The organism is Rhizobium sp. RU36D (genome assembly GCF_900176345.1).
GTDB lineage: Bacteria > Pseudomonadota > Alphaproteobacteria > Rhizobiales > Rhizobiaceae > Allorhizobium.
Window position 1 is genome coordinate 1 of sequence record NZ_FWXU01000019.1, and the last position, 55,602, is coordinate 55,602.

The 55,602-nt window shown below is 61.7% G+C and carries 56 protein-coding genes (1 of these 56 only partly in view); 33 read left to right on the plus strand and 23 right to left on the minus strand.

Annotated features, from left to right (window positions below; genetic code table 11):
• The first annotated feature begins 238 nt into the window (after window positions 1–238).
• Entirely contained in the window at window positions 239–2,098 is a 1,860-nt protein-coding gene (locus B9A97_RS20135) for an ABC transporter ATP-binding protein (RefSeq protein WP_084367600.1), read from the plus strand.
• Between the two features lie 173 nt (window positions 2,099–2,271).
• Here the strand turns inward: B9A97_RS20135 and B9A97_RS20140 are convergent, their stop codons facing one another.
• Together B9A97_RS20140 and B9A97_RS20145 are read right to left on the minus strand one after the other, a co-directional pair.
• Window positions 2,272–2,859, minus strand: coding sequence for an NUDIX domain-containing protein (locus tag B9A97_RS20140; RefSeq protein WP_084367601.1), 588 nt, complete (start codon window positions 2,857–2,859; stop codon window positions 2,272–2,274).
• Window positions 2,856–4,994: a molybdopterin-containing oxidoreductase family protein gene (locus tag B9A97_RS20145; protein WP_084367722.1), complete on the minus strand. Its 2,139-nt coding sequence runs from the start codon at window positions 4,992–4,994 to the stop codon at window positions 2,856–2,858. Before B9A97_RS20145 ends, B9A97_RS20140 begins: the two co-directional genes overlap by 4 nt.
• Window positions 4,995–5,070: 76 nt before the next feature.
• Here B9A97_RS20145 and B9A97_RS20150 point away from each other — a divergent pair, with 76 nt between their 5' ends.
• The 3 genes from B9A97_RS20150 (at window position 5,071) to B9A97_RS20160 (ending at window position 7,428) form a co-directional block, all read left to right on the plus strand.
• A complete protein-coding gene (locus B9A97_RS20150) occupies window positions 5,071–5,922 on the plus strand; it encodes a 23S rRNA (adenine(2030)-N(6))-methyltransferase RlmJ (protein ID WP_084367603.1) in 852 nt (283 codons plus the stop codon).
• 141 nt (window positions 5,923–6,063) lie between these two features.
• Window positions 6,064–6,804 carry a ribonuclease T2 family protein gene (locus B9A97_RS20155; RefSeq protein WP_084367605.1) on the plus strand — a complete coding sequence of 247 codons (741 nt, stop codon included), beginning with the start codon at window positions 6,064–6,066 and terminating at the stop codon, window positions 6,802–6,804.
• Window positions 6,805–6,831: 27 nt separating this feature from the next.
• Window positions 6,832–7,428: a glutathione S-transferase family protein gene (locus B9A97_RS20160; RefSeq protein WP_084367607.1), complete on the plus strand. Its 597-nt coding sequence runs from the start codon at window positions 6,832–6,834 to the stop codon at window positions 7,426–7,428.
• A gap of 63 nt (window positions 7,429–7,491) precedes the next feature.
• Here B9A97_RS20160 and B9A97_RS20165 read toward each other — a convergent pair whose 3' ends face one another.
• A complete protein-coding gene (locus B9A97_RS20165) occupies window positions 7,492–8,133 on the minus strand; it encodes an outer membrane protein (protein ID WP_084367609.1) in 642 nt (213 codons plus the stop codon).
• 369 nt (window positions 8,134–8,502) lie between these two features.
• On the opposite strand from B9A97_RS20165, the gene B9A97_RS20170 reads away from it, so the two are divergent.
• The 5 genes from B9A97_RS20170 (at window position 8,503) to B9A97_RS20190 (ending at window position 12,965) form a co-directional block, all read left to right on the plus strand.
• Complete coding sequence (locus B9A97_RS20170) at window positions 8,503–9,270, plus strand: SDR family oxidoreductase (RefSeq protein ID WP_084367611.1); 768 nt, start codon at window positions 8,503–8,505, stop codon at window positions 9,268–9,270.
• A complete protein-coding gene (uvrC, locus tag B9A97_RS20175) occupies window positions 9,267–11,297 on the plus strand; it encodes an excinuclease ABC subunit UvrC (RefSeq protein ID WP_084367613.1) in 2,031 nt (676 codons plus the stop codon). Before B9A97_RS20170 ends, uvrC begins: the two co-directional genes overlap by 4 nt.
• A 113-nt stretch (window positions 11,298–11,410) precedes the next feature.
• Window positions 11,411–11,998 carry a CDP-diacylglycerol--glycerol-3-phosphate 3-phosphatidyltransferase gene (pgsA, locus tag B9A97_RS20180; RefSeq protein WP_084367615.1) on the plus strand — a complete coding sequence of 196 codons (588 nt, stop codon included), beginning with the start codon at window positions 11,411–11,413 and terminating at the stop codon, window positions 11,996–11,998.
• A gap of 2 nt (window positions 11,999–12,000) precedes the next feature.
• Window positions 12,001–12,255: a molybdopterin converting factor subunit 1 gene (moaD, locus tag B9A97_RS20185; protein ID WP_084367616.1), complete on the plus strand. Its 255-nt coding sequence runs from the start codon at window positions 12,001–12,003 to the stop codon at window positions 12,253–12,255.
• A gap of 236 nt (window positions 12,256–12,491) precedes the next feature.
• The gene (locus tag B9A97_RS20190; protein ID WP_084367618.1) at window positions 12,492–12,965 is read left to right on the plus strand and encodes a molybdenum cofactor biosynthesis protein MoaE; all 474 of its coding nucleotides are present in this window, start codon (window positions 12,492–12,494) and stop codon (window positions 12,963–12,965) included.
• Here B9A97_RS20190 and B9A97_RS20195 read toward each other — a convergent pair.
• Entirely contained in the window at window positions 12,962–13,858 is an 897-nt protein-coding gene (locus tag B9A97_RS20195; RefSeq protein WP_084367620.1) for a branched-chain amino acid ABC transporter permease, read from the minus strand. The genes B9A97_RS20190 and B9A97_RS20195 overlap by 4 nt on opposite strands.
• A 56-nt stretch (window positions 13,859–13,914) precedes the next feature.
• Here B9A97_RS20195 and B9A97_RS20200 point away from each other — a divergent pair, with 56 nt between their 5' ends.
• The gene (locus B9A97_RS20200; protein WP_084367622.1) at window positions 13,915–14,466 is read left to right on the plus strand and encodes a CGNR zinc finger domain-containing protein; all 552 of its coding nucleotides are present in this window, start codon (window positions 13,915–13,917) and stop codon (window positions 14,464–14,466) included.
• Window positions 14,463–14,972: a hypothetical protein gene (locus B9A97_RS20205; RefSeq protein WP_084367624.1), complete on the plus strand. Its 510-nt coding sequence runs from the start codon at window positions 14,463–14,465 to the stop codon at window positions 14,970–14,972. The genes B9A97_RS20200 and B9A97_RS20205 overlap by 4 nt, the downstream gene beginning before the upstream one ends.
• A gap of 64 nt (window positions 14,973–15,036) precedes the next feature.
• Here the strand turns inward: B9A97_RS20205 and ndk are convergent, their stop codons facing one another.
• The 4 genes from ndk to B9A97_RS20225 form a co-directional block, all read right to left on the minus strand.
• Window positions 15,037–15,459 (minus strand): nucleoside-diphosphate kinase, encoded by a 423-nt coding sequence (ndk, locus tag B9A97_RS20210; RefSeq protein WP_084367626.1) that lies wholly within the window; start codon window positions 15,457–15,459, stop codon window positions 15,037–15,039.
• Between the two features lie 120 nt (window positions 15,460–15,579).
• Window positions 15,580–16,263, minus strand: coding sequence for a glutathione S-transferase family protein (locus B9A97_RS20215; protein ID WP_084367723.1), 684 nt, complete (start codon window positions 16,261–16,263; stop codon window positions 15,580–15,582).
• Window positions 16,264–16,450: 187 nt separating this feature from the next.
• Window positions 16,451–18,049 carry a methyl-accepting chemotaxis protein gene (locus B9A97_RS20220; protein WP_084367627.1) on the minus strand — a complete coding sequence of 533 codons (1,599 nt, stop codon included), beginning with the start codon at window positions 18,047–18,049 and terminating at the stop codon, window positions 16,451–16,453.
• A gap of 4 nt (window positions 18,050–18,053) precedes the next feature.
• Entirely contained in the window at window positions 18,054–18,344 is a 291-nt protein-coding gene (locus B9A97_RS20225; RefSeq protein WP_084367628.1) for a hypothetical protein, read from the minus strand.
• A gap of 361 nt (window positions 18,345–18,705) precedes the next feature.
• Here B9A97_RS20225 and B9A97_RS20230 point away from each other — a divergent pair, with 361 nt between their 5' ends.
• The gene (locus tag B9A97_RS20230; protein WP_179145347.1) at window positions 18,706–19,788 is read left to right on the plus strand and encodes a GGDEF domain-containing protein; all 1,083 of its coding nucleotides are present in this window, start codon (window positions 18,706–18,708) and stop codon (window positions 19,786–19,788) included.
• Between the two features lie 74 nt (window positions 19,789–19,862).
• On the opposite strand, the gene B9A97_RS20235 is transcribed toward B9A97_RS20230, so the two are convergent.
• Complete coding sequence (locus B9A97_RS20235) at window positions 19,863–20,579, minus strand: hypothetical protein (RefSeq protein WP_084367630.1); 717 nt, start codon at window positions 20,577–20,579, stop codon at window positions 19,863–19,865.
• Window positions 20,580–20,801: 222 nt separating this feature from the next.
• Here B9A97_RS20235 and B9A97_RS20240 point away from each other — a divergent pair, with 222 nt between their 5' ends.
• Window positions 20,802–21,524 carry a Crp/Fnr family transcriptional regulator gene (locus B9A97_RS20240; RefSeq protein ID WP_179145348.1) on the plus strand — a complete coding sequence of 241 codons (723 nt, stop codon included), beginning with the start codon at window positions 20,802–20,804 and terminating at the stop codon, window positions 21,522–21,524.
• A gap of 94 nt (window positions 21,525–21,618) precedes the next feature.
• Here B9A97_RS20240 and B9A97_RS20245 read toward each other — a convergent pair whose 3' ends face one another.
• Window positions 21,619–22,494 carry a hypothetical protein gene (locus tag B9A97_RS20245; protein ID WP_084367632.1) on the minus strand — a complete coding sequence of 292 codons (876 nt, stop codon included), beginning with the start codon at window positions 22,492–22,494 and terminating at the stop codon, window positions 21,619–21,621.
• A gap of 156 nt (window positions 22,495–22,650) precedes the next feature.
• On the opposite strand from B9A97_RS20245, the gene B9A97_RS20250 reads away from it, so the two are divergent.
• Window positions 22,651–24,540, plus strand: a complete 1,890-nt coding sequence (locus tag B9A97_RS20250; RefSeq protein WP_084367633.1) for an ABC-F family ATP-binding cassette domain-containing protein — start codon at window positions 22,651–22,653, stop codon at window positions 24,538–24,540.
• Window positions 24,541–24,563: 23 nt separating this feature from the next.
• Here B9A97_RS20250 and B9A97_RS20255 read toward each other — a convergent pair whose 3' ends face one another.
• Window positions 24,564–25,730: an MFS transporter gene (locus B9A97_RS20255; protein WP_084367634.1), complete on the minus strand. Its 1,167-nt coding sequence runs from the start codon at window positions 25,728–25,730 to the stop codon at window positions 24,564–24,566.
• Entirely contained in the window at window positions 25,727–27,058 is a 1,332-nt protein-coding gene (locus B9A97_RS20260) for an HdeD family acid-resistance protein (protein WP_084367635.1), read from the minus strand. Before B9A97_RS20260 ends, B9A97_RS20255 begins: the two co-directional genes overlap by 4 nt.
• A gap of 285 nt (window positions 27,059–27,343) precedes the next feature.
• On the opposite strand from B9A97_RS20260, the gene B9A97_RS20265 reads away from it, so the two are divergent.
• The 3 genes from B9A97_RS20265 (at window position 27,344) to B9A97_RS20275 (ending at window position 28,895) form a co-directional block, all read left to right on the plus strand.
• Complete coding sequence (locus B9A97_RS20265) at window positions 27,344–28,192, plus strand: polysaccharide deacetylase family protein (RefSeq protein WP_084367636.1); 849 nt, start codon at window positions 27,344–27,346, stop codon at window positions 28,190–28,192.
• Between the two features lie 66 nt (window positions 28,193–28,258).
• Window positions 28,259–28,513: a type II toxin-antitoxin system VapB family antitoxin gene (locus B9A97_RS20270; protein WP_084367724.1), complete on the plus strand. Its 255-nt coding sequence runs from the start codon at window positions 28,259–28,261 to the stop codon at window positions 28,511–28,513.
• Window positions 28,503–28,895, plus strand: coding sequence for a type II toxin-antitoxin system VapC family toxin (locus B9A97_RS20275; RefSeq protein ID WP_084367637.1), 393 nt, complete (start codon window positions 28,503–28,505; stop codon window positions 28,893–28,895). The genes B9A97_RS20270 and B9A97_RS20275 overlap by 11 nt, the downstream gene beginning before the upstream one ends.
• Window positions 28,896–28,900: 5 nt before the next feature.
• Here the strand turns inward: B9A97_RS20275 and B9A97_RS20280 are convergent, their stop codons facing one another.
• A complete protein-coding gene (locus B9A97_RS20280; RefSeq protein ID WP_084367638.1) occupies window positions 28,901–29,350 on the minus strand; it encodes a DNA polymerase III subunit chi in 450 nt (149 codons plus the stop codon).
• 14 nt (window positions 29,351–29,364) lie between these two features.
• Window positions 29,365–30,858: a leucyl aminopeptidase gene (locus B9A97_RS20285; RefSeq protein WP_084367639.1), complete on the minus strand. Its 1,494-nt coding sequence runs from the start codon at window positions 30,856–30,858 to the stop codon at window positions 29,365–29,367.
• Window positions 30,859–31,094: 236 nt separating this feature from the next.
• Between B9A97_RS20285 and B9A97_RS20290 the strand changes: the two genes are divergently transcribed.
• The 7 genes from B9A97_RS20290 to rsmA all read left to right on the plus strand — a co-directional run bounded on the left by B9A97_RS20290 (window position 31,095) and on the right by rsmA (window position 39,562).
• Entirely contained in the window at window positions 31,095–31,889 is a 795-nt protein-coding gene (locus tag B9A97_RS20290) for a phosphatase PAP2 family protein (RefSeq protein ID WP_084367640.1), read from the plus strand.
• 91 nt (window positions 31,890–31,980) lie between these two features.
• A complete protein-coding gene (locus B9A97_RS20295; protein WP_084367641.1) occupies window positions 31,981–33,162 on the plus strand; it encodes an LptF/LptG family permease in 1,182 nt (393 codons plus the stop codon).
• The gene (lptG, locus tag B9A97_RS20300) at window positions 33,159–34,244 is read left to right on the plus strand and encodes an LPS export ABC transporter permease LptG (protein ID WP_084367642.1); all 1,086 of its coding nucleotides are present in this window, start codon (window positions 33,159–33,161) and stop codon (window positions 34,242–34,244) included. The genes B9A97_RS20295 and lptG overlap by 4 nt, the downstream gene beginning before the upstream one ends.
• Window positions 34,245–34,303: 59 nt before the next feature.
• Window positions 34,304–36,571: an LPS-assembly protein LptD gene (locus B9A97_RS20305; protein ID WP_084367725.1), complete on the plus strand. Its 2,268-nt coding sequence runs from the start codon at window positions 34,304–34,306 to the stop codon at window positions 36,569–36,571.
• A gap of 175 nt (window positions 36,572–36,746) precedes the next feature.
• The gene (locus B9A97_RS20310; RefSeq protein WP_084367643.1) at window positions 36,747–37,691 is read left to right on the plus strand and encodes a SurA N-terminal domain-containing protein; all 945 of its coding nucleotides are present in this window, start codon (window positions 36,747–36,749) and stop codon (window positions 37,689–37,691) included.
• 15 nt (window positions 37,692–37,706) lie between these two features.
• Window positions 37,707–38,732 carry a 4-hydroxythreonine-4-phosphate dehydrogenase PdxA gene (gene pdxA, locus B9A97_RS20315; protein ID WP_084367644.1) on the plus strand — a complete coding sequence of 342 codons (1,026 nt, stop codon included), beginning with the start codon at window positions 37,707–37,709 and terminating at the stop codon, window positions 38,730–38,732.
• A complete protein-coding gene (rsmA, locus tag B9A97_RS20320) occupies window positions 38,732–39,562 on the plus strand; it encodes a 16S rRNA (adenine(1518)-N(6)/adenine(1519)-N(6))-dimethyltransferase RsmA (protein ID WP_084367645.1) in 831 nt (276 codons plus the stop codon). Before pdxA ends, rsmA begins: the two co-directional genes overlap by 1 nt.
• A gap of 49 nt (window positions 39,563–39,611) precedes the next feature.
• Here the strand turns inward: rsmA and gmk are convergent, their stop codons facing one another.
• The 7 genes from gmk to fabD form a co-directional block, all read right to left on the minus strand.
• Window positions 39,612–40,262, minus strand: a complete 651-nt coding sequence (gene gmk, locus B9A97_RS20325; protein WP_084367646.1) for a guanylate kinase — start codon at window positions 40,260–40,262, stop codon at window positions 39,612–39,614.
• Between the two features lie 4 nt (window positions 40,263–40,266).
• Window positions 40,267–41,157: a YicC/YloC family endoribonuclease gene (locus B9A97_RS20330; protein ID WP_084367647.1), complete on the minus strand. Its 891-nt coding sequence runs from the start codon at window positions 41,155–41,157 to the stop codon at window positions 40,267–40,269.
• Window positions 41,158–41,271: 114 nt separating this feature from the next.
• Window positions 41,272–42,477, minus strand: coding sequence for an endolytic transglycosylase MltG (gene mltG / locus B9A97_RS20335; protein WP_244564298.1), 1,206 nt, complete (start codon window positions 42,475–42,477; stop codon window positions 41,272–41,274).
• A gap of 147 nt (window positions 42,478–42,624) precedes the next feature.
• Window positions 42,625–43,887, minus strand: a complete 1,263-nt coding sequence (gene fabF / locus B9A97_RS20340) for a beta-ketoacyl-ACP synthase II (protein ID WP_084367649.1) — start codon at window positions 43,885–43,887, stop codon at window positions 42,625–42,627.
• Between the two features lie 102 nt (window positions 43,888–43,989).
• Window positions 43,990–44,226, minus strand: a complete 237-nt coding sequence (locus B9A97_RS20345; protein ID WP_027507378.1) for an acyl carrier protein — start codon at window positions 44,224–44,226, stop codon at window positions 43,990–43,992.
• Between the two features lie 284 nt (window positions 44,227–44,510).
• Entirely contained in the window at window positions 44,511–45,248 is a 738-nt protein-coding gene (fabG, locus tag B9A97_RS20350; RefSeq protein WP_084367650.1) for a 3-oxoacyl-[acyl-carrier-protein] reductase, read from the minus strand.
• Between the two features lie 29 nt (window positions 45,249–45,277).
• On the minus strand, window positions 45,278–46,222 hold the full coding sequence (fabD, locus tag B9A97_RS20355) for an ACP S-malonyltransferase (RefSeq protein ID WP_084367651.1): 945 nt from the start codon (window positions 46,220–46,222) through the stop codon (window positions 45,278–45,280).
• 203 nt (window positions 46,223–46,425) lie between these two features.
• Between fabD and B9A97_RS20360 the strand changes: the two genes are divergently transcribed.
• From B9A97_RS20360 to B9A97_RS20395, 9 genes are all read left to right on the plus strand, one after another.
• Complete coding sequence (locus tag B9A97_RS20360; RefSeq protein ID WP_084367652.1) at window positions 46,426–47,469, plus strand: aldo/keto reductase; 1,044 nt, start codon at window positions 46,426–46,428, stop codon at window positions 47,467–47,469.
• Window positions 47,470–47,738: 269 nt separating this feature from the next.
• Window positions 47,739–48,626, plus strand: coding sequence for a hypothetical protein (locus tag B9A97_RS20365; RefSeq protein WP_084367653.1), 888 nt, complete (start codon window positions 47,739–47,741; stop codon window positions 48,624–48,626).
• A gap of 254 nt (window positions 48,627–48,880) precedes the next feature.
• Window positions 48,881–49,054, plus strand: coding sequence for a hypothetical protein (locus B9A97_RS29830; RefSeq protein ID WP_179145349.1), 174 nt, complete (start codon window positions 48,881–48,883; stop codon window positions 49,052–49,054).
• 183 nt (window positions 49,055–49,237) lie between these two features.
• Window positions 49,238–50,170, plus strand: coding sequence for a calcium/sodium antiporter (locus B9A97_RS20370; protein ID WP_084367654.1), 933 nt, complete (start codon window positions 49,238–49,240; stop codon window positions 50,168–50,170).
• A 311-nt stretch (window positions 50,171–50,481) separates the two neighbouring features.
• On the plus strand, window positions 50,482–50,940 hold the full coding sequence (rpsF, locus tag B9A97_RS20375; RefSeq protein ID WP_084367655.1) for a 30S ribosomal protein S6: 459 nt from the start codon (window positions 50,482–50,484) through the stop codon (window positions 50,938–50,940).
• Window positions 50,941–50,952: 12 nt separating this feature from the next.
• Complete coding sequence (gene rpsR, locus B9A97_RS20380; RefSeq protein ID WP_084367656.1) at window positions 50,953–51,201, plus strand: 30S ribosomal protein S18; 249 nt, start codon at window positions 50,953–50,955, stop codon at window positions 51,199–51,201.
• Window positions 51,202–51,362: 161 nt separating this feature from the next.
• Window positions 51,363–52,346, plus strand: coding sequence for a DUF2232 domain-containing protein (locus B9A97_RS20385; RefSeq protein WP_084367657.1), 984 nt, complete (start codon window positions 51,363–51,365; stop codon window positions 52,344–52,346).
• A gap of 15 nt (window positions 52,347–52,361) precedes the next feature.
• On the plus strand, window positions 52,362–52,937 hold the full coding sequence (gene rplI, locus B9A97_RS20390; protein WP_084367658.1) for a 50S ribosomal protein L9: 576 nt from the start codon (window positions 52,362–52,364) through the stop codon (window positions 52,935–52,937).
• Between the two features lie 339 nt (window positions 52,938–53,276).
• Window positions 53,277–54,776, plus strand: coding sequence for a replicative DNA helicase (locus B9A97_RS20395; RefSeq protein ID WP_084367659.1), 1,500 nt, complete (start codon window positions 53,277–53,279; stop codon window positions 54,774–54,776).
• A gap of 20 nt (window positions 54,777–54,796) precedes the next feature.
• Here the strand turns inward: B9A97_RS20395 and B9A97_RS20400 are convergent, their stop codons facing one another.
• Both B9A97_RS20400 and B9A97_RS20405 read right to left on the minus strand, forming a co-directional pair.
• Entirely contained in the window at window positions 54,797–55,099 is a 303-nt protein-coding gene (locus B9A97_RS20400) for an AzlD family protein (protein WP_084367660.1), read from the minus strand.
• Window positions 55,096–55,602 carry the 3' portion of an AzlC family ABC transporter permease gene (locus tag B9A97_RS20405; RefSeq protein ID WP_084367661.1) on the minus strand. Its footprint extends 195 nt past the window's final position, so 507 of the gene's 702 nt are visible here — the last part of the coding sequence; the start codon falls outside the window, past its right edge; its stop codon occupies window positions 55,096–55,098. Before B9A97_RS20405 ends, B9A97_RS20400 begins: the two co-directional genes overlap by 4 nt.

A 55,602-nucleotide genomic window follows, 5' to 3' on the forward strand; every position in this document is an offset into this window, starting at 1 on the left:
ACACCCCAAATGCCCGGCAAAACAACAGCCGGGCCACAGAACCGCCGTCTGCAAAAACCAAAATCCCAAAAACTCGGCTTTATGCAACGGTCCCCGCTGTGGGGGAGATGCCCGGCAGGGCAGAGAGGGCCTTCTTAACCAGTCCCACGCCATGCCTTCCGGTTGCCGCAGACTCATGGTCTACAGGCGGGCTTGTTGCACAGCCCGTTTTTCTTGCCAGACATTTCCGCGAGCCGCCATGTCCCTTTCAGACCGCATTTTTCGCCCGTTCGAAACGCTGATACGGCCGCTCGATATTCCCTATCGGCCAATGCCCTCGTCCGGGCCATTCGCCGTGCTCTGGCATTTTGCCCGGATGTTTCGCGGGGTCCTCGCAGCGGTTGCCGTTCTCAGCATCTGTGTCGAACTGATCAATCTCGCGGTTATCTGGGGTGTGTCCTTCGTGGTCGATGGTGTGACGCGTGAGGGAGCCGCGCCCTTCCTGTCGGCGAACTGGCATGCACTCGCAATCATCGGCATCCTGATGTTTCCGGTGCAGCCGCTGATCATCTTCGTCACCAGCGCGCTGTCATCCCTGACGCTGGCGGTCTGTATGCCCGTCGCCATGCAGTGGCAGGGGCACAAGGCGGTGGAGCGGCAGGACCTTGCCTTCTTCCATGACCTGTTCGCCGGACAGGTGGCGAGCCGCATCGGACAGGTGTCGAATGCGGTGCGGTCGCAGGTGGCTGTCGTGGCGCAGAGCCTGCCGCATTTCCTGGTGCAGATCATCGGTTCGACCGCGCTGCTCGGCGCGCTGTCGCTGCCGCTCACCGGCCCGGTCGTCGTCTGGACCATCGCCAATGTGTTGCTCGCGGTCTATGCCGTGCCGCGCTATTCCGAGACGGGCCGCAAGACCGCCCGCGCCCGGAGCATGGTCTCCGGCGCCATGACCGACATCTACAGCAACATCCAGATGGTGAAGCTGTTTGCCGCCGAGGACAGCGAAGCCGGCATGATCCGGCGGACCATGCAGAAGACGATCGAGACCCAGCACCAGGAGCGCCGCGTGATGCTGGTGACGGACACGGCTGTCCTGCTGCTCAATGTGGCGCTGTGGCTGGCGATCTTCGGCGTCGGCATCTGGGGGCTGGTGGATGGATTTGTCACCGCTGGCGATTTCGTGGCCTCCGTCGCCATCGTCCAGCGGCTCTCGGCCAATGCGCGGGCGGTGCTGTCGATGGGCCAGCAGATTTTCGAGGCGGTCGGTACACTGCGCGACGCCATGCCGATCATGACCACGCCGCCCACCATCACGGATCGCGCCGATGCAGGCGCGCTGACCGTCAAGCGGGGTGAGATCGCCTTCGACCGGGTCGGCTTCGACTATCGCAGCGGCAAGCAGGTCATCCGCGACCTTTCGCTGACCATTGAACCGGGGGAAAAGGTGGGCCTGGTCGGCCTCTCAGGCGCCGGCAAGACGACGCTGATCAACCTGCTGCTCCGCTTCTTCGACATCAAGAGCGGTGCGATCCGCATCGACGGCCACGACATTCGAGACGTCACCCAGGCGAGCCTGCGCGCCAACATCGGCGTCATCACGCAGGACGTGTCGCTGCTTCATCGATCCGTGGGCGACAATATCCGCTATGGCAGGCCGGGGGCGACGGCAGCCGAGCTGGAGCAAGCTGCGGTCATGGCAGAGGCTCACAGCTTCATTGCCGAGCTGCGGGATGGCGAGGGACGGACCGGCTATGACGCCTTTGTCGGCGATCGTGGGATCAAGCTCTCGGGCGGGCAGCGGCAGCGGGTGGCAATCGCCCGTGTGCTTCTGAAGAATGCGCCGATCCTGGTGCTGGACGAGGCAACCTCGGCGCTGGACAGCGAGGCCGAAGCCGCGATCCAGGACAATCTCGGCCAGTTGATGCAGGGAAAGACCGTGATCGCCATCGCGCATCGCCTGTCGACGATTTCCGAGATGGATCGGATCGTGGTGCTGGACAAGGGCCAGATCGTGGAACAAGGACCGCCGGCAGAACTGCTCGCCCGCGACGGGCTCTATGCCCGGCTGTGGAAGCGGCAGACGGGCGGCTTTATTCCCGAGGTCGAGGAGGCGGTTTGAGGGAGGATGTCTCGGAGAACTCGGATACCTCCCTCTGGTCTGCCGGACGTTCGGCATTGCAATCGATTCACTGGATCGATTGCTCGGCTACGCCGACCATGCCTCACCCCCCACAAGGGGGGAGATGGCTGGCAAGCCAGAGGGGGGTAAACCCAGGCGTCTCCGCCCATACCTCAAAGACCCGATTTGTTCAGCGCCAGCCAATGCAGCAGCATGATGGTCTTGGCGTCGATGATCTCGCCGCGCTCGATCATCGCAAGCGCCTCCGAGGCCTCGATCTCCATGACCTCAATGTCCTCATGCTCTTCCGCGAGCCCACCGCCATCCTCGACGCGGTCGTCGGCGTCGATGTCGGCGTAGAAGAAGTGAACGACTTCTGTTACGGCGCCCGGCGTCATCATCGCCTTGAACAGGAAGCGGACATTGCGCAGCCGATAGCCGGTCTCTTCCATGGCCTCCCGGCGAATAGCGTCCTCGGGCTCGGCCCCGTCGAGCAGGCCGGCCGGCACCTCGATCATGAAGGGCGGGTCGCCCGTCAGGTAGGCCGGAAGACGGAACTGGCGGACGAGAACCACGAGGTCCCGCTGCCGGTCGTAGAGCAGGATGCAAGCCGCCGGCGTACGGTGGAAGATCTCGCGGCTCAGATGGTGGGTCTGGCCATGGCGGTCGGTATAATCAAGGCTGTAGCGCGACATGCGCGTCCAACCATCCGACAGGACTTCGTTGCCCTTGATGACAACGCGATCGGTCTTCTCGCTCATGCCTTTTGCAGCCATACGTGATTGTCGTGGAAGGCGGCGCCGCCATGGGGGGCCACCGCATCGGCGCCGGTCAGCACGTTGATGCCTTCGCCGTCGATATGCGCCTTGTTCGGCCACAGCCCCTCGGCGATCAGCGTGCCGGGCTTGACGACATCTGTCACCCGCGCATGGATGCGCAGGCTGCCGCGCTCATTGCCGATCCGCACGAGATCGCCTGCGGCAATCCCAAGCGCCCCGGCATCCGCAGGGCTGATCATCAGCTCGGGGCGGCCTTCCTTGGCCTGGGACGTGCGGGTCTCGGCAAAGGTCGAGTTCAGGAAGTTGCGCGCCGGCGAGGTCGCCAGGCGGTAGGGATGCGCGGCATCGGGAAGCTCGATGACATCGACCTGGTCGGGAAAACGGGGCAGCGTATCCATGGGGCCGAGGTTGCCGAGCCGGGCTGGCGGCTTGTTGGGGGTAACGGTGCTCTCCCAGTCCGGAGAGAACCGAAACTTGCCGTCGGCATGGCCGAAGCCACCGAGGAAATGCGCCTCCTCGAAGGAGGGCTGGCAATCCAGCCATTTCTCCGCTTCGAGCGTTTGGAGATCGCCACGGCCGCTGGCATTCAGGATGCGATCGATATGCTGGCGTTCATCCAGACCGAAGCCCGGGAAATCCGCCACGCCGAGGCGCTTGGCCAGTTCCTCGATGACGAAGAGATTGGTGCGCACGGTTTCCGGCGGGTCGACGAGCTTCGGCCCAAGCAGAATATGGCTATGGCCGCCGCCGCGATAGACGTCGTCATGCTCGACGAACATGGTGGCCGGCAGCACGATATCGGCAAGTTCCGCCGTCTCGGTCATGAACTGCTCATGCACGGCGGTAAAGAGATCGTCCCGCAAGAAGCCGCGCTTTACCAGCCGCTGCTCGGGCGCAACATTCACCGGGTTGGTATTCTGGATCAACAGCGCGTTGACAGGGCCGCGATGGCGCAGTGCCTCGGCATCGCCGGTCAGCACGCGGCCAATCTGTGACTGGTCGAGCATGCGAATGTCGCGGTCGAGATAGGCCGTGCCCATCAGTTCCGCCTTGTTGATGCGGAAGATATCGTTGTTGTTGTGGAAGGCGCCCCCGCCCTCGTGCTGCCAGGATCCGAGCACGGTCGGGATGGACAGGGCGGCATGCATCGCCACGGCCCCGTTGCGCTGGCGGGTAAAGCCATAACCAAGACGGAAGAAGGTTTTCGGCGTGGTGCCGACGAGGCGCGCGAAACCCTCGATCTCCTCGACCGAAAGGCCCGTGATCGCCGCCGCCCAGTCTGGGCCGCGGGTCTTGAGATGCGCTTCCAGCCCTGCCGGATCATCCGTGTAACGCGCCATGTAGGCGTGGTCGGCATAGCCATCGCGGAAAGCGATATGCATGACGGCGCAGGCGAGCGCGGCATCGGTGCCCGGCTTCAGGATCAGGCCCATATCGGCCTGTTTCATGGTCGGGTTGTCATAGATGTCAATGACGACGATCTTGGCGCCGCGCTCCTTGCGGGCCTTGATCGCATGGGTCATGACATTGACCTGGGTAGCAACCGCATTGGTGCCCCAGATCACCACGCAATCCGATTTGGCCATTTCGCGCGGATCGACGCCGCGCAGCACACCGGTGCCCATGACGAAGCCGGTCCAGGCCATGTTGGTGCAGATCGACCCGAAAAAGCCGGAATATTTCTTGGCGTGGCGCAGCCGTTCGATCGAATCGCGCTGCACCTGCCCCATGGTGCCGGCATAGAAATAGGGCCAGATGGCCTCGGAACCGTTGACCTGCTCGGCCTTGACGAAGGCGTTGGCGATCTCGTCCAGCGCTGCGTCCCAGGAGATCTCCTGCCAGCGGCCTTCGCCCTTTGCCCCGAGCCGACGTTTGGGCGTCAGCAGGCGGCCGGGATGATAGAGCCGTTCGGCATAGCGGGCGACCTTGGCGCAGATGACGCCGGCGGTATAGGAATTGTCAGCGCCACGCACCCGTCCGAGCCTGCCCTCGGTATCGAGATCGATGTCGAGCGCGCAGGCGGAGGGACAGTCGTGCGGACAGACGGTGTGACCCGTTCGCGGGCCAGCATGGCGGGCGGAGGACGACGCGGCGGAGATGGGGGTGGCGATGTTCATGACACTTCTATAGGACAAGGCGAGGTCAGCCAAAAGACCCATTGGAACACTTCGCCAGAGAAGATCGAGGCTCGCGATGAACTATCGCCACATCTACCACGCCGGCAATTTCGCCGATGTGCTGAAACACGCGGTGCTCGCCCGCCTGATCGTTTATCTGCAGCAGAAGGACAAGGCCTTCCGCATCATCGATACTCATGCCGGCATCGGGCTGTACGACCTTTCCTTCGAGGAAGCGCAGAAGACCGGCGAATGGCTCGGCGGTATCGGCGCCTTGATGAAGGCCGAGATTTCGCCTGCGGCGCGCGAACTGCTTGCCCCTTATCTCGATGCGGTCACCGCGCTGAACCCCGATGGCGGATTGAAATATTATCCCGGTTCGCCGAAGCTCGCCCGCATGCTGATGCGGTCGCAGGACCGGCTGTCGGCGCTGGAGCTGCATCCCGACGATGCGAGGGCGCTCGCCCGCCTGTTCGAGGGCGATTTCCAGGTGCGGGTGACGGAACTGGACGGCTGGCTGGCGCTCGGCGCCCATCTGCCGCCCAAGGAAAAGCGCGGCATCGTGCTGGTCGATCCGCCCTTCGAAGAGCCGGACGAATATGGGCGGCTGGTCGATGGCCTCGCGCGCGCCGCCAGGCGCTTTGCCACCGGCACCTATTGCCTGTGGTATCCGATCAAGAAGGGCGCGCCGGTCGCGGAGTTCCACGAACGCCTGCAGGCGCTTGAAATCCCGAAGATGCTGTGTGCCGAACTGATGGTGAAGAGCGACCGTGAGACGACAGGGCTGACCGGCACCGGCCTTATCATCGTCAACCCGCCCTTCACGCTGAAGGAGGAGTTGCACGTGCTGCTGCCGGAGTTGAAGCGCGTGCTGGCCCAGGATCGCTTTGCCTCGCAACGCTGCTTCTGGCTTCGCGCGGAAGCGTGAGGCTGGCGAGCAGCCGGCTTGACCTTGCAAGGGTTTGCCAACATTGTACCGGCATCTTCGGGAGGCAGGCCATGATCTCTGGGTTGGACATCGGAATGCATCGCCACGTCCGAACACGCGTCTGGCTTCGATAGAATCATCATGCAGCGATTTGCCGGTATCATTCTTCTCGCCCTCGTTATGGCCTTCGCCGCAATCTACGCCATCTGGAGCACGCCCGGCGCCAGGCGTCCCGCCGTGGAAGCGGCGACGACCTCGACCCCTGCCCCTGCCCCGGATAAACCCGCTGCGGCGAGCGATATCCCCCTTGGCTCGGGCTTCGATTTTTACGTGTTGTCGCTCTCCTGGTCGCCGAGTTACTGCCTGACGAAGGCCGGATCCGGCAATCGCCAGCAATGCTCGGGCGACCAGGATTACGGCCTCGTCGTTCACGGGCTCTGGCCGCAAAACGAGCAAGGCTATCCCGAATTCTGCGAAAGCACCGAGCCGGAACGGGTATCGGAGCGACTGGGCCGCACATTGCTCGACATCATGCCGGGCATGGGCCTGATCGGCCACGAATGGCGCAAGCATGGGACCTGCTCAGGCCTGTCTCAGGCCGACTATTTCAAGGTCACCCGCGCCGCCTTCGAGCGGATCAACGTGCCGCAACCGTTCAAGGCGGCGACGCAGCCGTCCAAGCTTCCAGTTGACGAGGTCGAGCGGCTTTTCACCGAGGCCAATCCGGGCCTGTCATCGACCGCCATCGCGGTGACCTGCGAGGAGCAGCGCCTGGAGGAAGTGCGCATCTGCTTTTCCAAGGATCTGAAATTCCGGGACTGCGCCGAGGTGGACAGGCGATCCTGCCGCATTCCCTCGGTGTCGGTGCCCCCTATTCCCTGATTGAGTCTTGACCCTAAGGAAGCCCGCATGAAACTGCTTTACGCCCCCGCCTCTCCCTATTCGGCCAAGGTTCGGATGGCGGCAACCTATCTTAATATTCCGTTCGAGGCGGTGAAGGTCGATACGGCAGCCGCGCCGGCGATCCTGGTCGACGCCAATCCGCTGGGCAAGATCCCCACCTGGCTCGCGGATGACGGCACGGCGATCTTCGATAGCCGGGCGATCATGCAATATCTGCACCGTCTTTCGGGCAAGGCGCTCTACCCGCGCAAGGACGAAAAACGGACGGAGGCCGAGGTTCTGGAGGCCTTGTGTGACGGAATCACCGACTGCCTGCTCGCCATCGTCTATGAAAAGCGGCTGCGCCCGGCGGAAATCGTGCACCAGCCCTATATCGACCGCCAGTGGACCAAGGTGGAGCGCGGCCTCAGCCATCTCGAAGCCCATATGCCCAAGCTCGGCAAATCGCTTCATGGCGGGCATTTTTCGATGGCGGCGATGCTGGGTTACCTGATGCTGCGCTTTCCCGGTCAATGGGAGAACGGCCATGTCGCGCTCACGGAATGGCCGGAGAAGTTCCGCGATCGCTTTCCTGAATTTAGCGACTTGCGGCCTGCTGGCTGATCGCCCAAAACGCAGAAAGCCCGGCCGAAGCCGGGCTTTCCATCATTCGCCGAGACGAATGAATTAGAACTTCATGCCAACGCCGACCTTGACGCTGTGGTCGTCGAAGCCGCGCGATACCGTGGTGCCGCCGACGTTGTAGTCGCGGTCCTGGTAGTCGCTGTAGCGATATTCTACGCGAGCCGTGACATTGTTGGTAACCATGGCTTCAACGCCGGCGCCGACGGTGTAACCAGCATGGGTGCGGTCATCCTTGCCACGAGCGTTCGAAATCTCGTTGTTGGTGACGGCCAGACCGCCCGTGCCGTACAGCAGGAAGGGGTTCATGTCGTAGCCGACGCGTGCACGAACCGAGCCGTTCACGCCCTGCTCGCCATGGTAGCCGGCGCCTGCATTGCCGTCCTTGCCATCGTAGCCGATGTCAGCTTCGCCGCCGTATACCAGCTGGCCGTTCTGCATGTTGTAACCGCCGTAGAGCTGACCGCCGAAACCGGTGGTCTTGTAGTCGTCGCCGTTGCGGAAACGACCCAGGCCGTAGGTGCCGGCAGCACCGACGTAAGCGCCAGACCAGTTGCCAACGGGAGCAGCGCTTTCCATGGCAGCCGGTGCTTCCGGGATCTGGTCTACGGCGTCGGCAGCCTGGGCTGCGCTGAATGCGGTGAGGCCAGCGACCGAAGCCACGAGGATCAGTTTGAAGGTACGCATATATAGTCTCCTTTCGAATTCATGCGGCGGGGGAGGTTCATTTTGAGCCACATGAACAAAATAACGGTTAGTCCCTGCCCGATCGCTTGATAATTGGAGGTGAATTGCGGATTTGAAAGAGCCGAAATGTGATCTTATTGTGGCACGGGCGTGACGAAATTTGGATGTTGCTCAAATGTTACAGTAAATTTGTTAACCATAACAGACCGTAAACAGATATACTTGGTGATTAATTGTATTTTATACTTCAGCTCGACTGAGGAAACGCCAGTGCTCCGGAACTAAAAAATGTGGCGGCCAAGTCTTTGCGTCCGGATGACCTGCCCCATATAGGCGGCAATTCTAAAGTTTGAATGGATCGGACCTCCCTTGGAAAAAACTGTGGTAAAAACGGCACTCGTCACCGGTGCAGCCCGCCGACTCGGGCGTGCGATCGCTGAGGACTTGGCGCGCAACGGCTTCAAGGTCGCGATTCACGCCAACAAGTCCGTTGATCAGGCAGAGGCTCTGGCCGCATCGCTGCGCGCAGAAGGCCATGAGGCTGTGGCCATTGGGGCCGATCTGCGCGATGCGGGAGCCACCGCCACGCTCGTCGAGCGCACCAAGGCTGCGCTCGGACCTGTCGGCCTGCTCGTCAACAACGCCTCGATCTTCCTTGAGGATGACGCCGCCCGCTTCGATGCCGAGCGCTATCAGGCGCATTTCGATATCCATCTGCGCGCTCCACTCATCCTGGGTGCGGCGCTCAGGGATCAGGTGGCGCCGGGGCATCAGGGCCTGATCGTCAGCATCATCGACCAGCGCGTTTGGGCGCTGACACCGAGATTTTTTTCCTATACCCTATCCAAGTCGGCGCTCTGGACCGCGACTCGCACCATGGCACAGGCATTTGCGCCCAACGTGCGGGTCAATGCGATCGGCCCCGGCCCCACGGTCAGGAGCGAGCGACAATCGGAATCTGACTTCCAGGCGCAGATCGATATGCTGCCGATGGAACGGGGACCGCAGACCGAGGAATTCGGCCGGACGATCCGGTTTCTTTTTGACACGCCCTCGATCACGGGGCAGATGCTGGCGCTTGACGGTGGACAGCATTTGACCTGGAAGATCCCGGGGGCAGCGGAGATTGTGGAATGACAGGAGGAAAGCTGCCTGACGGCGGCGTTCTCTATGATGGCGACGAAGACGAGGACGAGGATTTCGCAGGCGAGGCTTCGGCCGCCCCCCTGGCGCAGGCGATAGACTGGAGCGAGGCGACCCGCAACGAAAGCGGACTGAAGGGGGCGGACCTCATTGCCGAATTCGTCAAGCACCTGCCAAATGCGCCTGGCGTCTACCGGATGCTGAACGAGGCGGGCGATGTCATGTATGTCGGCAAGGCGCGCTCGCTGAAGAAGCGCGTCTCCAACTATGCCCAGGGCCGCGTGCATTCCAACCGCCTGTCGCGCATGGTGCGCGAAACCACGCATATGGAATTCGTCACGACCCGCACCGAGGTCGAGGCGCTGCTGCTCGAAGCCAATCTCATCAAGCGGCTGCGGCCGCGCTACAACGTGCTGCTGCGCGACGACAAGTCGTTTCCGTATATCCTCATCACCGGCGACGGCGACGCGCCGGCCATCTTCAAGCATCGCGGCGCCCGGGCCCGCAAGGGCGACTATTTCGGGCCGTTCGCCTCGGCCAGTGCCGTGGGGCGCACCATCAACTCCCTGCAGCGCGCCTTCCTGCTGCGCACCTGCACCGACAGCGTTTACGAGACCCGCACCCGGCCCTGCCTGCTCTACCAGATCAAGCGCTGTTCCGGCCCCTGCACCGGCGAGATCAGCAAGCCCGACTATGCGGAACTGGTCTCCGAAGCGCGGGACTTCCTGTCCGGCAAGAGCCAGAACGTCAAGAACGCGATCGCCACTGCCATGAACGAGGCGGCCGAGGATCTCGATTTCGAGCGCGCCGCCGTCTATCGCGACCGCCTGGCAGCCCTCTCCCATGTGCAGAGCCACCAGGGCATCAATCCCGCCGGTGTGGAAGAGGCCGATGTCTTCGCCATACATCACGATGGCGGCCTGTCCTGCATCCAGGTCTTCTTCTTCCGCACGGGGCAGAACTGGGGCAACCGGGCCTATTTCCCGAAGGCCGACCCGCAACTGACAGGGGCGGAAGTGCTGAGCGCCTTCCTGGCGCAGTTTTATGACGACAAGCCCTGTCCGCGGCAGATCCTGTTGTCGGAAACGGTGGAGGAACAGGATCTCCTGTCTCTCGCTCTGTCTGAAAAGGCCGGCAACAAGGTGCAGGTGCTGGTTCCGCAGCGAGGCGAAAAGAAGGATCTGGTCGACCATGTGCTGGCCAATGCGCGCGAAGCCCATGGCCGCAAACATGCCGAAACCGCATCTCAATCCCGCCTGCTGGAAGGCCTTGCCGCCACATTCGGGCTGGAGCGCGTGCCGCGCCGCATCGAGATCTACGACAACTCCCATATCATGGGCACGAATGCCGTGGGCGGCATGGTGGTCGCGGGGCCGGAAGGCTTCGTCAAGAACCAGTATCGCAAGTTCAACATCAAGTCGCAGGAGATCACCCCCGGCGACGACTTCGGCATGATGCGCGAGGTGATGACGCGCCGATTCTCCCGGCTGATCAAGGAAGAAGGCATTCCCGATCGCGCAGCCCCTACGACCGAGGACAGTGCCGACGCGGCATTCCCGGCCTGGCCTGACGTGATCCTCATCGATGGCGGCCAGGGGCAGATGACGGCGGTCCGGGCCATTCTGGAGGAGCTTGGCATTACGAATGCCGTAACCGCCATCGGTGTCGCCAAGGGTGCGGACCGCGAGGCCGGTCGCGAGCGTTTCTTCGCACCGGGCAAGCCGGATTTCTCCCTGCCGCCGCGCGACCCCGTGCTCTACTTCATCCAGCGCCTGCGCGACGAGGCCCACCGCTTCGCCATCGGCTCCCATCGCGCCCGGCGCAAGAAGGAGATGGTGAAGAACCCGCTGGACGAGATCGGCGGCATCGGGCCGACGCGCAAGCGGGCGCTGCTACAGCATTTCGGCACCGCCAAGGCTGTCTCCCGCGCGGGGGTCAACGACCTCATGGCAGTGGACGGCATTTCCGAGGCGGTCGCCCGGCTGGTCTACAATCATTTTCATGAAAATGGCGCGGAGTGACACGCGCGCCTCTCGCAAAGAAGCCACCGTCACCTATTAATACAGATGCCGGTGTTGACGCTTAGGGTCGAACGTCGTCATCTACGCCGGCAGACTCATTGAGACAGGGCATTATGGCTTCGCGCGCTTACAATCTTCCCAATCTTCTGACCTATGGCCGAATCGTCGCCGTGCCATTGATCGTGCTGTGCTTTTTTCTCGAGGGGGAGTTGCAAAGCACCGATTTCGCCCGCTGGACGGCGCTTGGCCTGTTCATTCTCGCCTCGGTCACGGATTTTCTCGACGGCTATCTCGCCCGAATCTGGAACCAGACGTCGAATATCGGTCGCATGCTGGACCCGATCGCCGACAAGCTGCTGATTTCCGTCTGCCTGCTGCTGATGGCCGCCGATACGGAAAAGACGATTGCCGGCTGGTCGCTCTGGGCCGCCATCATCATCCTGTGCCGCGAAATCCTGGTGTCGGGCCTGCGCGAATATCTGGCGGAACTGAAGGTCAGCGTGCCGGTGACGCGAATCGCCAAGTGGAAGACAACGGTGCAGATGGTGGCGCTGGCCTTCCTGCTGGCCGGTCCGGCCGGCGACAAGATCCTGCCCTACACGACCCAGATCGGCATCACCCTGCTCTGGATCGCGGCGATCCTGACCATCTATACCGGCTATGACTACTTCCGCGCCGGGTTGAAGCACATGGTGGACTGACCATGACCAAGCTTGTCTATTTTGCCTGGGTGCGCGAGCGGATCGGCAAGGGCGAGGAGGATCTCGACCTGCCTGACAGTGTCAGGACCGTCTCCGACCTGCTGCAACACCTGCGGGGGCTCGGCGAGGAATACGAGAACGCGCTTCAGTACCCCCAAGCCATCCGCGTCGCGATCAACCAGGAACATGCCGACCACCACGAACCAATCGCCGGCGCGCGCGAAATCGGCCTGTTTCCACCGATGACGGGCGGGTGAGGATCGCGTGAAGAGTTTCTGATGATGGCTGATCTTGCGGATTGCGTACCCCCCTCTGTCCTGCCGGACATCTCCCCCTCAAGGGGGGCGATTGGCAAGAGGCGCAATCACCACTCAAGCGCCGGCGTTGGCAGTTTGCAAGGCGGCTCCGCGTATAGATCTCCCCCCTTGAGGGGGAGATGTCCGGCAGGACAGAGGGGGGTATCCGCCCAAAGTGCCCGCCGGGACGGTGGCGCATGACACGACCAATCCCCACCATCCGCGTCCAGCGCGCGGATTTCGATCTTGCGGTCGAAAACCAGGCCTTGACCGCCGGTCGTCACGACATCGGCGCCGTGGTCTCATTTGTCGGGCTGTGCCGTGACGAGGCGGGCACGCTCGCGGCGCTGGAGCTTGAGCACTATCCGGGCATGGCGGAAGCGGAGATGACGCGAATCGGCGGGCTGGCGATCGAGCGATTCTCGCTGCTGGGGCTGACGGCCATCCATCGCCACGGCCGGATTGAAGCCGGCGAGCAGATCGTGCTGGTGATTGCCGCCGCCCCGCATCGGCAGGCGGCCTTCGATGGCGCCAATTTCGTCATGGATTTCCTGAAGACTTCGGCTCCGTTCTGGAAGAAGGAACATGGCACTGATGGCAGCGCGGGCGGCTGGGTCGAGGCACGGGATGCCGACGATCTGGCGCGGGACAAATGGGCGGGCAAGGATTAAGGGATCGCCCGCTCGCGCCGCGACACGACCAGCACCGCCACCAGCGCCGAAATCACGACCAGGTCGCGCCACAGGATCGGCGCATAGCTACTCCAGAGCGTTTCCGCCAGGCCGACGATCGCCGCTCCCAGTGCCGAGCGCCACGGGACGCCATGCCCGCCCGCGGCGGCGATCAAAACCACCTTCAGCCCGAACATCATGCCGGCGCCGATATCCATCGTTCCGTAATAGGAGGTGGCGAGGATGCCGCAGATCCCGGCCATGCCGCTCGCCGCGACATACGACAGGATGAAGACGGCCCCGGCATCCACGCCGCAAAGGGCCGCCGCCTGAGGATCATCCGCAACGGCCCGCCAGATCAGGCCAGCGCGCGTCCATAACAGCACCGCCTGCCCGAGGGCGATCAGCCCGACCATGATCGCCGCATTGCCAAGCTGAATCACGGTCAGCGTCACGCGAAAACCATCCTCTTCGAACAAGGTGACCGGCACATTGAGGAACGGCGATAGCCATAGTGTGCGACTGTCCATGGCAATCCGCGTGCTTTCGGAGAGCACCACCATCAAGGCAAGTGCCGCGACGATGACCGCGTTCGGGGAGGCGCGATGCAGCGGGCGCATCACATATCGAGCGATCCAGTAGCCCGCCCCCAGCGTGTAGACCATCGCCACGACGGCGCCGAGCGCCAGCGCCGCCGGCAATATCAGATAGAGCCGGTTCCAACCCATCTCGGCAAATAGCAGATAGATCTGGCCGGCAAAGGCGAAGAAGGCGCCGTAGGCGATATCCGCCCGGCGCGTCATGCCGAAGGCGATGGCGTAGCCATAGGCCAGCGCCGCATAGAGGGCGGCGAGTGGCACGGCATTGGCCAGTTGTTGCGCGAGATAGGCCACGGCTTCCCCGATCTTGTATAACTGGTAATATCCATTTTACTGGTTATAATGGCAAGATGAGTTTTGCTTGGACCCCTCACCGTTTCTCCGGCGGCGCTTTGGCGCTTGACCTCGCCAACAGCGTCATCCTGCGCTTCGATCCCGCCCGGCGGGTCGATCGTTTCGCGGATCCCGACGCCATCCTAGCTTTTGTGCCTGCGGCGCAGGCCTTTTGCGCGGAGCGGTGGCTGTTTCAGGACATGGTCGCCACGGACGCGGCGAGCCGCCCTCGCCTCCTGGCACTTCGAGAGGCGATCGATGTCCATTTCCGTCGCCGCGTGCTGGGCACAGACGACCGGAACAGCCTGAGCACCTTGCTGGATGCTGCCTCTCAGGCGCTGCGGCACGCGCCGGCCGACGGCGCGCTAGAAGCCCAAAGCGCCCATTCTGCCCTGCGCCTGATATGCGAGCCCGATCCGCAGCGGATGAAGATATGTGGCAACTGCGGCTGGCTCTTCCTGGACCGCAGCAAGAACCGGAGCCGCACCTGGTGCGACATGGCTGTCTGCGGCAACCGGGTGAAGGCCAGCAAGCACTACAAGCGCAAACGCGGGGAGCCCGAGCCATGAGAGGTGTTGCAACAGCTTTGGGGATCGCCATCGCGCTGGTGGCACTAGCGGGATGTCAGCGCGACAGTGAAGACGGCCCGCTCGCCGTTTCCGGGCGGATGTTCGTGTTCAATTACCGCGTGGCGATTGCCAGCTATCTCGTAACGCTCAATCGCAATGGCGATGTGCCGGCGGGCAGCGTGGTTGAGACAACATTCGAAAATCCGCAAGGAGGCAAAGCGCTGGTGACGCGGCAGAAGGTGTTTCCGAACCAGCCGAAGCTGGAGCTGGAAAGCCCGCCCGTGCACTGCGTGGTCAAGGATCGTCCCTATGCGGTGACGATCCGATTGAGCGACGGCAAAGGTGCTGTCCTGCAGACGCTCGAGACAACAGTCACATCCACTGACGACCAGAGCATCATGCCGGCGAAACCGCTTGTGGTCGGGCCGCATTACGACCGGAATCCGGAGGTCTTCAAGCCTGACGGCACCACCGATTTTTCGCCTGAGACAAGTTGCCCAAAATGAAAAGGCCGGAGCATTGGTGCCCCGGCCCTCCTAATATTCACATCCGGCTTGTGCCGAGATCGTATCAGCCGACGATTTCGGTGTCAGAGAACCAGTACTTGATTTCCTGGGCAGCGGTTTCCGGGGCGTCGGAGCCGTGGACCGAGTTCTCGCCGATCGACAGGGCGTGGGTCTTGCGGATGGTGCCTTCGTCAGCATTGGCCGGGTTGGTGGCGCCCATGATTTCGCGGTTCTTCAGGATGGCGTTTTCGCCTTCCAGAACCTGAACGACGGTCGGGCCAGAGGTCATGCCTTCGACCAGTTCGCCGAAGAAGGGACGGTCCTTGTGAACGGCGTAGAAGCCTTCAGCTTCGCGCTTGCTCATCCATACGCGCTTGGAAGCAACGACGCGCAGGCCGGCGTCTTCCAGCATCTTGGTGATGGCGCCGGTGAGGTTGCGCTTGGTGGCGTCGGGCTTGATCATCGAAAACGTGCGTTCAATCGCCATGGTCTCGTCCTTTGTCTGATGGGAAAGTGGGCGGTTTCTATCCGCCCCGAATCATGAAGACAAGGGGGATCAATGAATTTCACCACACCGTCATATTCAGACTGACACCCTGCCGCGTTTTCAGGCCACGGCCCGGGCGCGTCCGCCGAAGAGATCAAGGCATCGATCGAGCCAGAGGGTCACCGGATCTGCGACCGAAAGATGGGTGCTGCCGGTGGTGATGCGCAGCCACTGGAACAGGCCGACGACGATGTAATCCGCAAACAACGGACCCTCGCCACCCAGGAAGGGCTGGAACTTCAGCATGTGCCGGATCGGCTCTAGTTTGGCGGGAAAGGCCGCAATTTCGGCGTCGCGATTGGACGAGATGTCTTCAAGCGTGCCGCCGAGCCTGCCCTCCCGCGTTCGACGAAAATACTCCCGGTCCACCGGATCCAGCATGTCATGGATCATCTTCACGCCGATTTTCGTGGCGGCGGTATGCAGGACGGTCTGCGAATAGCCTTCGACGAAGCGCGCCATGGCCTTGCCGCCGTCTCCGTTGAAGAGAGAGGGTTGCTCCGGATAGGCCTCCTCCAGATAGAGAGCAATCTGGAAGCTGTCCGAAACCAGCCGGTCACCGTCGCGGATCAGGGGCACGGTGGCGGACGCCCCGTTTTCGATCTGCGGGATCGCGGTGAAGGGCAAGGGCCGTTCCTCGAAATCCAGCCCCTTATGCGCCAGCGCCATGACGATCTTCCAGCAATGGGGCGAGAACGGCCGCGCGGCATCGGTGCCGCAGAGCGAATAGAGGGTGATGGACATGGCGGTCTCCTGACTGATGGTTGTGGCGCCCATCTTTGGTTCAGCGGGCTCCCGGGATCAAATCAGGATATTTGATGCAAGCCATGTCAGATGGTGAAAGGAGCCGGCGCCGGGCTGGTTCCCCTCCCCGAACGAAAAAGCCGCGGAGGTGTTCCGCGGCTTCTGACGTCAGATGAAATGTCGTCGCTCAGGCGGCCCGGCGGGCCGGGGACTGGTACGAGGTAGCTGAACTGATGGAGAAGCGCTGCATCAGCCGTTCCAGCGTGCCGGCCTCATCGGCCAGCGAGGAGACGGCCGCGGAGGATTCCTCCACCATGGCGGCATTCTGCTGGGTGGTGCGATCGATCTGGCCGATGGCCGCGTCGATTTCCGTCAATCCGAGGGACTGTTCGCGGGCGCTGGCGACGATGCGCTCGATCTCCTGGCTGATCGTGTTGACCTCCTGGGCGATGGTCTGCAGCGCCTCGCCTGCCTGGTCCACAAGGGCGACGCCATTCTTCACCTGGGAACCGGATGCGTTGATCAGTTCCTTGATTTCCTTGGCCGCCGTTGCGGAGCGCTGCGCCAGTTCACGGACCTCCTGGGCGACGACGGCAAAACCCTTGCCGGCCTCGCCAGCGCGGGCTGCCTCGACGCCAGCATTGAGCGCCAGCAGGTTGGTCTGGAAGGCGATCTCGTCGATCACCCCGATGATGTTGCCGATTGCCTGCGAGGAGCTTTCGATCTTGCTCATGGCCTGCACCGCATCAGTGACAATGGAACCGGAGCGTTCAGCTCCGTTGCGGGCCTGCGCCACCATGCGTCCGACATTCTCGGCGACCTTGGCGGTCTGGCGCACGGTCTCGGTCACGTTGGTCAGCGCGCCTGCCGTCTCCTCGATCGAGGCGGCCTGACGTTCCGTGCGGGCGGAGAGGTCGTTGTTGGCCTGGCTGATCTGCGCGGTGCCGGTATGGATAACCCTCACCACCTGACCGGCCTGGCCGATCACGCTTTCGAGGTTTTCCACCGAGGCGTTGAACGACAGGCGTAGCCGGTCCAGTTCGCCCTGGAACTGGTCCATGATGCGGTAGCTGAGATTGCCGTCCGAGAGATGGTGAAGCGCGTCCCCGAGCTTGGTCACGGCCAGATTGACGGCAGCGGCCTCGCGCGCCTTTTCCTGCTCGCGCAGCACGCGCTGCTCTTCGGCCTGACGGTCTGACTTGCGGGCCAGTTCGCCCATGGCCGTGGCGTTCTTCTCGGCCGATGTGGCGGCTTCAACGGCTGCATCCGATGCCATGAAGGCGCTGACGACGGAATGGGCAAGCGCGATCAGCACGCCCGACTGCAGGATCAGCACGACCGCATGCAGGACCACGCGCGAAAAATCCGACTCGCCGGGGAAGATCGCCAGCGGCATCAAGAAGAACAAGAGGATGTGGTGGACAGCCACCAGCGCCGCATAGCCGACGATCGCACGCCAGTCGATCCAGACCGCGCAGATCGCCAGCGAGGCGAAGAAATACATGTGAATGTCGATCTGCAGCGGCGAGCCGGAGAAGGAGTAGACCAGGATCGCCACCGTGGCGGCATGGGCCATCGAGGTAACGACACGGGTCGTGGGTCCGATGCGGTCGGCCATCCAGCTTGCGGTGGCCGAGCCGACGATGATCAAACAGGCGATGACCGGCAGGAATTCGAAGCTGTCATGCCCGAGCGCCTCCCGGGCGATGAGCATCAGCATGTTGATCCACAGCAGCGCGACGATGCCTGTGGATGCCTTCTCACGCAGTAATCTCAACGAATTCATAATATTACCCCCGCTGGCATCCAACCGCCAGACTATGATTTAAAACAAGCAGTGCACCCGATTGCCTGAGGCGTTCCGGAAAATCCTCTGCTTCCGAATAGGCGACGGCCAGCCATGGAAAACGACCCTGTTCGACAAACAAGCCACCGGCTTTTCCGATCACCTCCAGCATGCCCTGGGGCGTCTGGGCGGGATCGGCCAATACCAGCACGTAGCGGCCTTGCGGCGCGGCCCAGACCGCCAGGGCCAGGACCAGGAAAAGGCCAAAGTTGATCGCCACAACAGCCCTGTTCAATGCCACTGCTCCTGCAAGCGCCGAAGTACCGTTTGCGCCGCCATGGATTTCATTGAGGCCACGGATACACTGCACTCCTCCAACAGGAGGGAGACTACGCCGACGAGGCTAAGTTTGCATTAATTGCATTCGTCAAGTCTGTGCGCCGACGAAACGGATGGGTCTTGGCCGAGAACGGGGACCACAGCGGTCGACCTTCCGCAGCAAAGCATTAACCCAAGCGAAAACAACAGGCTCGCCAGAACCCCGCCGGTCGGCACCATTAACGCTTTCTACGCAAGATCTTGGCCATGGTCGCAGCCAATGGGGAAAATTCATAGCGAGGTTGGCGAGCCCCAGGGGCCGCCGCGAGGACCAGACAATGAGTGACGTTACGACAGAGCAGACGAATTCCAAGCCGGGCCGCGGCAGCGAGGCCGCCGACAGCCTGCAGAAGGTGGCCCATGCGATGTCGCGCCTCAATGTTCCGGGGTTGCCGCGCAATTACGAACTGTTCCATGAGGCGCTGTTCGGCCATGACGCGGGCCTGACGCGGGAGGTTATGGCGCTCAGCGCGCCGCCGAGCCAGTTGATGCTGGACCAGATCGGCCTGAAATACCGGCTGCCCAGCCATTGCGGCGTGGCCGAGGAGACAGTGCAGCGGGGCGCCGAAGGTGTGCTGAAGTCGCTGACCGCCCAGATCTCCGCCGGTGTCGATCATAAGAAGAGCTTTACACGCGCGCTGGAGACGATCGTGCGCTCGATCCGCGAGGATGAGAGCCGAGGCCTGCGCGATCTGCTGGAAGAGCTGGACTATCTCAGCAGCACGGCAACCGACCTGCTCGTATCCGAGAATGCGCTCAGCCAGACGCTCAATGACGGACTGGAACAGATCCAGGCCTCGGCCAAGGCGGCACTGGCCGCCAATGCGGCGATGCTGCGGGACCGGCTGACCCATCTGCCAAACCGGATTGCTTTCACCAACCGGTTGTCGGCTCTGTATGAAGGCGACACCAATCCCAGCGGCACCGCGCTTATCCTGGCCAATATCAATGATTTCGCGTCGATCAATGCCGAATATGGCGAGGATGCCGCCAACCGCATCCTCCGGCGCCTGGCGGTCATCTTCCGGAAGACGATCAAGAAGAACGATTTCGTGGCACGCATCGGCGGTGACGAATTCGCCTTCTTCTTCGGCGACGTCAACCTTGACGCCGCTCGCGCCATTGCCGAGCGCCTGCACCAGGCTGTGCTGGACAACCTGATCTTTGCCACCGACAGCGAAGGCGAGACTTCCGGCCTGGAACTCGCCATGGGCGTCGCCATCACCGACAGCGCCCTGTCGCCTGCCCAGCTACTTGCCCAGGGCGAGGCTGCATTGGCCTCCGCCCGGAAGAACAGGCGAACACCCGTGGTCGTCTACGCCACCGACAAAGCAGCTTCCAGCTCCCGCCGCGTGGCGTGATCGCACCGCAAGCCCTCATCTGATTACAAACAGTCGGCACCGGCTACCGGCGCCGACTGCATGTCATGTCATCGCTACGCAGCGACGAACTGGTTGTTCTGGGTGAAGCGCACGGAGATGTCGGTTACACCCTGGTAGACGATTTCATAGGCGGCGGTCGAAACGGCCGTGTCGATCACCTGTCCCTGCACGAACGAGCCTGCCAGCACGTAGTAGCGCGGCTTCGGCGTGAACTGGTAAACGAGGTTCGGTTCGAGCTGAACCGCGATCGCCGAACGATTGGACATGGCCAAACCGACATTGACGGACACCTTCTGGCTCGCCTGCACCAGCACGGTCGGGATCGTGTTGTCGGACTGGACAACGATCAGTCCCTTGGTTCCGTCCGTCGGGGCTTTGGGGAAGCCCGGAGCGCCATACGGGAAATTCCCCTGATAGGTCACGCCGAGCGTGTTGGCGTTGTCGATCATGACGCCGACCTGGCTCGCAGTCTGGAAGCTGCGCGGGTTGGTAGTCGTGCCGAGGTCCTGGATGTAGCCGGCGGTGGCCGCATAGTCGATCGTCCACTGGAACTGCGACTGGCTGGGATTGTTCGGAGAGCCCGCTGCCGCACCGCCGACCATCCAGGCCAGCGAAATAGGATCGAAGGACGCGCCGATCACCTTCGGAATGGTCTGAAACAGCGCGAACTGCTGGAACTTCGCATTCTCGTTCAGGATCGTCAGCGTATAGGGCTGCCCGGCTGCGGCCTTGCCGGCAAATTTGATCGTGTCACCCATCCAAATCGTCATGATTTTCTCCCGTTGTGTTGAAGACATGCGGAGCACCTCGCCCCGCATCGTCGGCCGGTCAGCCCATGACGGGTTGCCGGAAGCGATTTGTTGCAAACCGCAAACACAACCCTAAATATGTTTATTAGTGGCGTCTGTTACGGTCGAGACAACCAATGTTTGTATTTTTAACCATAGTGATCCGTTCATATGTTCCCCGTCTCGACCACAGGATCCCGACACATGAAGCTGCGCATACTTCGTCCCTATTCCGAGGAACTCAAGGCTATCCATCTGTTCGCCGCGATCGACGAAGCGGCGCTGGCCGGACTGGAAACTGCATGCCGCTCGCAGACCTACCAGCCTGGCCAGGTGATCTTCCAGGCAGGTGATACCTGCCGCAGCGTCGCCGTGGTGCTGTCCGGCACGGTCGGTCTCTATTTTCATTCGGAAAGCGGCCAGGAGGTGATCATCCAGGAATTGCGTGCCGGCGATATCATGGGGGAAATCGAGGTGGTACTCGGCATGCCGCGCACGACGAGTGCAGTGGCCAGCGAAGTGACCCGGTTGCTGGAGATCGATCGGCACGCTTTTTCCCGTCTGCTGCGGCAACCGGAAATCTCTGAATTCATCTTGAGAAGCTGCGCCCGCAAGCTCCTGTCCGCGCTGGGCTTTGCCGAGGGCGTCGCGCTTTATCCGATCGAAACGCGCCTCGCACGGCTGCTGATCGACCTGGCGGAGGTGCATGGCAAGCCCTATGGCACGGGTATCCTGATCGACAAGGTGGTGTCGCAGAACCGGATGGGCCAGCTGATCAATGCCAGCAGGCCACGCGTCAACGCGCAATTGCAGATGTGGAAGGCAAGACGGATCATCGACCTGGAACGCAATCGCATTCTGATCCACGATCCGGAGCACCTGCGCCGCCGCTCGCGCCGGATCTCGACAGCCAAGTCGTCGAGGTAAACCTCACCGCCAAGGAGGATCATGGCACGCCGCGCGAACCATCTGGATGCGGGCGGCGTGCTGAAGCGATGCCTGGCTGGCGGACTGCGGATGCCTAGTTGCAGCCGCCCTTGACATAGGCCACCATGTCCGCGGTGTCCTGGGTGAAGGCGGGGCCGTAGACCCCGTCCTGGTCGCCAGCAGAGACGACGCTCACCGCCTTGTATGGCTCCCCGGTGCCGATGAACCATGCGCCTCCGCTGGCACCACCGCCATACATGGGGTGAGGACGTGCGTCATAGGCATTGCCGGCCTTGAGGATCACCGTCGCGGTTTCCCGATACATGTATTCGCCCCCTTCGAGGCGCCCCGGATAGCCCGTGATCGTGACCGCGGCATCGACTCCCGTCTCACCCAGATCGTATCGACCAACCGCCGACGGTTTGGTCGTTCGCATGGCGGCATAGTCATATTGCGATTTCCCCAGTGATACCGGGTTCGTGGATATGTTGGTCCATTCGGTAAGCACCGCCGCCATGTCGATGTCATAGTTCGTCCCGCCGCCATTGCTGTAGCCCTGGACGAACCGAATGTTCGTGGCCGCCTTGCCGCCTTTCCAGAGACTGTGTGCCGCGCCGATCACGATCTTGTCGTCGGCCACAAACTGGGCGCTGGCCACATAGTCATCACCATCGCGGGTGTAGAAGAGCTTGCCGCCGAACTTGTAGGGCGCCTCCCCGATCGGTGCGCGCTCGGCATCGCCATCGGTCAGGGGTTTGCCCAGCTCAAACGGCGAACCGTCGAGCGGCTCGGACTCAGGCTCTGGCCTGGCATTCGCCTTCCGCTCGTCGGTCCAGTAGTCCGCGGCGGCCGTGGCGATCTGGCTGACAGTCGGCGCCCAGCAGGTGAACCTGTCGTCCGCCAGGGCTCCTCCGGCCGGCGTCAGATGAACGGTCAGCGCGATAGCCGACACTCCGAGATATAGTCGCATGATCTCTCCCCTATTTTCTTCGAGCGCCAATATCGACGCATCAGAATCCTACTGGGGCGGGGCTGGGATGGCTGTTTCGGGAGGCACAGGCGAATTCCTTTGCTTCGGCGGCTCGGCTCTTGTCATCGCCAAGGCTTTCAGCCAAAAGCCAAGGCCATGATCACGATCAACGACATCTCCGCCCGTATTGCAGGCCGCCTGCTCATCGACCACGCCACCGTATCGCTTCCCAGCGGGACGAAGGCCGGCCTCGTTGGCCGCAATGGCGCCGGCAAGTCCACGCTGTTCCGCATCATCACGGGAGACCTGGCGCCGGAAAGCGGCTCGGTCTCGATGCCGAAGAACGCGCGCATCGGCCAGGTGGCCCAGGAGGCGCCCGGCACGGAGGAATCGCTGATTTCGATCGTGCTTTCCGCGGACAAGGAACGGGCGGCCCTGCTGGCGGAGGCAGAGACCGCGACGGATCCCAACCGGATCGCCGAAATCCAGACACGGCTTTCGGATATCGACGCCCATTCGGCCGAAGCCCGTGCGGCAACGATCCTTGCGGGCCTCGGCTTCAGCCCGGAGGCGCAGCTTCGCCCGGCCTCGTCCTTTTCCGGCGGCTGGCGCATGCGCGTGGCGCTGGCGGGCGTGCTGTTTTCCGAACCCGACCTGCTGCTGCTGGACGAGCCGACCAACTATCTCGACCTCGAAGGCACGCTTTGGCTGGAAGATTATGTGCGGCGCTATCCGCACACGGTCATCGTCATCAGCCACGACCGCGACCTGCTCAATACGGCCGTCAACTCGATCATCCACCTCGACCAGAAGAAGCTGACCTTCTATCGCGGCGGATATGACCAGTTCGAGCGGCAGAAGGCGGAAGCCGACGAATTGCAGATGAAGGCCAAGGCGAAGAACGACGCGGCGCGCAAGCACCTGCAGAGCTTCATCGATCGCTTCAAGGCCAAGGCAACCAAGGCCAAGCAGGCGCAGTCTCGCGTCAAGGCGCTGGAACGCATGGGAACCGTGGCCGCGGTCATCGAGGATCACGTGCAGCCGATCAGCTTTCCAGAGCCGGAAAAGCAGCCCGCCTCTCCCATCATCGCCATTTCAGGTGGCGCGGTCGGTTACGAGCCCGGCAAGCCGATCCTCAAGAACATCAATCTGCGGATCGACAATGACGACCGGATCGCGCTGCTCGGCTCGAACGGCAACGGCAAGTCCACCTTCGCCAAGCTGATCGCCGGGCGCCTCTCCCTGCAGGCCGGCGAGATGAAGCAGCCGCCGGCGCTCTCCGTCGGCTTCTTCGCGCAGCATCAGCTGGACGACCTCGTGCCCGAGGAGACACCGGTGGACCATGTTCGCCGGCTGATGCCGACAGAACCCGAGGCCAAAGTGCGCGCCCGGGTGGCGCAGATGGGTCTGGCCACGGAAAAGATGGCGACTGCCGCCAAGGACCTTTCGGGTGGCGAGAAGGCGCGGCTGCTGATGGGCCTTTCGGCCTTCCATGCACCGAACCTGCTGATCCTCGACGAGCCCACCAACCACCTCGACATCGACAGCCGCCGGGCCCTGATTGCGGCCCTGAACGACTATGACGGCGCTGTCATCCTCATCTCGCATGATCGCCATTTGATCGAGGCAACGGTGGACCGGCTATGGCTGGTCAACAATGGCACCGTGTCGGCCTTCGAAGGCGACATGGAAGAATATCGCAGCCTGATCGTCTCTACGGGCAAGAAGAAGGACGACAAGGACAAGCCCAGCGCCGAGCAGGAGCAGGTGAGCAAGGCGGACCAGCGCAAGGCCAATGCCGACAAGCGCGCCAACCTTGCCCCCTTGCGCAAAAAGATCAACGAAATCGAAGCGATGACGAAGAAACTGGAAACGCTGATTCAGGCACTTGATGCCGAACTTGCAGATCCCAGGCTCTATGAGAAGTCGCCCGCCAAAGCTGCCGAAAAGGCAAAGCAAAGAGGCGAAGCCGCTGCCAAACTGGCGGCAGCCGAAGAACAGTGGCTAGAACTTTCAAGCGAATATGAAGAGGCCATGGCGGGCTGACGCCCACCACCTGTCGTCAGCCGTTACCGCTCTGCCGAAGACCTGGGCTCGCTGGTGAAGGCCAGGATGGCGAACAGGCCGCAGGCGACAGCGGCAAAGATCGCCAGTCCATGGGTTGCCGCCTGCATGGAGAAGCCGGCCGCCAGTGGTCCGATCAGGGCGCCACCGCCCCAGGTCAGCCCCATCAGCGCGTAGATGCCAACGAGATCACCACCCTGGAAACGGCTGCCGACGATGGTCAGCGCCAGCGTATAGATGCCGACGAAGAAGCCACCCCAGACAAAGAGCAGCACATAGGTGGCAACAGGCGAGGATAGCGCCCAGGGCCAAAGTGCTGCGCCGCCGGCGGAGATCAAGGCGCAGGCGATGATCAGCTTGCGGCGGTCCATCTTGTCGCCCAGCCAGCCAATCGGCAGTTGTAGCAAAATAGCGCCGATCATCATCACGAACATCAGTTGTGCCGCGCCTTCCTGCTGCCAGCCAAGGCCGACGGCATAGAGGGCTAGGAAGGACAGGCCGGCCGTCTCGATCGCGGCATTCAACGTCACGGCGCCGATCGCCATCGGTGCGAGACGGAAGAAGCGCAGCGGATTGCCCGAGGAGGGCTTTTCGAAGGCCGGGACGATGAGACCCGGCAGGAACATCATGCAACTTGCTAGCAGGGCAACACATGCGCCGAGAAGGAACGGCAGGCTGCCCTGGGCGCCGACCAGCGACAGTACGAGGGGGCCGAGCGCCAGCCCCAGCGAAAGCGCTGCGGTATAAGTCGCCATGGCCCGCGAGCGCGTGCTTTCCGTGCTCAGCGCATTGATCCAGGTTTCCGACAGCACGAACAGCGCCTCCGCCGACATGCCGAGCAGCAGGCGGAGCGGGAACCACAACCAGATGCGATCGATCATTCCGAAGGCCACCAGGATCAGGGCGGACATGCCGAGCGAAGCCAGGATCAGCCGGCGCGGTCCAAAGCGGGAGGCAAGCCTGGGCAGAATGAGCGCGGTGATCAAAACACCGACGGCATGCATGGCGGCATTGATGCCGATCACGAAATCGCTGGCGCCTCTCGCTGCCATTTCAAGCGCAATCAGCGGTGCGCTCAAGGAATAGGTGAGCCCGAAGATCATCGCCGTCACGACGACAGCGGCTCGGGACAGGAGGGAGCCGCGACCGGAGCCGAGTGCAAGTTCAGTCATGGCGTAATCTCCTTCACGCCCCTGCCGACAGCATGGTCATGCAACCAGTCGAGAAGCTTCAGCGGAAATGCGGCATGGTTCGGTTCTATGATCCGCTGCAGGGTCCGCGCGTAGTCGAGAACGATGCCAGGGGTCCAGCACATGTGCTCCGCACGCGAACGGATATAGGCGGCCTGCCAAAGCGCGGGTGTCAGCAGCAGGGCAATCAGCCGCAGCCAAGGATAGGAGCAATGCAGGCTGCCCTCGAAGGCCGATTCCAACCCGCCGGCAACGGCAATCGAGCAATTTCTGTTGGTGACGTTGTAGGCGTTCAACTGGCTGTAGCCCGCCCAATAGGCTTTGAGCCGCCGCAGGTCATACCGGGTGAATTCGACATGCTGGTCCGCCGCCGTCCAGTCCGAACATTCGTATTCGTAGGAAGGCAGGAACATGCCCTGCATGTCGTTCTTGGCGCCGGAATAGAACACATGGGCGAGATCGCGGGCGCTGGCACGGATCTCATCCACCGGCCAATGGCTGAGATAAACTTCCCCCGGCACCTCCAGGGCGGCGTGACCGGTGGACGGTTTGCCGTCGACATCGAATGCCATGAGATAGCGGTCGATGATCGGACGCCTGGTCTTGATGTCGGCCGCTCCGGTCGGCGTCCAGACATGGACGGTGAGAGCCGGCTTCGGCCCCTCCTCCGGCTCGTCGTCGCCCACCAGCACGGGTGCATTTTCATTCCAGTTGCGCGTGCCGAACAGGGAAAAGGCATAGATTGCCATCTCCTCCGGCTCGTTGCGCAGCGTGATGGCGAAATGCAGCAGAATACCGCCGGAACCGACCAGCAGCAGGCCGATGCAGATCGGAATGTCGAGATGCGCGGGCAGTGGCCAGTCGCTGACGATCAACACGGCAAGCAGCATTTCCACGACGCTGAGGGCGACCGCCTCGCGCCAGCGCGGGAACCGGACGAGCCCCACCAGGAACAGGCGCGTCAGGCCATCAACGGCAAATCCTGCGGCAAACAGCCAGCCCAGCACCGTGACGTTGCCCGTGGGGGCCAGGAAGATCAGGACACCGAGCCCCGTCAGCAGAAGTGCCTTCAGCCCACTGGCAAGGCGGCTGGCTGTCGTTTCCTTCGAGGCGGTTACCACGATGCCGATGACGCCTTGCAGGAGGAAGACCAGCCCGAAGAACTGGGTGGCGAAAATGGAGATGCCATCGGCAAGATCGGCAATGATGACAACGGCCAGGAGGATCAGCGCGGAACCGACAACGGCCGGAGCCCACCAATGGGCTCGAAACGCCTTTCCACCGATCAACAGCAATGCAAGCTTAATCATACAAGGGGCTCAATGACATCGGAACTGTGAGCCGGTTCTAGACCATGGCGGTAAACATGACATCCCAGGACAGCGCTGCTGCCCTGTCCTTTTTTAGCACTAACCTCAAAAGACAGAACGCTTTGGCCCGGCTTTTTGCGCTCCGCGGGGCGGGCGACCACCGATCGCTCCTTCATCGCCCTGGCGAGTAGATCATGGTTAACGGCAGCCCATCGATCTACACGAATTATTTACCATAACTGCCCTAGGCTCCGCGGCATCCAACCCTCTTCGCCACGAGCTTCCATGATTTCCCTGCGACTTCTTGCGTCCATTTCGCTTGCGTCTTGCATCGCCTTTGGCGCTGCGAGTTGCTCCACCACCAAGACAGATCAGAGCGCCCTGAAGACGGCCTACGTGCCGGCCATCAATCGCCCTGCGGAACTCAAGGCGAGCGATCCACTCCCCATGGAACCCGCGGCCTGGGGCAAGCCGAACAATCCCTCCGGCCTTGCAGGGCGCACGCTGACGGTGGGTTCGGTTTCTGACATCCGGCTCGGGCCGAAGGAAGTCGTATTGACCTTCGACGACGGCCCCATGCCGGGCAAGACGGAGACCATTCTTGCGACACTTGATCGCTACGGCGTGAAGGCAACATTCCTGATGGTGGGCCAGATGGCCAAGGCCCATCCGGCGCTTGCCCGCAAGGTCGCGGCACGCGGGCATTCGATCGGCAGCCACACCTGGCGTCATGCCAATCTCGCGGGCCTCGGTTACGACCAGGCGATGACCGAGATCCTGAAGGGCGAAGATGCCGTCGAACGGGGCAGCGGCACGGAGGCCGGCTTCTTCCGCTTTCCCTATCTGGCCTCGACGCCCAAGCTACGCTCAGCACTGGCGCGCCGCGGCACAGTTGTTCTCGACGTCAGCGTCGACAGCAAGGACTACTTCAAGTCTGCGCCGGAAACCGTAGTGGCGCGCACGATGGGCATCCTCAGGCACCGCCACGGCGGCGTGATCCTAATGCACGACATCCACGGCCGCACCGCCGCAGCCCTGCCGGGGCTTCTGGCCCAACTGAAAGCCGAGGGCTACAAGGTGGTCAACCTGCGCTACAAGCGCTCCCGCATGGACATGATCGCGTCATTGAACTGAGTGCTGGTTTTGCAAGACAGATGAATATTCGCTACTATGCTGGTGAATATTCATATGGAGCCCGCCATGCCACTCTATGTTCGAGACGAAAGGGTCAACGAGCTCGCCGAAGAGGTTCGCAAGATCCTGAAGGCGCCGACAAAAACCGAGGCGATCCGCCAGGCCTTGGAGCGTGTGATGACCGAAAACGCGTCGGAACCCACGCTCGCCGAACGACTGGCTAAAGTGCGTGAGAAATACGATCTCCCGCAATACGCTGACCTCGAAACCTTTGATCAGAAGGCCTATCTGGACGAGATGTGGGGCACCGATGTTTCTTGACAGCTCCGCGATCGTAGAAATCTTGCTGGATGCCCCTGAACGAGGCGCGCTACTTTCGCGCCTTGAAGCGGCTTCCGGTCCTTTCACGACCTCCGCAACTGTCATATTCGAAAGCAGTCTGGTTCTCAGCACCAGACTGAAGATGGAACCGCAGCGCGCGCATCGCCTTGTCGAAGATTTTCTGACCGCGTTTTCGGTCGATGTTCTCTCCATTACGCGCGATACCGCAGCAGTCAGCGTCGAGGCCTTTTCCCGGTATGGAAAGGGTCGCCATCCGGCAAAACTGAATTTCGGCGATTGCTTCAGCTATGCGGGCGCAAGGCAGGCCGGCCTTCCGCTGCTATATGTTGGCGAGGATTTCGCGCTCACCGACCTCGCCTGAATCCCTCACGCCTTCTTTTCCCACCGGCCTTCGGGGGTCTGCTGCCAATAGGTCAGCTTGTGGCCGTCCGCCTTCAGCCGCTTCCATTCGGCGCGGGCCGCCTCAAGCTGGGCCTGGTCGTGGCCGTCGAACATCAGCACAAGCCGCTCATAGGCGGAGGGATCGGGCGCCGGCACGCCCTCGACGCAGAAGCGGACGGTCGCAGTGTTCGGGTTCTCGTCGCCAGTCAGAAGCAGAACGGGTTGCTTCTCGGCAAACTCGTTGGCATCCGTGCCGTGCGGCACGAAACTGTCGTCGCGAAAGGTCCACAAATGGGCATCGAACGCGTCGCGTGCCGCGGTGTCGGCCATTTGCACCGCCACCCGCCAGCCGCGTTCCAGGCTTTTTTCGATCAGCGGCGGCAGGGCGTCCGTCAGCCGCGATTCGGTCAGGTGGTAGAAGAGGATATCTGTCATGAAGGCCGCTGCCCTCAGCTCTCGTAATGGGTGCGAACCAGCTCATCCAGCAGGCGAACGCCGTAGCCAGACCCCCAGGATTGATTGATCTCGTCCGACGGAGACGACATCGCGGTACCGGCAATATCCAGATGTGCCCAGGGCGTGTCGCCGACAAACCGCTTGAGGAATTGGGCGGCGGTGATCGAACCGGCATGGCGCCCGCCGGTGTTCTTCATATCGGCAAACTTGCTGTCGATCATCTTGTCGTAGTCCTTGCCGAGCGGCATGCGCCAGAGCCGCTCGTTCGTGGCGATGCCGGATGCCAGCAATTGCTCGGCAAGCTCGTCGTCATTGCTGAACAGCCCGGCATGCAGGTTTCCAAGCGCAACCAGGATGGCGCCGGTCAGCGTGGCCAGATTGATCATGAAGCGCGGCTTGAAGCGTTCGTTGCAGTACCAAAGGGCGTCGCACAGCACCAGGCGGCCCTCCGCATCGGTGTTGATGACCTCGATGGTCTGGCCCGACATCGAGGTGACGATGTCGCCCGGACGCTGGGCATTGCCGTCGGGCATGTTTTCCACAAGCCCGATGATGCCGACAACATTGGCCTTGGCCTGGCGAGCGGCCAGCGCGTGCATGAGGCCGGTGACGGCGGCCGCACCGCCCATGTCGCCCTTCATGTCTTCCATGCCGGCGGCCGGCTTGATGGAGATACCGCCGGTGTCGAAGACGACGCCCTTGCCGATGAAGGCGACAGGCCGATCCTTGGCCTTGCCACCCTTCCACTGCATCACGGCAAGCCTGGGCGGACGGACCGAACCCTGGGAAACACCCAGAAGCGCGCCCATGCCGAGCTTCTTCATTTCCTTCTCGGTGAGGATCTCCACCTCGACGCCGAGCTTTACCAGTTCGCGGGCCTTGTCGGCAAATTCGACCGGCCCCAGGATATTGGCCGGCTCGTTGACCAGATCGCGCGCCAGCATGACACCATCGGCTATGCCTTCGGCCTCGGAGAAGGCCTTCTTGGCGGCGGTGGCGGCAGCGGTCACGATGGTGACCTTGATCTGCTTGACATCGGCCTTGTCGTCGTCGGAAGCCTTCTTGGACTTGTAGCGATCGAACTTGTAATTGCGCAGCAGCATGCCCAGCGCGAAATCAGCGATATTGCGGGCGGACGGCGATGCCTCTGGGTCGTCCACAAAAATCGTCACCTTCTCGGCGGACTTGAACGCGCCCCTCGCGGCACCGCCGGCCTTCAGCCAGTCATGGGCGGTGATGTCAGCGGACTTTCCCAGCCCCAGAACCAAGAGCCGATCGACAGGAGAGCCTTCCGGCGCCAGGATATCGACCGTCGAGAGCGACTTGCCGGTGAACTTGACCAGCTTTCCGGCCTTCTCGATGACGCCAGAGGGATCGACCTCCGCCGCGCCCGGCGCAGCCGCGGATTCGACGCTTTTCAACAAGATCGCCAGACCACCTGCGGGTTTTGCGGATTTGGAAAAGGCAATTTCGATCTTTGCGGACATGGGCACTCCGAGTTCCTTTAAGCTGCAAGAGTCGCAGATCATCTCGTTTTCGCCGGCGAACGCAAGGGCTTCGCCACAGGCGTCGTTGTCGCAATGCCCTAACTCGGCCACATAGCAGAGGTTCTTTGCGCCGCATTCGGGATCAGATCGCGCCGCCTCTTGCCCTGGCAGCGACGGCACGGTTAAAGCTCCCGTCATGAATAGTGCCTAGACAGGCAAAAACTCGGGAATCGCGATTGAGCTTCGTACCGACACAAAAGCCCGGCCTGGGGCAGTTTCTATCGCTCGCGGCCGGCATCCCGGCGCTGCGCGCGGCAGCAGCCCTGTTTGTGACCTGGTGGATCTTGCTGGCTTTGTTCTACAAACTGCCGCAGATCGATCTGGCCACATCGGCGGCCTTTTTCCGCGATGAAAATTGTGTGGAGCCGGTGCTTGCAACACAGGTGTGCGGCAGCTTCTTCTATGCGGGGCAGCCGGTGTTTATCGGCCTGCGCCAAGTCCTTTATTATCTACCGCATGTTTGTGCCGTGGGTCTGCTGGCACTGATCATCATTCAGATCTGGCAAAACAAGACCTTTGCGTCGACATTCTCCCGCGAAAGACTAGCGCTGATGCTTGCCGCCCTGATGCTGGGGCCGGTTGCGCTGGTCAATCTTTGGCTCAAGGCCTTTGCCGGCAGGCCGAGGCCTTACCAGACCGACCTGTTCGGTGGCGATTTCACCTTCATGCCAGCAGGCGCTTTCGGCGGCCAGTGCATCAGCAATTGCTCGTTCATTTCCGGGGAGGCCGCCGGTGCAGGATGGCTCCTGTGCCTCGTCGTGCTGATCCCCTCGCATCTGCGCATGATCCTGGCGCCGCCGATCATCGCGGTCGCGCTCGTCACTCCGGCATTGCGCGTCGCCTTTGGCGGACACTATCTGTCGGATGTGGTTTTGGGATGGTGGTCGTCCCTTGTCATCGTGGCGCTGGTGATGGGCGTTGCACAACTGCTTCGCTTGCAGAAAAAGCGTTGGGATGATGTCCCGTTGTGACACGCGGACCGTCGCCAAGGGATGAAAAGCAGCTTAGATAGGGCCGAATTCGTCAACGACCGCCTGCCGGTCGTCGCGCTGGGAATGCTGAATGAAATTGCTTGAACTCTACATCCTGCGACGTGTCGTGCAGATGTTCCTCACCGCGCTTTTGCCGGTGCTGGCGATCATCTGGACGACGCAGGTGCTGGGGCGAATCAATCTCGTCACCGATAGCGGCCAGTCGATCGGCTCCTTCATGAAACTGGCGACGCTGATATTGCCGACGCTGATACCGGCGGTCATGCCGTTTGCGCTGGTCATCGGCATTACCCAGACACTGACGACGATGAACAACGATTCCGAACTGGCGGTCATCGATGCGGCGGGAGCGCCGCGCATGATCATCTGGCGGCCGATCGTTCTGTTTGCGATCGCGTTGAGTGCATTCTCGTTCTTGTCCGTCAATTTCATCGAACCGAAGCTTCGTGTCGCGGCCCGTGAGATGATTGCCGCCGCCTATGCCGACCTGTTGTCGACGGTGATCGAGGAAAAGAGCTTCCGCAAATTGGATGACGGCCTGTACGTGCAGATATCCGAGCGTCATTCCGGCCGGGTGCTTAAGGGCCTGTTTGTCGCTGACATGCGTGATCCGGCCTCGGACCTGATCTATTATGCGCGCGAAGGTGCCGTCGACGACAGCGGCACGGCGCTGATCATGCGCGATGGCGAGGTACAACGGAAATCGCCCGAGGGTACGGTCTCGATCGTGCGATTCGATTCCTACTCGTTCGATCTGTCCGAACTCGCCTCCGACAGAGGCCAGGCGCAGCTTTATCCGCTGGACCGCGACATCTTCTTCCTGTTGAATCCGGATCCCAATGACAAGGATTATCAGTTCCGGCCCGGGCAATACCGCGCCGAACTGCATCGACGACTGAGCTACTGGTCGTTTTCCCTGATCTTTGCGCTGGTGTCTCTTGTTTACGCTGGTGATTCCCGGTCGCACCGGCAGGCACGACTGCACCCCATGGCGATCGGGCTGACGGCGGCCGTGGCCATCTATGGGACCACGAACTATATGGCGAGCCAGGCGGAAGGCGACCCGGCCTTCATTCCCGGTATCTATGCGGTTCCGCTGCTCGTCACGGCGGCTGCCTCCGCGCAGTTGTTCCTGGGGTGGCGGCCACGGCTGCCTCTGCTGATCCAGCGGCCGCTGCAAGCGCTCCTTTCAACCATTGCTGCCCGTGCGAATCGCAACAGGCTACAGTCCGGAGGCAATGGCGCGACATGATCCGCACACTCGGCCTCTATTTCTTCAGGCGTTATGCCGTGACCGCCCTGTGGTTCCTCCTTGGAGTGACCGCCGTCATCTACCTTGTCGACTTCACCGAGACCAGCGGCCGGCTTGCCGGTTTGACGGGCTATTCCGTGCCGGGCATGGTCTTCATGACGGCCCTGCGCGTGCCGCTTATCCTGCAACAGACCATCCCCTTCATCGCCTTGTTCGTTGGGATGACGACCCTGATATCGCTCAACCGAAAGTATGAGTTGGTCGTTGTGCGCGCGGCCGGCATATCGGTATGGCAATTCATGCTGCCTTTGTGCATTGGCGCCCTGCTCCTGGGGATGCTGGCCATGCTGGCGATCAATCCGCTGGCCGCCTGGGGCCAGCGTCAGGCACTGAACATCGAGGCGACCTGGCGCGAGGCGGGAGGCACCGCCAGCGGTGCCCCGACGGTTCCGTGGATCCGCCAGATCAGCGGCCAGACCGATACGATCATCGGCGCCAAGTCGATGGTGGACAACGGCAAAATGCTGACAGATGTTGTCCTGATTCACTTCGACAGCGATGGCCGCATCATCCTGCGGCAGGATGCGGCATCGGCAAAGTTGGAAGATGGTTACTGGCGGCTTAACGGCGTTACCGAGACGCGGCCCGGCGAAATTCCCACGAAGTCCCCCACCGTCGATGTGCCGACCAATCTGCGGCAGGAGTTGATTGCCGAAGGCCTGTCCCAGCCGGAAACGGTTGCTTTTTATGATCTTTCTAACAAAATCGAGACCGCTCGATCATTTGGCGTATCCACCAAGGCTCTGGAGACACAATTTCACTCCCTGATGTCGCTTCCGTTCATGCTGATTGCGATGACGCTGATTGCGGCAACCGTCTCCTTAAAATTTAGTAGATTCAACCAGTCACGTTCCGTGATTCTGGGTGGAATCCTTTCCGGCTTCGTGCTTTATGTTGTCACCGTGCTTGTAAAAGCATTTGGAAGCAGCGGTGTCGTACCGCCCTTTATCGCAGCCTGGATTCCCGTGGTGGTGGCGATGGCGTTGGGTGGCACGATCCTGCTTCATCAGGAGGATGGTTAGTGGCGGTAAGTGACCGCAAGAATAAGAGTTGGCTGCTTTCGGTCCTACTGACCACGGCGATGGCATTTCCGTATCTTGCTTCGGGCACTGGTGCCCGCGGACAGGACGCGGGGAATACCCTTGGCGTGACGGTGCCCGATGACGCCAAAATGCTTCTTGCAGCAGACGAACTGATCTACAATCGCGACGCGCAAAACGTGAGCGCTGTAGGCGGCGTACAGATCAATTACAACGGCTACCGCATGGTTGCCCAGCGGGTCGACTACAACCAGCAGACCGGTCGCGTTATGGCCGTCGGCAATATTGAGTTGGTCGAACCCGATGGCAACCGGATCTATGCCGATTCGCTCGATGTGACCGATGACTTCGGCCAGGGCTTCATCAATTCCATCCGGGTCGAGACCCTGGACAATACCCGGTTCGCGGCTGAAAGCGGCGAGCGCGTCGGTGGCCGCGACGTTATCCTGAACAATGGTGTCTATACCGCGTGCCTGCCCTGCGCCGACAAGCCGGATCGCCCGCCCCTGTGGCAGATCAAGGCCGAGCGCATTATTCAGAACGGTGAAAAACACACCGTCCGGCTCGAAAAAGCCCGGTTCGAACTGTTCGGAAACGCGGTTGCCTATCTTCCCGTTGCCGTGGTTCCCGACCATACCGTGAAGCGGAAGTCCGGCTTCCTCTTCCCGAAGATGAGCATGACCGAGAACCTCGGCTTCGGTGTCACGGTTCCCTATTATTATGTCATCTCGAACCATATGGACGCGACGCTCAACACGACCGGCTATACCAAGCAGGGCGTTCTGATCGATGGCGAGGTTCGTCGCCGCTATCGCAACGGCTCGGTGAAATTCCAGTTTGCCGCAATCAAGCAGGCGCGTCCTGGCGCCTTTGCCGCCGGCTCGAGCGACGCGACCAGCGATGCACGCGGGATGATCGGGTCAAGCGGTGAATTCAAGATCAATCCGCGCTGGACGTTCGGCTGGGACGCCATGTACCAGACGGACAATAATTTCGCCTACACCTACTCGCTGGAAGGCAAGAAGCAGTCGACCTTCACCAACAAGGTGTATCTGACCGGCCTTGGCGAGCAGAACTACTTCAATGCCAGCGCCTATTATTTCGATGTGCAGAATGCAGATGCGCTCAATGCGTCGGAAAAGTCGCAGGCCGTCGTTCTGCCTGTGGTCGACTACAGCTACGTGGCGCCCGAACCTATTGCAGGCGGCGAACTCTCGGCCGACCTGAACTTCACCTCGCTGTCGCGCTACAAGGCCGACACGTCGGTTGTCGGAAACAGCCGGCGCTATCGCGGCCTCAAGGGTTACATGTCCCGCATGACGGGCGAGGTCGAATGGGACCGCACGTTCAATCTCGGCGGGCTGTTGCTGACGCCTCTGGTTGCCGCGCGCGGTGACGCCTATGGCTTCAACATGACGGGTCCGACGAATTATGCCGGCAACTTTACCAATGAAGCGTCGGCAACCCGCTACATGCTGACGGCCGGGCTTGAGGCACGTTATCCGATCCTCATGACGACGGATAACAGCAGCCATGTCTTCGAGCCCATGGCTCAAATCTTCGCTCGCAACGACGAGCAACTGGCCGGGCGGCTGCCGAACGAGGATGCGCAGAGCTTCGTCTTCGATACGACCACGCTGTTCAGCCGCGACAAATTCTCCGGTTACGACCGGGTTGAAGGCGGTACGCGTGCCAATGTCGGCGTGCGCTACACGGGCACATTCGACAACGGCTTTGGCTTGAATGCCATGTTTGGCCAGTCCTTCCATCTGGCCGGCCTGAACTCTTTCGCCACCCCTGATCTGGTCAATGTCGGCGCCGATTCCGGCCTGGAAACGAAGAAGTCCGATTATGTCGCGGGAGCGGGCGTGACGACGCCGTACGGCGTGTCTGTTGCGGTCAATACGCGTCTCGATGAGAAGACGCTCGACGTTCGGCAAACCAATGCGATGGTCGGGTTCTCGAATAAGCGCCTGACGACGAATGTGATCTTCACGCAGCTCGCTGCTCAGCCGGAATATGCTTTCGCGACGAAGAGCAACGAGATCCAGACCAACAGCTCGTTCAAGCTCAACGATAACTGGAGCACGTTCGGCTCGCTCACCTACGATATCGACAACAAGCTGATCAGCAAGTACGGCGCTGGCATTGCTTATGGAGACGAGTGCACGACCTTGACGCTCGCCTATAGTGAGATCAACGACAAGAACAATACGACCGCCAATGACTGGGCCGTCAATGCTGTTCTGACGTTCCGCACGCTTGGCGATATCAAGGTTGGCACAGAAGAGCTTACGAACAACGACTAAGTTGTGTCCGCAAGCATGACAAGTTTAGGAGATGCCGGCCCCTGGCCGGCATTGCTTATCCGAGGCGTCATTGTTTCGCCGCAAGAATTGTGCAATTGGTCGGCGATAGTATTAACGTGAGGCAGGTTCGTGCGTGGAGCGGCCTGCAAGCCCGCGCGTATCGGGGGAAAACAAGATGAGCTGGACAAACAAACGCATGAAGGCCCTGGTGCTGAGCGCTGCCATTGTAGCGCTTGCGATGGGTCACGTTCCGGTCGTGGCACCGGCTTTCGCGGCTTCGGAAATCCAGGCCGTGGTCAACAAGACGGCCGTCACCAGCGGCGACATTTCACGGCGCCAGGCGTTTCTGAAACTGCAGCGGCGCACCGGAAACCTTGCCAAGATCGCCAAGGAAGAGATGGTGGACGAGATCCTGAAGCGTCAGGAAATCGCGCGCGTCGGCATGTCCGTCAGCACGACCGACGTCGATGCGGCTTTCGAACGCTTTTCGGCCTCCAACAAGCTGTCGTCGCAGCAAATGTCGCAGATCCTGAACCAGGCCGGTGTGGGGGTCGAGCATTTCAAGGCCTTCATCGCCGTCCAGATGAGCTGGCCGCGTCTCGTCAACGCCCGCTATAATTCCAGGGGCAAGATGTCGAACCAGGAAGTCGTCACGCGCCTCCTGGAAAACAAGCAGAAGCCGGTGACGACGGAATATTTCCTCAAGCAGGTGATCTTCGTCGTGCCGGAATCCAAGCGCAACGCCATCACCGGCAAGCGCAAGGCCGAAGCCGAGGCCTCGCGATCGAAATTCCCCGGCTGCGAACAGGCCATGGATTTCGCCAGGGGCTATAAGGACGTGTCCATCCGCAATCTGGGCCGCGTCATGGCGCCGGAACTGCCGGCCGAATGGAAGCCCCTGATCGAGAAGGCATCTGGCGGCACCACGGGCACGCGCGTCACCGAAAAGGGCGTCGAGTATCTCGCCATCTGCAATCAGCGGCAGGTCTCCGACGACGCGGCCGCCGAGGTGGTTTTCCGGGCCGAAGACCTCGGCAAGGCCAACGCGCAGCAGGACGATCCGAACTCCAAGAAATATCTGGAAGAGCTGCGTTCCAAGGCGCAAATCATATACCGCTGACGCGGACGGAGCCGAATGAGCGACGCATCATCACTTCCGCTTGCGCTGAGCCAGGGCGATCCCGCAGGCATCGGCCCCGATATTGCGCTGACCGCGTGGCTGAGGCGCGCGGAAACGAAGCTGCCGCCATTCGTTTACATCGGCGATCCCAAGGTCTTGGCCGTGCGTGCTCGGCAGTTGGAGATCGAGGTTCCGGTGCGGGAATGCACCGTCGAGGCGGCCGTAAGCACGTTTGCCCAGGCGTTTCCGGTGCTCCCCGTACCGGCGGGCATAGACGTTGTTGCAGGCGAACCACATGTCGCGACGGCCAAGGGCACGATCGCCGCCATCGAAACGGCTGTGTCGCTCTGCATGTCCGGCAAGGCGTCGGCCGTTGTCACCAATCCGATCGCCAAATCGGTGCTCTATGAGGCCGGTTTCGGCTTTCCCGGCCATACGGAATTCCTGGCGGACCTGGTGAAGCGCGCAACGGGCACAAATCCACGGTCAGTGATGATGCTCGCCGGCCCCAAGCTGAGGGCCGTGCCCGTGACCGTGCATATTCCGGTGAAGGACGTGGCCCCGGCGCTGACGGAGGCGCTGATCGTCGACACGGCGCGGATTGTTGCCCACGACCTCAAGAGCCGTTTCGGGCTGGAGCGCCCGCGCCTTGCCGTGGCCGGTCTCAATCCCCATGCCGGCGAAAGCGGGACGATGGGTCTGGAAGACCAGGACATCATTCATCCTGCCGTACGCAAGCTTCGTGACGAAGGCATTGATGCCTTTGGTCCCCTGCCCGCGGATACCATGTTCCATGAGGATGCCCGCGCCCGCTATGACGTGGCGCTGTGCATGTATCACGACCAGGCGCTGATCCCGGTGAAGGCACTGGATTTCGATGAATCTGTTAATGTGACGCTCGGGCTTCCCTTCGTGCGCACCTCGCCGGATCATGGTACGGCCTTTGGCATTGCGGGCGCCGGGATCGCCCGCGAGACTAGCCTGGTGGCCGCCCTGAAACTGGCGGCGGACCTCAGCCGGCACGGAGCTTCGACTTCCTGATGGCCTCCTTCGACGGCCTGCCGCCACTGCGTGACGTTATCCAACGTCACGGCCTGGATGCCCGCAAGGCGTTGGGCCAGAACTTCCTGCTCGACCTCAATCTCACCCAGAAGATCGCCCGAACGGCAGGCCCACTGGAGGGCGTCACTGTTTTTGAGGTGGGCCCGGGCCCCGGCGGCCTGACGCGCGCCATCCTGGCGCTGGGCGCTGCCAAGGTGATCGCCGTGGAGCGCGACGCCCGCTGCCTGCCGGCCCTGGCGGAGATTGCGGATCACTATCCCGGCCGTCTTGAGGTCATCGAAGGTGACGCCCTCAAGACCGATTTCGAGGCGCTGGCGCCGCAGCGACCCGTCCGCATCATTGCCAACCTGCCCTATAATGTCGGCACGCAATTGCTGATCAACTGGCTTTTGCCGCGCCAATGGCCTCCCTTCTGGGAATCGCTGACGCTGATGTTCCAGAAGGAAGTGGGCCAGCGGATCGTGGCTGAGGCCGATGACAACCACTATGGACGGCTTGGGGTTCTCTGCGGCTGGCGGTGCCAATCCCACATGGCCTTCGATGTGCCGCCGCAGGCCTTCACGCCACCACCGAAGGTCACGTCATCGGTGGTGCATCTGATACCGAGAGCGCAGCCGCTGCCCTGCGACAGCGATGCGCTGGAGCGTGTGACGCTTGCGGCCTTCGGCCAGAGGCGCAAGATGCTGCGTCAGAGCCTGAAGCCCCTCGGCGGCGAAGCTCTGCTGAACAAGGCCGATATCGATCCGTCACGCCGGGCGGAGACGCTCTCGGTGGAGGAATTTGTGCGGATTGCCAATCTCGTCGGGTGACAGCGGTCGGCAATCCGACCGTGTCTTTTGAAAAATTTCCGACTGTCGATCAGGCCTTCACGAGGCCTTCGACGAAATCGAACAGGCCGTGGCGGCGATCGCGGCGCAGGCGTTCAGCGCGGATGATCGCCTGGACAGCCTCAAAGGCGGACTGCAGGTCGTCATTGACGATGACATAATCATATTCGCGCCAATGGGCGATTTCCGCGCGGGAATTGGCGAGCCGCATCTGAATCACCTCTTCGGTATCCTCGGCACGGCGATGCAGGCGGGACTGCAATTCCTGCATGGTGGGCGGCAGGATGAAGATCGACACGACGTCGGCCGCCATCTTCTCCTGCAACTGCTGGGCACCCTGCCAGTCGATGTCGAACAGCATGTCACGGCCCTCGGCCATGGCGATTTCGACCGCCTCACGTGGTGTGCCGTAATAATTGCCGTGGACCTGCGCCCATTCCAGAAGCGATTCCGAGGTGCGCAAGGCTTCGAACTCACGCTGCGAGGCGAAATGATAGTGGACGCCTTCGATCTCGCTCTGCCGCCTGGCACGCGTCGTCACGCTGACGGACAGGCTGATCTCCTTGTCCTTGTCCAGCAAGGTTCGCGCAATCGTTGACTTGCCCGCGCCCGACGGCGAGGAAATCACGAGCATGAGACCCCGACGGGCGATCCTGGTATTGCTTTCCCCGGACTTCGACATGCGGCTACTCCAAATTCTGGATCTGTTCCCGGAACTGGTCGATCACGACCTTCAGTTCGATGCCTGCCGTTGTCACGGCAACGCTGTTCGACTTGGAGCAGATGGTATTCGATTCACGGTTAAATTCTTGGGCAATGAAATCAAGCTTGCGGCCGACCGGCGCGCCCTGGGCGAGCAGTTCGTGGGCAGCCGCCACATGGGCCGTCAGCCGGTCGATCTCTTCGCGCAGGTCGGCCTTGGTGGCGAGCAAAGCCGCCTCCATGTAGAGCCGGTCCGCGTCGAGCGCCGGTGCGGCACCGATGAGAGCCGCAACCTGCGCCTCCAGCCGGCGGGCGATCTCCTCGGGCGATCTGGAGGGATCCGCTTCGACCTGGCGCGTCAGTTCCTCGATGCGATCCACGTGGCCGGCGAGAATGCGACGGAGCGCTTCCCCCTCCGATTGGCGCATGGCGACGAGGGACGTCACGGCCTGTTCCAGCCCGGTGAGAATCGCCTTCTCACGCTTCGCGCGCTCCTCTTCGCCGTCCTCGGCCTCCCGCAGGTCCACGAGACCGCGGATCGAGAGGAGCGTATCGAGCCTGAGCGCTGTCGGCTCGACAATCGCCGGTCCCAGCCGATCGCGCAGGGCAAGCACCGCGGACAAAGCATCCTCGTTGAGCACCGCGTCGATACGGTTTTCCATCGTCGTGACGGAAAGAGATACCTGCAGGTTGCCTCGGCTGACCTGTGCAGAAATCACCCGGCGCACCTCGCCCTCCAAGGCCTCCATGCCCTGTGGCAGGCGCAGCCGCAGATCCAGTCCCTTTCCGTTGACGGAACGGATTTCCCAGGTCCAGTGATGGCGGCCGGTTGCTCCCTCGCTGCGGGCGAAGCCGGTCATGGATTGCAGTGCCATTCTTCGCCCCCCAGCGAAACAGTGGATCGCGCGGCAAACCCTCAAGGGGTCGCATACGGCGCTCGTTCTTGTCCTGGATACGTATGAGCGCCCGGCATCCGGGAGCTTCACGTGTCAGTTCTTCTTGCCCTTCTTGACGACGGCAGGCTGGGCTGGCTCTTCGGCCTCACCCTCCGGCTGTCCGTCAACGAGTATTTCCGGATCCGCGCCGCGCTCGGCCTCGATCTTGCGCCAGCGGCGGACATTGGCGTTGTGCTCTTCCAGCGTCTGCGCGAAGAGATGCCCGCCGGTGCCATCGGCCACGAAATAGAGATCCTTGCTTCGCCAGGGATTGGCAACCGCTTCAAGAGCCGCGCGGCCGGGATTGGCAATCGGCGTCGGCGGCAGTCCCTTGATCACATAGGTGTTGTAGGGCGTCTCTTTCTTGATGTCGGACTGATAGATTGGCCGATCGGATGGCTTTCCATCGCCGCCGAACAGCCCGTAGACGATCGTCGGATCGGACTGAAGCCGCATGCCCTTGTTCAGCCGGTTGTAGAAGACCGATGCGACATGGGCGCGCTCGTCGGCCCGGCCGGTTTCCTTTTCGACGATGGAAGCGAGGATGACGAGTTCTTCCTTCGACTTCAAAGGCAGGTCGGGATCACGGCGCTGCCAAACCTCGTCAATCAGCTTCTGCTGGGCCGCGAGCATCTGCTTGACGATGTCGGCGCGTTTGTCACCGCGCGAATAGAGATAGGTGTCCGGGCGCAGGCTGCCTTCGGGTGGAAGTTCGGCCGGAAGGTCGCCTTCCAGAATGCTGTCTTCGGCGAGCTTGTTGAACATCTGCTTGACCGTCAGGCCCTCCGGGAACGAGACGGAATAGGTGATCGACTTGCCGGATTTGAGGAGATCCATGATCTCCTTCATCGACGCGCCGGCCCGTATGGCATATTCGCCGGCCTTCAGGCTTTCACCCTCTTCGAGATAGATGTCGGAGACATAGCGGAAGATGCGGCCGTCGCTGACGATGCCATTGCGCTCCAGGCTGCTGCCAATTTCGGCGGGCCCTGCCCCATTGCGCACCACGAAATTGGTGTTCACCGCCAGCGGCCCGGGATTCTGATAGGCGGACATGACGTAGTAGAAGGCTGCGACCGCCACGACGCAAAGGGCAACCGCCAGCGTCATGATGAAGTTCAGGAAAATCACCAGCTGGCTGCGGGCCTTGCGCGAGCGGCGCGGCGGCTGCGGAACACGCTCCGGCTTCAGCGCCTCATTCGGAGATTTGGGAATGATCGGGCCTTTCGGCGCGTCCTCGCTGTTGCGGCCGAATGGAATCCCGTTGTTCTGGTTCTTATCGGTCACCGGCAGTCCTCTTTATTTCCGTATGGCTGCTGTTTGACCGTTCATTGCGGCAAAAAGCAGGTCCGTAAAATCAGTAGGGCAAGGCGGACAGCCACGCCTTGCCCGCCAGTCATTTAAAAATTATCCCTCGTAGCGGCGCAATACCAGCGACGCGTTCGTTCCGCCAAATCCGAACGAATTCGACAGCGCCACATTGATCTCCCGCTTGCGTGCCTTGTGCGGCACGAGGTCAATTGCGGTCTCGACACTTGGGTTGTCGAGATTGAGCGTTGGCGGGGCGACGTTATCGCGAATGGCCAGCGCCGAGAAGATGGCCTCGACGGCACCGGCGGCGCCTAAGAGATGCCCGATCGCCGACTTGGTCGAGGACATCGAGATCTTCGATGCGGAGTCTCCCACGAGACGTTCCACAGCGCCGAGCTCGATGGTGTCGGCCATGGTCGATGTGCCATGGGCATTGATGTAGTCGATGTCCGCAGGGGTCAGACGGGCGCGCTTCAGCGCCATGGTCATGCAGCGGAATGCACCGTCGCCATCTTCGGAGGGAGCGGTGATGTGGAAGGCGTCGCCTGACAGGCCATAACCCACGACTTCGGCAATGATGTTGGCACCACGGGCCAGGGCATGCTCGAGTTCTTCGAGCACGACGATGCCCGCACCTTCGCCCATGACGAAGCCGTCGCGGTCGCGGTCATAAGGACGCGATGCCTTTTCGGGGCTGTCATTGTGCTGCGTGGACAGGGCCTTGCAGGCAGCAAATCCCGCCAGCGAAATGCGGCTGATCGGCGATTCCGTGCCGCCGGCGACCATGACGTCGGCATCGCCCAGCGCAATCAAGCGGCTCGCGTCGCCGATGGCATGGGCACCCGTCGAGCAGGCGGTGACCACCGAATGGTTCGGACCGCGCAACTTGTGGCGGATCGAGACCTGGCCCGAGGCCAGATTGATCAGACGACCGGGAATGAAGAAGGGAGACAGGCGACGCGGGCCCTTGTCGCGCAGGATGTGCCCTGCCTCGACAATGCCTTCCAAGCCACCAATGCCGGAGCCGATCAGGACACCGGTTGCGCACTGGTCGTCATAGGTCTCGGGGTGCCAACCGGCATCCTTGAGCGCCATGTCGGCCGCGGCAATTGCGTAGATGATGAATTTGTCGACCTTGCGCTGTTCCTTCAGCTCCATCCAATCATCGGGATTGAAGTTGCCGTCGGCGGCATCGCCAAGGGGAATACGGCACGCGATCTTGGCCGCGATATCCTCGACCTCGAAATCCGTTACACGCTGCGCGCCGCTCTGCCCGGCCAGAAGCCGTGACCATGTTAACTCCGTGCCTAAGCCCAGAGGAGATACCATTCCGGTACCCGTAATTACGACACGCCTCATCGCCTGTAACTTACCCCGCCTACGAAGTCGATGTTAAAAAAATGCCGCTCGCGGCAGCGGCTCTGCCGGGTCGGGCCAAGGCCCGCCCGGCGAAGCACGAGATCAGGCCTGAGCCTTCTCGATGAACTTGACGGCATCGCCGACCGTCAGGATGCTGTCAGCGGCATCGTCCGGAATCTCAACGCCGAATTCCTCTTCGAAGGCCATGACGAGTTCGACAGTGTCGAGCGAGTCCGCACCGAGGTCGTCGATGAAGCTTGCGCCTTCGACAACCTTTTCGGCGTCAACGCCGAGATGATCAATAACAATTTTCTTTACGCGTTCTGCGATATCGCTCATGTCGGTTTCCTCGACCTTTTCAATCACAAGGGTGCCATAATGGCACCCTGCCCTGTTTGAGCCGGAAAGCGGGGAAAACCCTTATTTCCGGCAAACCTTAGTTACCCGTACAGCTGCGACCCGACCATGCGAATGCATAACCGCCGCCTGTTTTGTCGGGACGACTGTTCACAGTCATGGCCCGCTTAACATGGTTTAGTGCCGTCGCAAAGCCTGAAAATCGGCGGCGGCGGCGCCCTCAACATGCAATTCCGCCGCCACAGTCCCCTGTGGCGGCGAAGGGATCAGATCATGGCCATGCCGCCGTTGACGTGAAGCGTCTGGCCGGTCATGTAGGCCGCCTCGTTGGAAGCGAGGTAGACGACGGCGGACGCAACCTCGGCGCCGGTGCCCATGCGCTTCATGGGGATAGCCCCCATGATCGCGTCCTTCTGCTTGTCGTTCAGCTTGCCGGTCATGGCGCTTTCGATGAAGCCGGGAGCCACGCAGTTGACCGTGACGTTACGCGTGGCGATCTCCTGGCCAAGTGACTTCGTAAAGCCGATCATGCCCGCCTTAGAGGCGCAGTAGTTGGCCTGCCCCGGATTGCCGGTGACGCCGACGACGGAGGTGATGTTGATGATGCGGCCAAAGCGGCGGCGCATCATCGGATGGGTCAGTTCCCGCGTCAGGCGGAAGACGGCGGTCAGATTGACCTCAAGCACCGCGTCCCAATCGGCATCGCTCATGCGAACGAACAGGCCGTCCTTGGTGATGCCGGCATTGTTGACCAGGATGTCGACGCCTTCCAGTTCAGCCTCGGCCTTCTCGCCAAGCGCCTTCACTTCGGCGCGGTCCGACAGGTTGGCCGGGAAGATCTTGACGCGATCACCAAGCTCGCCGGCCAGCGCCTCAAGCTTTTCGACGCGCGTGCCATGCAGGCCGACGATCGCGCCCTGGGCATGCAACTGACGGGCAATCTCCTCGCCAATGCCGCCGGTAGCGCCCGTCACCAAGGCCTTGCGGCCGCTCAGATCAAACATGGTTTCAATCCCTTTCGTTGATGGGCCGGTCAGCCGTTGAGGCTTGCAAGCGCGGCCTCGATATCGGCAGGGCCGTTGACGGCAATGCCGGTCACGCTCTTGTCGATGCGACGGGCCAGACCCGTCAGCACCTTGCCGGCTCCAATTTCATAAAGCGTGGTCACACTGTTGGCGGCAAACCACTCGACCGTCTCGCGCCAGCGAACCTGACCGGTCACCTGTTCCACAAGAAGAGCTGCGATCTCTTCGGCATTGCTGACGGGGGCGGCGCGCACATTGGCAATGACGGGGACCAGCGGGTCCTTCTTCTCCACCTTGGCCAGGGCTTCCCGCATGGCATCGGCGGCCGGACCCATAAGCGCCGAATGGAAGGGGGCCGAAACCGGCAGCATGATGGCGCGCTTGGCGCCTTTCTCTGTCGCAAGGGCGGCTGCCTTTTCCACAGCGGACTTGGCGCCCGAGATAACCAGCTGGCCACCGCCATTGTCATTGGCGATCTGGCAGGGGCCTTCAGAGGAGGCTGCAGCGCAGACCGCATCGACATCGCCGTGCTCAAGACCGATGATCGCGGCCATGGCGCCAGCGCCGACCGGCACCGCGGCCTGCATGGCATTGCCGCGGATGCGCAGAAGCCTGGCCGTATCGGCCAGCGTAAACATGCCGGCGGCACAGAGCGCCGAATATTCTCCGAGGGAATGGCCGGCCACATAGGAAACCTTGGCCTTCAGGTCGAGGCCACGCGCCTGCATGACCCGGATCGCGGCGATCGACACGGCCATCAGCGCGGGCTGGGCATTGGCGGTCAGGGTCAGGGTTTCCTCCGGGCCGTTCCACATGATGTCGGACAGCTTTTCGCCCAGCGCCTCGTCGACTTCATCGAAAACGGCACGCGCTTCAGAATAGGTATCGGCGAGCTCCTTGCCCATGCCGACTGCCTGGCTGCCCTGGCCCGGAAATGTAAATGCCACACCCATGGGATACCCTTCCCTATCGTTTTTTTCTTCCCATTCACGTTCTCGGTGAATGAGTCAAGGGCAAGACCGACTGTCCCGCATCTGTGAAAAACGGTGTGGATGACTTGCAGTCGATCAAATCGGACTTAGATTTGCGCGCGATCTTCCTCCCTCCATCGCAGCATCGGCTGCTTTATCACCAATAGAAGAGACCGGGGTATTCCATGAAGTACAACCAACTGGGGCGCACGGGCATGTCGGTGTCCGAGATCTGCCTGGGCACGATGACCTGGGGCAGTCAGAACAGCGAGGCCGATGCCTTCGAGCAGATGGATCACGCCGTGGAGCATGGCGTCAACTTCTTCGATACGGCAGAGCTTTATCCGACCACCCCGATCTCGCCGGAGACCTATGGCGATACCGAGCGGTTTATCGGCAACTGGTTGGCCCGCACCGGCAAACGCAAGGACATCATCCTGGCGACCAAGATCGCCGGACCCGGTCGTCCCTATATCCGCAACGGCAGCCCGATCACGGCGCAAAGCATCAAGACGGCCCTCGACGGCAGCCTGAGCCGGTTGAAGACCGATTATGTCGATCTCTACCAGATCCACTGGCCCAACCGCGGCCATTATCATTTCCGCCAGTCCTGGACCTATGACCCCAGCCGCCAGGACAAGGCCAAGGCGCAGGCCGACATCCTGGAAATCCTGGAAACGTTGAACGAGCTGGTGAAGGCGGGGAAAATCCGCGCCATCGGCCTCTCCAATGAAACCACCTGGGGCACGCAGAAGTATCTCACCCTGGCCGAGCAGAAGGGCCTGCCACGGGTGGCGTCCATCCAAAACGAATATAACCTGCTCTATCGCAGCCATGACCTCGACCTGGCGGAGCTATCCCATCACGAGGATGTCGGCCTGCTGGCCTATTCGCCACTCGCCGCCGGTCTGTTGTCGGGCAAATATCTCGATGGCCACAAGCCTGCCGGCTCCCGCGGTGCCATCAATGGCGATCTCGGCGGTCGCCTGCAGCCGCTGCAGGAGGCCGCGACGCGCGCTTATGTGGATCTCGCCCGTGAGCATGGGCTCGATCCCTCGCAGATGGCGCTTGCCTTCTGCCTGTCGCGTCCGTTCATGGCATCGGCCATCATCGGCGCAACGTCGATGGAGCAGTTGAAACTGAATATCGGCGCCGCCGATATTGCCCTGTCTGACGAGGTGCTACGCGGTATCGCAAAGATACACCGTCTCTACCCGATGCCGATCTGAGAAACCTGGCCCGCGCCTGGACAAGGTGCGGGCCAAACGCACCATGCGGCGCGCCGCAAGACGCCATTCGACCCGGTCCTCGCGACGATCGCGGACATTGCATCAAAAACGATTTAACCTCTTTAATCGCCGCTTACCGGATCTCGCGATCGTAGTGGCGCAACAGGTGCGTCGCGCGTAGGGTGAGCCCATGAGATCCGGCATGATGGCGGACAAGGCTTCAAGCGGCGCGCAATGACTGCGAAGGCGCGTTTTCCACCGGATGGACGATGGCCAGCATCAACGCCTTCTACCGCAATTCAAGCGCCTCGACATATGCATCGCAGCTGTTCAGCGGTGCCAAGACGCAAGCCCCGACAGGCACTTCACGCGATACGGCCACTCCGACCTATGTGCCTGGTGCCAGTGCCGCCGAAAAGGCAATCTCCCGGATCATCGAGATCCTGGCGCTGGGCGGCGGAGATAGCGAGGATGCCGCCAGTGTGGACGAGAGTTTCGGCCATATCACGGCTGCACGGGGCACCAAGAACGACGACAAGCTGACGCTGGCCGGACGTACGGTGAGCAATGTGTCGGCCGATGCGGGCGATGACACGGTGACGGTCAAGACGACCTCGGCGTCATCCATAGATGGAGGCGATGGGGCAGACCAGATCAAGCTGGCCGCCCGCTTCATCAGCGATATCACCGGTGGCAAGGGTGACGACACCATCGAGATGTCAGGCGAGTCGATCCTGACGGTCGATGGCGGCGCCGGCAACGACACGCTCAAGGTCGCGGCGACGACGGCGCTCGGCGTTGGTGGCGGCGAAGGCGATGACAATCTCTATCTCGAAGGCAAGCGTCTGTCCGCATCAGGTGGCACCGGCAACGACACTGTGACCTTCAACATCAAGGACAATGGCACAGCCGAATATGCCTTTGCCAAGGGCGATGGCAAGGACACAATCGCCAGCGATGGTCCGCTGAACATCAAGCTGACGGGCTACATGCCGTCCGACGTCACCGTGACGGCCAGCGACAACAAGCTGATGCTGACCTTCAAGGGCTCGGAAGACAAGATCACTATGGATTTTGCCAAGGGCTCGCTTGGTGTGGCCAAGCCGGACTATACCTTCGCACTGGACAAGGGCGCCTTGCTGCTGAAGATAGCCTGATACTGCTCCTCTGCGCACGCTGGCGCCCGTTCGTCGCCGCCGACCAAGGCGGCGGAGTGCGACTGCGTGAATAGGCCTATTGCCCCTTCACGTTCCACCGGTCCGAATGCTTGCCGCCTCCGGCAAAGCTGTGAAAACAATAATATCGATTGAAACATCGCGGCGCAAATCTCCACATATTGCGTCGCAACAATACGTGGAATAGTGCGTTTAGGGACAGTTTTTCAACCCTGGTTCTTCTTGAGGAGAGATAGATGACCACGGCATTTCCCATGCGCGGCGACGACGCCAAGACCAAGCTGCTGAGCCACCTGGCGCAGTATAACCTCATCCCGCCGCAGAACTGCGTGATCACCTTCCACGAACTCCACGCAATCGTGTCCTCCCAGCACTCCACGGCGCTGGGATCGGCGCGGACGGCCTGGTAACGAGCGATTGATCCGGTTCTGCCAGCGCGCCACTGGCTGGCAGAACCTTTCGTCGGCTGAGCGTGCGTATCGTCAACGAAATTTTGAACAGCAGTGATCTATCAATCCACCTGAAGCGTCCCGACTTTAAGCAGGAAAAAATCGGGTTAACGGGCTCAGCGGGCCTCAACAACGGGGATTCTCTTGGATTACATTCTGGTGGCCGGCGGTCTCGTGGGACTTTACTTCGGGGCGGAATGGCTTTTGCGCGGCGCCATCGCGCTCGCACAGAAATTGGCGCTTCCCACATTGATCGTATCACTTGTCATCGTCGGCTTTGGCACGTCCATGCCGGAACTGCTCGTGTCAGTGCGTGCCGCATTGTCTGGGTCGTCGGACATTGCGCTCGGTAACGTGGTGGGATCGAACACCGCCAACATCCTGCTGATCATCGGAGCTTGCGCGATGATCTTTCCGATCACCCACTGGGACAAGAGCGTCAAGCGCGACACATATGTGATGATCGCGGCCGCCGTGGTGCTGCTTGGCCTTGTCCAGCTGCCCGAGATTGGACGGCTGGCGGGAATTGCCATGGTTGCAGGCATTTTTGCCTACCTAGCTTACGCCTACATGCAAGGGAAGGGTAGTGTCGAAGCGACCGAAGATGCCGACGTAAAGCATGAGACCCTGAGTGGCGCCATGATGGCGGGCCTGATTCTCGGCGGTTTGGTCACCTTGTTCATTGGCGCGGAACTGCTTGTGCGCGGCGCGACCAGCCTTGCCCGAGATTTCGGTGTGTCCGAAGCGGTCATCGGCCTGACCGTGGTTGCGGTGGGAACCTCGCTGCCAGAACTCGCAACCGGCATCATGTCGGCCTTGCGCAAGCATTCCGACATCATGATCGGCAACATCGTCGGATCGAACATCTTCAACATCCTGTTCATCCTTGGCATAACCGCAGTCATTCAGCCGATCACAGTCGACCCGCGCTTCGGCAGTTTCGACGTGCCGGTCATGGTGGCAGTGACGATCGGCTTCGCTGTTTTGCTGCTGGCGCATCTCGGCATCCGAAGGCTGACGGCAGCTGCCATGCTGGTGGCCTATGTTGGTTACACCTTCGCCCTCGTCCAGGTGTAGGAACGGCCTTACGGCATCAACCCAATCAGCGGGACCGCATGGCACAAAATGCCGTGCGGCCCTTGCCTTCCCGGGGAAAATGCGTATAAGCGCGGCTGTTCACAACGCCCGGTCTTATGGCTGGTGGCTGAACGGAGGGCTGGCTTTCTTGAAAAGCCGCAGGGACCGCAGGGTTTCCGGCCTCCCGTGTCTCCGCTCTCGACCGTCTCGATACAACAGCTTTTCTTGCCTTGGTTCATCCAAACAGGAGCAGTCGTTGAGGCTTAGCGCCGTGCCCGGGTAATGACAACAGCAAGAAAGGCAAAGCTATCATGGCTCTTTACGAACATGTATTCCTTGCCCGGCAGGATATGTCCGCACAGCAGGTGGACGCGCTTGTAGAACAGTACAAGGGTGTCCTCGAAGCGAATGGCGGCAAGGTCGGGCGCGTAGAAAACTGGGGCTTGAAGTCCCTCACCTACCGCATCAAGAAGAACCGCAAGGCTCACTACGCTCTCATGGACATCGACGCTCCGGCGGCTGCCGTTCATGAAATGGAGCGCCAGATGCGCATCAACGAAGACATCCTTCGTTACATGACCATCGCTGTGGAAGCCCACGAAGAAGGTCCGTCTGCAATGATGCAGAAGCGCGACCGTGACGACCGTCCGCGTCGTGATGGCGACGACCGTCCGCCGCGCCGCGAGTTCGGTGACCGTCCGCCGCGCCGTGACGGCGACTTCCAGCGGGCCCCGCGCCCGGACCGCGCTCCGCGCGAAGACCGGATCTGAGGAGAATAGACCATGGCTGAAGTTTCTTCCGCTCCCGCACGCCGCCCGTTCCACCGTCGCCGCAAGACCTGCCCCTTCTCGGGCGCAAACGCTCCGCGGATCGACTACAAGGACGTTCGCCTCCTGCAGCGCTACATTTCCGAGCGTGGCAAGATCGTTCCTTCGCGCATCACTGCCGTTTCGCAGAAGAAGCAGCGCGAACTGGCACAGGCCATCAAGCGCGCCCGCTTCCTGGGCCTGCTGCCCTACGTTCTGTCCTGATTGCTTTCGAACCGGCGGCTTCGGCCGCCGGTTTCTGACATCCCCCTTCCGCGTTGGGCGCGGATCGGTTCTCTAAAACATGCGCATTTCCAGTGAATGCCCACAAAACCCATGTTGGGGATCGGATGATCCTCTAACTGCTCGATAGCAGGACAGCGAACGTGAAACAAATGAACGCGAAATTGCTGCTGACCGGCATCTTGGCTGGTATCACCTCAGCGCTCCTGGCGCTGGGTGCGAGCGTTCAGCCATCCTTTGCCTTCATGCTCTACGCCGCGTCAGCTCTTCCCGTTCTGATCGCTGGCATGGGCTGGGGAAACATCACGGCCATCGTGGCGATCGGCACGGCGGCGGTGGTCGGCGCTGTCGGGGTATCTCCCGCCTTTGCCGGAACGCTGGCGATCTTCACGCTGCTGCCGGCTGGCTGGATCAGCCATCTTGCCAATCTTGCGCGTCCGGCCAAGGAATTGGGCGGCCCGGACGGGCTGATGGCCTGGTATCCGCTGTCCGACATCCTGTTTCATCTGTGCTGCGTCATTTCGATTGCCGTCATCATCCTCGGCGCAATTATCGGCTACGGCCCTGAATTCGTCGAGCAGTACATCAAGATCATCACCGAATCGCTGAGCCAGCAGCAGCCGACCCCGGCGATCGACATGGCGGTGCTGGAAGAATCGGCGCGCATGATGCTCACCATGCTGCCGATCGTTCAGGGCGGCATGTGGGTGATCATGCTGTTCTCGGCCTATTATTTTGCCACGCGCATCGTATCGGCATCCGGCCATGCGCTTCGCCCGCGCGAGGACATGCCGTCTGCGCTGCGCATGAACCGCAATTCGGTCTTCGTTTTTCTCGGCGCGATCCTGCTTGCCTTTGCCGGCGGCGTGCCGGGGCTGATTGGCGCAGTCGTCTGCGGCACCTTCGGCGCGGGTTTCCTGCTGGCCGGGTTTGCATCGCTGCACCTGCGCTCGCGCGGCAAGGACTGGCGGCTGCCGGCGCTGATCCTCGCTTACATCTCCTGCATCTTCCTGTTGCCGGCGATGATCGTTCTCATCCTCGGTATCGCCGACACAAGGCGGACCGTTGCCCTGACACCGGCGGCCGGCAAGGCTGCCCCACCCAATGACAAACAAGACCAGAACTGAAAGGACGTAACGACAATGCAAGTCATTCTTCTCGAACGCATCGCCAAGCTCGGCCAGATGGGCGAAACCGTCAAGGTTCGCGACGGCTTTGCCCGTAACTACCTGCTGCCGCTCGGCAAGGCACTGCGCGCCAACGAAGCCAACAAGAAGCGCTTCGAATCCGAGCGTGCGACGCTCGAAGCCCGCAACCTCGAGCGCAAGTCGGAAGCCCAGAAGGTTGCCGACGCCCTGGAAGGCAAGTCCTTCATCGTCGTGCGTTCGGCTGGCGAAACCGGCCAGCTCTACGGTTCGGTCGCTGCTCGTGACGTGGCCGAGATCCTGGCTGCCGAAGGCTTCAACGTCGGCCGCAACCAGGTCGAGCTGAACACCCCGATCAAGGCCATCGGCCTGCACAAGGTCACGCTGCACCTGCATGCCGAAGTTGAACTCGCCATCGAATTGAACGTTGCCCGTTCGTCCGAAGAAGCAGAGCGCCAGGCCAAGGGTGAAAACCTCACCTCCGCCGAAGCCATCTACGGCGTTGACGAAGACGCCCTTCGTCCGGAAGACTTCTTCGATCCGGACGCAGACCGCGACCTCGAAGACGAATAAGACTCAAGGGATTCCTATCCCAGAGGACAACGCCCGGAGCAATCCGGGCGTTTTTCGTTTGCGGGATGGCGATCAGGTGAGTCGGGACCGCCGCGATGAATCCTGTCCCGGATTCAACGCCTTGTCGGCGATGTCTCATGAGCGGCTTCCGACTTGGCGCCGACCGCAACTGTCAAATGATTTTGTTGAATTCAGCCACATTGGCAGGCTATCGGATATTCAGCCTGTGAATCACTGTGTGAATCACGTCTGCCGCTGGCCTTGCGTGGTAGCAGGCGCCAACCTGTGGCATCTGGCACGGACGAATTGCCAAGGCTATAATTGATTGGAAAAGACCAGATGAGCGATGCATTGCGAAAGATTGCTCCGGCGAAGCCGGCGGCAGACACCCTTTACCGCGAGGCGCCGAACAATATTGAGGCCGAGCAGGCCCTGCTGGGCGCCATTCTCGTCAACAACGACGCCTATTACCGCGTTTCCGACTTCCTGAAGCCGGCGCATCTCTATGAACCGCTGCATCGGAAGATCTTCGAGGTCGCCTCCGACATCATCCGCATGGGCAAGACGGCCAATCCCGTCACCATCAAGAACTTCCTGCCGGCCGATGCCAAGGTCGGCGAAATGACCGTGCCGCAATACCTAGCGCGCCTTGCCGCCGAGGCCGTTTCGATCATCAATGCCGAGGATTACGGTCGTGCGATCTATGATCTGGCGCTGCGCCGTGCGCTGATCCAGATTGGCGAGGACGTCGTCAATATTGCTTATGACGCGCCGCTCGACATGCCGCCGCAGGCGCAGATCGAGGATACCGAACGCCGGCTGTTCGAACTGGCCGAAAACGGCCGCTACGATGGCGGCTTCCAGTCGTTCAACGATGCCGTGGCGCTGGCCATCGACATGGCGGGTGCGGCCTTCGAGCGTGATGGCCACCTCTCCGGCATCTCGACGGGCATCCACTCGCTCGATTCGAAGATGGGTGGCCTGCAGCGCTCCGACTTGATCGTGCTCGCCGGACGCCCGGGTATGGGTAAGACCTCGCTTGCGACGAACATCGCTTATAACATCGCCGCTGCCTATGAGCCGGAGGTGATGCCTGATGGTTCGTTCAAGGCCAAGAATGGCGGCGTGGTCGGCTTCTACTCACTCGAAATGTCGTCCGAACAGCTCGCCACCCGTATCATTTCCGAGCAGACCGAAGTCTCCTCCTCCAAGATCCGCCGTGGTGACATCACAGAGGCTGATTTCGAGAAGCTGGTGGCCTGCAGCCAGATGATGCAGAAGGTGCCGCTCTATATCGACCAGACCGGTGGTATCTCGATTGCCCAGCTGTCTGCCCGCGCCCGCCGGCTGAAGCGCCAGCGCGGTCTCGACGTGCTGGTGGTCGACTACGTGCAGCTGATGACCGGATCCGGCAAGGGCGGCGAAAACCGCGTGCAGGAAATCACCCAGATTACGACGGGCCTGAAGGCGCTGGGTAAGGAACTCAACGTCCCGATCATCGCGCTGTCGCAGCTGTCGCGTGCGGTCGAAAGCCGTGACGACAAGCGTCCGCAACTATCCGACCTTCGCGAATCCGGTTCGATCGAGCAGGACGCCGACGTGGTGCTTTTCGTGTTCCGCGAGGAATATTACGTCAAGAACTCCGAGCCACGCGATCCCGCCGATCCGAAATATCCGGAATGGGAAGCGCTGATGGACAAGGTCAAGGGCACGGCAGACGTGATCATCGCCAAGCAGCGCCACGGACCGACGGGCACGGTCAAGCTCGCCTTCCAGGCCGAGTTTACCCGTTTCGCCGACCTGGCCGATCCGAGCTTCACCCAATACGAAGAACCTTGAGGCCAAGGGTTTCTAGGCCCTCAGAAGCCCAGGGCACGCAGTGAGGCGACAACAACGACGCCCGCTGCCGCCGCCGGCAAGAGCGATAGCCGCACGGACGCGAGCGCCACGACGGCGCAGCCAGTCGTCTCCGCCCAGCCGGTGGCGAGCGCGGTCGGCGTCACCACCGCCATCAGAACGGCAGGCGGCACCGCCTGCAACGCCTTTTCCAGGCGCGGCGACAAGCCCAGGCGATTGATGAGCAAGGCACCCGACAGACGGGTGAAGACGGTCGCGGCCATCATCGCCAGGATGGCGGCAAGGGTTGCCGGATCGATCGTCATGCGCGGACCTCCTTCCGCTCCGGAGCTGCAACGGCGACGACAAGTCCCGCAAGCGCGCCGGCGGCGATATACCACGCACCAGCCACGAGGCTGTGGACCGAAAGCGAGGCAACGGCGCTGGCCAGCAGGATCAGGCCGGTCTCCCTGCCCTTCCAGAAGCCCATCAGCAGCACGATGAACACGGCGGGAAAGGCGAAATCCAGACCGTAGACGGCGACATCGCCAAGCAGCGTTCCGAACAGTGCCCCGCCAAGGCTGGCCAGCACCCAGCTGGCATAGAAGGGGAGCGAAAGCCCGAAATAGAACGCCGGCGTGAGAGGCACCTTGCGGGCCCGCGCCTCCGCCATCGCCCAGTTTTCATCCGCCATGATCAGCAGGGCCGGCAGCTTCTGCCATGACCGAAAGCCGCCAAGGCTTCGTGCAAGGGATGCCCCCATCAGCATGTGCCTGAGATTGACGAGAAGGGCGGCAAAGCCGAGGGCGCTCCAGGCGGCGGGATGGCT

What these genes read in the sequence shown, in the direction of transcription:
- pgsA (WP_084367615.1), top strand. Translation starts at nt 11,411, where the DNA reads ATGGCTTCGCGCGCTTACAATCTTCCCAATCTTCTGACCTATGGCCGA.
- B9A97_RS20310 (WP_084367643.1), top strand. Translation starts at nt 36,747, where the DNA reads ATGAGCTGGACAAACAAACGCATGAAGGCCCTGGTGCTGAGCGCTGCC.
- B9A97_RS20330 (WP_084367647.1), bottom strand. Translation starts at nt 41,157, where the DNA reads ATGGCACTGCAATCCATGACCGGCTTCGCCCGCAGCGAGGGAGCAACC.
- B9A97_RS20250 (WP_084367633.1), top strand. Translation starts at nt 22,651, where the DNA reads ATGATCACGATCAACGACATCTCCGCCCGTATTGCAGGCCGCCTGCTC.
- B9A97_RS20255 (WP_084367634.1), bottom strand. Translation starts at nt 25,730, where the DNA reads ATGACTGAACTTGCACTCGGCTCCGGTCGCGGCTCCCTCCTGTCCCGA.
- uvrC (WP_084367613.1), top strand. Translation starts at nt 9,267, where the DNA reads ATGACAGGAGGAAAGCTGCCTGACGGCGGCGTTCTCTATGATGGCGAC.
- pdxA (WP_084367644.1), top strand. Translation starts at nt 37,707, where the DNA reads ATGAGCGACGCATCATCACTTCCGCTTGCGCTGAGCCAGGGCGATCCC.
- B9A97_RS20245 (WP_084367632.1), bottom strand. Translation starts at nt 22,494, where the DNA reads ATGCGACTATATCTCGGAGTGTCGGCTATCGCGCTGACCGTTCATCTG.
- rplI (WP_084367658.1), top strand. Translation starts at nt 52,362, where the DNA reads ATGCAAGTCATTCTTCTCGAACGCATCGCCAAGCTCGGCCAGATGGGC.
- B9A97_RS20235 (WP_084367630.1), bottom strand. Translation starts at nt 20,579, where the DNA reads ATGACGATTTGGATGGGTGACACGATCAAATTTGCCGGCAAGGCCGCA.
- B9A97_RS20395 (WP_084367659.1), top strand. Translation starts at nt 53,277, where the DNA reads ATGAGCGATGCATTGCGAAAGATTGCTCCGGCGAAGCCGGCGGCAGAC.
- fabG (WP_084367650.1), bottom strand. Translation starts at nt 45,248, where the DNA reads ATGTTTGATCTGAGCGGCCGCAAGGCCTTGGTGACGGGCGCTACCGGC.
- B9A97_RS20260 (WP_084367635.1), bottom strand. Translation starts at nt 27,058, where the DNA reads ATGATTAAGCTTGCATTGCTGTTGATCGGTGGAAAGGCGTTTCGAGCC.
- B9A97_RS20345 (WP_027507378.1), bottom strand. Translation starts at nt 44,226, where the DNA reads ATGAGCGATATCGCAGAACGCGTAAAGAAAATTGTTATTGATCATCTC.
- B9A97_RS20305 (WP_084367725.1), top strand. Translation starts at nt 34,304, where the DNA reads ATGGCATTTCCGTATCTTGCTTCGGGCACTGGTGCCCGCGGACAGGAC.
- B9A97_RS20220 (WP_084367627.1), bottom strand. Translation starts at nt 18,049, where the DNA reads ATGAATTCGTTGAGATTACTGCGTGAGAAGGCATCCACAGGCATCGTC.
- B9A97_RS20280 (WP_084367638.1), bottom strand. Translation starts at nt 29,350, where the DNA reads ATGACAGATATCCTCTTCTACCACCTGACCGAATCGCGGCTGACGGAC.
- B9A97_RS20270 (WP_084367724.1), top strand. Translation starts at nt 28,259, where the DNA reads ATGCCACTCTATGTTCGAGACGAAAGGGTCAACGAGCTCGCCGAAGAG.
- B9A97_RS20200 (WP_084367622.1), top strand. Translation starts at nt 13,915, where the DNA reads ATGAGTTTTGCTTGGACCCCTCACCGTTTCTCCGGCGGCGCTTTGGCG.
- B9A97_RS20215 (WP_084367723.1), bottom strand. Translation starts at nt 16,263, where the DNA reads ATGTCCATCACCCTCTATTCGCTCTGCGGCACCGATGCCGCGCGGCCG.
- B9A97_RS20295 (WP_084367641.1), top strand. Translation starts at nt 31,981, where the DNA reads ATGAAATTGCTTGAACTCTACATCCTGCGACGTGTCGTGCAGATGTTC.
- B9A97_RS20140 (WP_084367601.1), bottom strand. Translation starts at nt 2,859, where the DNA reads ATGAGCGAGAAGACCGATCGCGTTGTCATCAAGGGCAACGAAGTCCTG.
- B9A97_RS20165 (WP_084367609.1), bottom strand. Translation starts at nt 8,133, where the DNA reads ATGCGTACCTTCAAACTGATCCTCGTGGCTTCGGTCGCTGGCCTCACC.
- B9A97_RS20360 (WP_084367652.1), top strand. Translation starts at nt 46,426, where the DNA reads ATGAAGTACAACCAACTGGGGCGCACGGGCATGTCGGTGTCCGAGATC.
- lptG (WP_084367642.1), top strand. Translation starts at nt 33,159, where the DNA reads ATGATCCGCACACTCGGCCTCTATTTCTTCAGGCGTTATGCCGTGACC.
- B9A97_RS20145 (WP_084367722.1), bottom strand. Translation starts at nt 4,994, where the DNA reads ATGAACATCGCCACCCCCATCTCCGCCGCGTCGTCCTCCGCCCGCCAT.
- B9A97_RS20265 (WP_084367636.1), top strand. Translation starts at nt 27,344, where the DNA reads ATGATTTCCCTGCGACTTCTTGCGTCCATTTCGCTTGCGTCTTGCATC.
- B9A97_RS20155 (WP_084367605.1), top strand. Translation starts at nt 6,064, where the DNA reads ATGCAGCGATTTGCCGGTATCATTCTTCTCGCCCTCGTTATGGCCTTC.
- rpsF (WP_084367655.1), top strand. Translation starts at nt 50,482, where the DNA reads ATGGCTCTTTACGAACATGTATTCCTTGCCCGGCAGGATATGTCCGCA.
- B9A97_RS20150 (WP_084367603.1), top strand. Translation starts at nt 5,071, where the DNA reads ATGAACTATCGCCACATCTACCACGCCGGCAATTTCGCCGATGTGCTG.
- B9A97_RS29830 (WP_179145349.1), top strand. Translation starts at nt 48,881, where the DNA reads ATGACCACGGCATTTCCCATGCGCGGCGACGACGCCAAGACCAAGCTG.
- ndk (WP_084367626.1), bottom strand. Translation starts at nt 15,459, where the DNA reads ATGGCGATTGAACGCACGTTTTCGATGATCAAGCCCGACGCCACCAAG.
- B9A97_RS20240 (WP_179145348.1), top strand. Translation starts at nt 20,802, where the DNA reads ATGAAGCTGCGCATACTTCGTCCCTATTCCGAGGAACTCAAGGCTATC.
- B9A97_RS20400 (WP_084367660.1), bottom strand. Translation starts at nt 55,099, where the DNA reads ATGACGATCGATCCGGCAACCCTTGCCGCCATCCTGGCGATGATGGCC.
- fabF (WP_084367649.1), bottom strand. Translation starts at nt 43,887, where the DNA reads ATGAGGCGTGTCGTAATTACGGGTACCGGAATGGTATCTCCTCTGGGC.
- B9A97_RS20365 (WP_084367653.1), top strand. Translation starts at nt 47,739, where the DNA reads ATGGCCAGCATCAACGCCTTCTACCGCAATTCAAGCGCCTCGACATAT.
- B9A97_RS20230 (WP_179145347.1), top strand. Translation starts at nt 18,706, where the DNA reads ATGAGTGACGTTACGACAGAGCAGACGAATTCCAAGCCGGGCCGCGGC.
- fabD (WP_084367651.1), bottom strand. Translation starts at nt 46,222, where the DNA reads ATGGGTGTGGCATTTACATTTCCGGGCCAGGGCAGCCAGGCAGTCGGC.
- B9A97_RS20160 (WP_084367607.1), top strand. Translation starts at nt 6,832, where the DNA reads ATGAAACTGCTTTACGCCCCCGCCTCTCCCTATTCGGCCAAGGTTCGG.
- gmk (WP_084367646.1), bottom strand. Translation starts at nt 40,262, where the DNA reads ATGTCGAAGTCCGGGGAAAGCAATACCAGGATCGCCCGTCGGGGTCTC.
- B9A97_RS20135 (WP_084367600.1), top strand. Translation starts at nt 239, where the DNA reads ATGTCCCTTTCAGACCGCATTTTTCGCCCGTTCGAAACGCTGATACGG.
- B9A97_RS20205 (WP_084367624.1), top strand. Translation starts at nt 14,463, where the DNA reads ATGAGAGGTGTTGCAACAGCTTTGGGGATCGCCATCGCGCTGGTGGCA.
- B9A97_RS20285 (WP_084367639.1), bottom strand. Translation starts at nt 30,858, where the DNA reads ATGTCCGCAAAGATCGAAATTGCCTTTTCCAAATCCGCAAAACCCGCA.
- rsmA (WP_084367645.1), top strand. Translation starts at nt 38,732, where the DNA reads ATGGCCTCCTTCGACGGCCTGCCGCCACTGCGTGACGTTATCCAACGT.
- moaD (WP_084367616.1), top strand. Translation starts at nt 12,001, where the DNA reads ATGACCAAGCTTGTCTATTTTGCCTGGGTGCGCGAGCGGATCGGCAAG.
- B9A97_RS20275 (WP_084367637.1), top strand. Translation starts at nt 28,503, where the DNA reads ATGTTTCTTGACAGCTCCGCGATCGTAGAAATCTTGCTGGATGCCCCT.
- rpsR (WP_084367656.1), top strand. Translation starts at nt 50,953, where the DNA reads ATGGCTGAAGTTTCTTCCGCTCCCGCACGCCGCCCGTTCCACCGTCGC.
- B9A97_RS20190 (WP_084367618.1), top strand. Translation starts at nt 12,492, where the DNA reads ATGACACGACCAATCCCCACCATCCGCGTCCAGCGCGCGGATTTCGAT.